The sequence below is a fragment of the Serratia sp. PAMC26656 genome, from assembly GCF_016469055.2.
GTDB lineage: Bacteria > Pseudomonadota > Gammaproteobacteria > Enterobacterales > Enterobacteriaceae > Serratia > Serratia plymuthica.
The window spans coordinates 2053562-2110012 of sequence record NZ_CP150486.1; the positions used below are offsets into that span (position 1 = coordinate 2053562).

General features: G+C 54.8%; 58 protein-coding genes, 1 tRNA gene and 1 pseudogene (2 of these 60 only partly in view). 33 read left to right on the forward strand and 27 right to left on the reverse strand.

Annotated elements, in window-relative coordinates; genetic code table 11:
• The 4 genes from proP to JEM67_RS10525 form a co-directional block, all read right to left on the reverse strand.
• Nucleotides 1-1354, reverse strand: the 5' portion of a protein-coding gene (gene proP / locus JEM67_RS10510) for a glycine betaine/L-proline transporter ProP (RefSeq protein ID WP_004942953.1). It extends 149 nt beyond the left edge of the window; only the first 1354 of its 1503 coding nucleotides appear in the window; it begins with the start codon at nt 1352-1354; the stop codon falls past the left edge of the window.
• A 416-nt stretch (nt 1355-1770) separates the two neighbouring features.
• Complete coding sequence (locus tag JEM67_RS10515; RefSeq protein ID WP_199637255.1) at nt 1771-3135, reverse strand: TolC family protein; 1365 nt, start codon at nt 3133-3135, stop codon at nt 1771-1773.
• Between the two features lie 3 nt (nt 3136-3138).
• Entirely contained in the window at nt 3139-5079 is a 1941-nt protein-coding gene (locus JEM67_RS10520) for a MacB family efflux pump subunit (protein ID WP_199637257.1), read from the reverse strand.
• Nucleotides 5076-6260 carry an efflux RND transporter periplasmic adaptor subunit gene (locus JEM67_RS10525; RefSeq protein ID WP_199637259.1) on the reverse strand — a complete coding sequence of 395 codons (1185 nt, stop codon included), beginning with the start codon at nt 6258-6260 and terminating at the stop codon, nt 5076-5078. The genes JEM67_RS10520 and JEM67_RS10525 overlap by 4 nt, the downstream gene beginning before the upstream one ends.
• Before the next feature lie 246 nt (nt 6261-6506).
• Here JEM67_RS10525 and cho point away from each other — a divergent pair, with 246 nt between their 5' ends.
• From cho to JEM67_RS10550, 5 genes are all read left to right on the forward strand, one after another.
• Complete coding sequence (gene cho, locus JEM67_RS10530; RefSeq protein WP_199637261.1) at nt 6507-7358, forward strand: excinuclease Cho; 852 nt, start codon at nt 6507-6509, stop codon at nt 7356-7358.
• An 84-nt stretch (nt 7359-7442) separates the two neighbouring features.
• Nucleotides 7443-7539, forward strand: a tRNA-OTHER gene (locus tag JEM67_RS10535).
• A gap of 175 nt (nt 7540-7714) precedes the next feature.
• A complete protein-coding gene (locus JEM67_RS10540; RefSeq protein WP_013812404.1) occupies nt 7715-8014 on the forward strand; it encodes a sigma-S stabilization anti-adapter protein IraP in 300 nt (99 codons plus the stop codon).
• 126 nt (nt 8015-8140) lie between these two features.
• Nucleotides 8141-8644, forward strand: coding sequence for a YlaC family protein (locus tag JEM67_RS10545; protein ID WP_199637263.1), 504 nt, complete (start codon nt 8141-8143; stop codon nt 8642-8644).
• Nucleotides 8645-8713: 69 nt separating this feature from the next.
• Nucleotides 8714-8845, forward strand: coding sequence for a hypothetical protein (locus JEM67_RS10550; protein ID WP_255520015.1), 132 nt, complete (start codon nt 8714-8716; stop codon nt 8843-8845).
• Nucleotides 8846-9073: 228 nt separating this feature from the next.
• On the opposite strand, the gene JEM67_RS10555 is transcribed toward JEM67_RS10550, so the two are convergent.
• The 4 genes from JEM67_RS10555 to mdoC all read right to left on the reverse strand — a co-directional run bounded on the left by JEM67_RS10555 (nt 9074) and on the right by mdoC (nt 13154).
• The gene (locus JEM67_RS10555) at nt 9074-9202 is read right to left on the reverse strand and encodes a hypothetical protein (protein ID WP_041416034.1); all 129 of its coding nucleotides are present in this window, start codon (nt 9200-9202) and stop codon (nt 9074-9076) included.
• 276 nt (nt 9203-9478) lie between these two features.
• Nucleotides 9479-11200 (reverse strand): potassium/proton antiporter, encoded by a 1722-nt coding sequence (locus JEM67_RS10560; RefSeq protein WP_199637265.1) that lies wholly within the window; start codon nt 11198-11200, stop codon nt 9479-9481.
• A 284-nt stretch (nt 11201-11484) separates the two neighbouring features.
• Nucleotides 11485-11709 (reverse strand): hypothetical protein, encoded by a 225-nt coding sequence (locus JEM67_RS10565; RefSeq protein WP_004942973.1) that lies wholly within the window; start codon nt 11707-11709, stop codon nt 11485-11487.
• 314 nt (nt 11710-12023) lie between these two features.
• Entirely contained in the window at nt 12024-13154 is a 1131-nt protein-coding gene (gene mdoC, locus JEM67_RS10570) for a glucans biosynthesis protein MdoC (protein ID WP_199637266.1), read from the reverse strand.
• Between the two features lie 260 nt (nt 13155-13414).
• Between mdoC and mdoG the strand changes: the two genes are divergently transcribed.
• From mdoG to JEM67_RS10585, 3 genes are all read left to right on the forward strand, one after another.
• A complete protein-coding gene (mdoG, locus tag JEM67_RS10575; protein WP_013812409.1) occupies nt 13415-14983 on the forward strand; it encodes a glucans biosynthesis protein MdoG in 1569 nt (522 codons plus the stop codon).
• Nucleotides 14976-17537: a glucans biosynthesis glucosyltransferase MdoH gene (mdoH, locus tag JEM67_RS10580; RefSeq protein ID WP_013815086.1), complete on the forward strand. Its 2562-nt coding sequence runs from the start codon at nt 14976-14978 to the stop codon at nt 17535-17537. Before mdoG ends, mdoH begins: the two co-directional genes overlap by 8 nt.
• Before the next feature lie 210 nt (nt 17538-17747).
• The gene (locus JEM67_RS10585) at nt 17748-17945 is read left to right on the forward strand and encodes a YceK/YidQ family lipoprotein (protein WP_042437287.1); all 198 of its coding nucleotides are present in this window, start codon (nt 17748-17750) and stop codon (nt 17943-17945) included.
• Here the strand turns inward: JEM67_RS10585 and JEM67_RS10590 are convergent.
• Nucleotides 17936-18496, reverse strand: a complete 561-nt coding sequence (locus tag JEM67_RS10590) for a GNAT family N-acetyltransferase (RefSeq protein WP_199637268.1) — start codon at nt 18494-18496, stop codon at nt 17936-17938. The two genes, JEM67_RS10585 and JEM67_RS10590, sit on opposite strands and share 10 nt — an antisense overlap.
• Before the next feature lie 70 nt (nt 18497-18566).
• A complete protein-coding gene (locus JEM67_RS10595) occupies nt 18567-18944 on the reverse strand; it encodes a MysB family protein (protein ID WP_199637269.1) in 378 nt (125 codons plus the stop codon).
• A 211-nt stretch (nt 18945-19155) separates the two neighbouring features.
• Here JEM67_RS10595 and leuA point away from each other — a divergent pair, with 211 nt between their 5' ends.
• Nucleotides 19156-20826, forward strand: a complete 1671-nt coding sequence (gene leuA, locus JEM67_RS10600) for a 2-isopropylmalate synthase (protein ID WP_199637270.1) — start codon at nt 19156-19158, stop codon at nt 20824-20826.
• Here the strand turns inward: leuA and JEM67_RS10605 are convergent.
• Entirely contained in the window at nt 20811-21572 is a 762-nt protein-coding gene (locus JEM67_RS10605) for an AraC family transcriptional regulator (protein ID WP_013812414.1), read from the reverse strand. The two genes, leuA and JEM67_RS10605, sit on opposite strands and share 16 nt — an antisense overlap.
• A gap of 141 nt (nt 21573-21713) precedes the next feature.
• Here JEM67_RS10605 and JEM67_RS10610 point away from each other — a divergent pair, with 141 nt between their 5' ends.
• From JEM67_RS10610 to JEM67_RS10625, 4 genes are read left to right on the forward strand one after another with little or no spacing between them, the layout of a single operon-like run.
• The gene (locus JEM67_RS10610) at nt 21714-22025 is read left to right on the forward strand and encodes an ArsR/SmtB family transcription factor (protein WP_199637271.1); all 312 of its coding nucleotides are present in this window, start codon (nt 21714-21716) and stop codon (nt 22023-22025) included.
• Nucleotides 22022-22456 (forward strand): YeeE/YedE family protein, encoded by a 435-nt coding sequence (locus JEM67_RS10615; RefSeq protein WP_199637272.1) that lies wholly within the window; start codon nt 22022-22024, stop codon nt 22454-22456. The genes JEM67_RS10610 and JEM67_RS10615 overlap by 4 nt, the downstream gene beginning before the upstream one ends.
• Nucleotides 22457-22460: 4 nt before the next feature.
• Nucleotides 22461-22880: a YeeE/YedE family protein gene (locus tag JEM67_RS10620; RefSeq protein ID WP_199637273.1), complete on the forward strand. Its 420-nt coding sequence runs from the start codon at nt 22461-22463 to the stop codon at nt 22878-22880.
• Nucleotides 22880-23278 (forward strand): VOC family protein, encoded by a 399-nt coding sequence (locus JEM67_RS10625; RefSeq protein WP_199637274.1) that lies wholly within the window; start codon nt 22880-22882, stop codon nt 23276-23278. The genes JEM67_RS10620 and JEM67_RS10625 overlap by 1 nt, the downstream gene beginning before the upstream one ends.
• Nucleotides 23279-23327: 49 nt before the next feature.
• Here JEM67_RS10625 and JEM67_RS10630 read toward each other — a convergent pair whose 3' ends face one another.
• The 4 genes from JEM67_RS10630 to JEM67_RS10645 form a co-directional block, all read right to left on the reverse strand.
• Nucleotides 23328-24881 (reverse strand): peptide MFS transporter, encoded by a 1554-nt coding sequence (locus JEM67_RS10630; RefSeq protein ID WP_199637276.1) that lies wholly within the window; start codon nt 24879-24881, stop codon nt 23328-23330.
• A gap of 473 nt (nt 24882-25354) precedes the next feature.
• Complete coding sequence (mdtG, locus tag JEM67_RS10635; RefSeq protein WP_013812419.1) at nt 25355-26593, reverse strand: multidrug efflux MFS transporter MdtG; 1239 nt, start codon at nt 26591-26593, stop codon at nt 25355-25357.
• A 246-nt stretch (nt 26594-26839) separates the two neighbouring features.
• Nucleotides 26840-27124, reverse strand: a complete 285-nt coding sequence (locus tag JEM67_RS10640; RefSeq protein WP_013812420.1) for a YciI family protein — start codon at nt 27122-27124, stop codon at nt 26840-26842.
• A gap of 112 nt (nt 27125-27236) precedes the next feature.
• A complete protein-coding gene (locus JEM67_RS10645) occupies nt 27237-28157 on the reverse strand; it encodes a Kdo(2)-lipid IV(A) acyltransferase (protein ID WP_013812421.1) in 921 nt (306 codons plus the stop codon).
• 278 nt (nt 28158-28435) lie between these two features.
• On the opposite strand from JEM67_RS10645, the gene JEM67_RS10650 reads away from it, so the two are divergent.
• On the forward strand, nt 28436-28597 hold the full coding sequence (locus tag JEM67_RS10650) for a hypothetical protein (protein WP_013812422.1): 162 nt from the start codon (nt 28436-28438) through the stop codon (nt 28595-28597).
• Nucleotides 28598-28615: 18 nt separating this feature from the next.
• Here JEM67_RS10650 and JEM67_RS10655 read toward each other — a convergent pair whose 3' ends face one another.
• On the reverse strand, nt 28616-29713 hold the full coding sequence (locus JEM67_RS10655) for an NADH:flavin oxidoreductase/NADH oxidase (protein WP_199637278.1): 1098 nt from the start codon (nt 29711-29713) through the stop codon (nt 28616-28618).
• A gap of 207 nt (nt 29714-29920) precedes the next feature.
• Between JEM67_RS10655 and JEM67_RS10660 the strand changes: the two genes are divergently transcribed.
• Nucleotides 29921-30988, forward strand: coding sequence for a rhodanese-related sulfurtransferase (locus JEM67_RS10660; protein WP_199637280.1), 1068 nt, complete (start codon nt 29921-29923; stop codon nt 30986-30988).
• Nucleotides 30989-31060: 72 nt separating this feature from the next.
• On the opposite strand, the gene JEM67_RS10665 is transcribed toward JEM67_RS10660, so the two are convergent.
• Both JEM67_RS10665 and JEM67_RS10670 read right to left on the reverse strand, forming a co-directional pair.
• Nucleotides 31061-31639, reverse strand: a complete 579-nt coding sequence (locus tag JEM67_RS10665; protein ID WP_004943016.1) for a YceI family protein — start codon at nt 31637-31639, stop codon at nt 31061-31063.
• Nucleotides 31640-31662: 23 nt separating this feature from the next.
• A complete protein-coding gene (locus tag JEM67_RS10670; protein ID WP_013812425.1) occupies nt 31663-32217 on the reverse strand; it encodes a cytochrome b in 555 nt (184 codons plus the stop codon).
• 437 nt (nt 32218-32654) lie between these two features.
• On the opposite strand from JEM67_RS10670, the gene JEM67_RS10675 reads away from it, so the two are divergent.
• The gene (locus JEM67_RS10675) at nt 32655-33707 is read left to right on the forward strand and encodes an AI-2E family transporter (protein WP_199637282.1); all 1053 of its coding nucleotides are present in this window, start codon (nt 32655-32657) and stop codon (nt 33705-33707) included.
• 111 nt (nt 33708-33818) lie between these two features.
• On the opposite strand, the gene JEM67_RS10680 is transcribed toward JEM67_RS10675, so the two are convergent.
• The 7 genes from JEM67_RS10680 to pyrC form a co-directional block, all read right to left on the reverse strand.
• Entirely contained in the window at nt 33819-33935 is a 117-nt protein-coding gene (locus tag JEM67_RS10680; protein WP_006324655.1) for a DUF2770 family protein, read from the reverse strand.
• A 112-nt stretch (nt 33936-34047) separates the two neighbouring features.
• Nucleotides 34048-34674: a LuxR C-terminal-related transcriptional regulator gene (locus JEM67_RS10685; RefSeq protein ID WP_199637285.1), complete on the reverse strand. Its 627-nt coding sequence runs from the start codon at nt 34672-34674 to the stop codon at nt 34048-34050.
• 223 nt (nt 34675-34897) lie between these two features.
• A complete protein-coding gene (gene solA, locus JEM67_RS10690; protein ID WP_199637287.1) occupies nt 34898-36013 on the reverse strand; it encodes an N-methyl-L-tryptophan oxidase in 1116 nt (371 codons plus the stop codon).
• A gap of 144 nt (nt 36014-36157) precedes the next feature.
• Nucleotides 36158-36412 (reverse strand): biofilm formation regulator BssS, encoded by a 255-nt coding sequence (gene bssS, locus JEM67_RS10695; protein ID WP_004943025.1) that lies wholly within the window; start codon nt 36410-36412, stop codon nt 36158-36160.
• A gap of 187 nt (nt 36413-36599) precedes the next feature.
• Nucleotides 36600-36872 (reverse strand): hypothetical protein, encoded by a 273-nt coding sequence (locus JEM67_RS10700; RefSeq protein ID WP_199637289.1) that lies wholly within the window; start codon nt 36870-36872, stop codon nt 36600-36602.
• Between the two features lie 139 nt (nt 36873-37011).
• Nucleotides 37012-37251 carry a DNA damage-inducible protein I gene (gene dinI / locus JEM67_RS10705; RefSeq protein WP_006324660.1) on the reverse strand — a complete coding sequence of 80 codons (240 nt, stop codon included), beginning with the start codon at nt 37249-37251 and terminating at the stop codon, nt 37012-37014.
• Between the two features lie 78 nt (nt 37252-37329).
• Nucleotides 37330-38376, reverse strand: a complete 1047-nt coding sequence (pyrC, locus tag JEM67_RS10710; RefSeq protein WP_199637291.1) for a dihydroorotase — start codon at nt 38374-38376, stop codon at nt 37330-37332.
• Between the two features lie 224 nt (nt 38377-38600).
• On the opposite strand from pyrC, the gene JEM67_RS10715 reads away from it, so the two are divergent.
• Nucleotides 38601-38888, forward strand: a complete 288-nt coding sequence (locus JEM67_RS10715) for a putative quinol monooxygenase (protein WP_013812431.1) — start codon at nt 38601-38603, stop codon at nt 38886-38888.
• A gap of 62 nt (nt 38889-38950) precedes the next feature.
• On the opposite strand, the gene rne is transcribed toward JEM67_RS10715, so the two are convergent.
• Nucleotides 38951-42331 carry a ribonuclease E gene (gene rne, locus JEM67_RS10720; RefSeq protein WP_199637293.1) on the reverse strand — a complete coding sequence of 1127 codons (3381 nt, stop codon included), beginning with the start codon at nt 42329-42331 and terminating at the stop codon, nt 38951-38953.
• A 552-nt stretch (nt 42332-42883) separates the two neighbouring features.
• Here rne and rluC point away from each other — a divergent pair.
• The gene (gene rluC, locus JEM67_RS10725; protein ID WP_004943036.1) at nt 42884-43846 is read left to right on the forward strand and encodes a 23S rRNA pseudouridine(955/2504/2580) synthase RluC; all 963 of its coding nucleotides are present in this window, start codon (nt 42884-42886) and stop codon (nt 43844-43846) included.
• Nucleotides 43847-43860: 14 nt separating this feature from the next.
• On the opposite strand, the gene JEM67_RS10730 is transcribed toward rluC, so the two are convergent.
• Nucleotides 43861-44442 carry a Maf family protein gene (locus JEM67_RS10730; RefSeq protein WP_143760030.1) on the reverse strand — a complete coding sequence of 194 codons (582 nt, stop codon included), beginning with the start codon at nt 44440-44442 and terminating at the stop codon, nt 43861-43863.
• 141 nt (nt 44443-44583) lie between these two features.
• On the opposite strand from JEM67_RS10730, the gene yceD reads away from it, so the two are divergent.
• The 15 genes and pseudogenes from yceD to ptsG form a co-directional block, all read left to right on the forward strand.
• Nucleotides 44584-45105, forward strand: a complete 522-nt coding sequence (gene yceD / locus JEM67_RS10735) for a 23S rRNA accumulation protein YceD (protein WP_004943040.1) — start codon at nt 44584-44586, stop codon at nt 45103-45105.
• Between the two features lie 16 nt (nt 45106-45121).
• Nucleotides 45122-45289: a 50S ribosomal protein L32 gene (gene rpmF / locus JEM67_RS10740; protein ID WP_004943042.1), complete on the forward strand. Its 168-nt coding sequence runs from the start codon at nt 45122-45124 to the stop codon at nt 45287-45289.
• A gap of 11 nt (nt 45290-45300) precedes the next feature.
• Entirely contained in the window at nt 45301-46335 is a 1035-nt protein-coding gene (gene plsX, locus JEM67_RS10745; protein WP_071880445.1) for a phosphate acyltransferase PlsX, read from the forward strand.
• A gap of 6 nt (nt 46336-46341) precedes the next feature.
• On the forward strand, nt 46342-47295 hold the full coding sequence (locus JEM67_RS10750; protein WP_013812435.1) for a beta-ketoacyl-ACP synthase III: 954 nt from the start codon (nt 46342-46344) through the stop codon (nt 47293-47295).
• A gap of 16 nt (nt 47296-47311) precedes the next feature.
• On the forward strand, nt 47312-48241 hold the full coding sequence (gene fabD, locus JEM67_RS10755) for an ACP S-malonyltransferase (protein ID WP_199637296.1): 930 nt from the start codon (nt 47312-47314) through the stop codon (nt 48239-48241).
• Nucleotides 48242-48252: 11 nt separating this feature from the next.
• On the forward strand, nt 48253-48987 hold the full coding sequence (gene fabG / locus JEM67_RS10760) for a 3-oxoacyl-ACP reductase FabG (RefSeq protein ID WP_199637298.1): 735 nt from the start codon (nt 48253-48255) through the stop codon (nt 48985-48987).
• A gap of 154 nt (nt 48988-49141) precedes the next feature.
• Nucleotides 49142-49378: an acyl carrier protein gene (gene acpP / locus JEM67_RS10765; RefSeq protein WP_004719003.1), complete on the forward strand. Its 237-nt coding sequence runs from the start codon at nt 49142-49144 to the stop codon at nt 49376-49378.
• 82 nt (nt 49379-49460) lie between these two features.
• A complete protein-coding gene (gene fabF / locus JEM67_RS10770; protein WP_013812437.1) occupies nt 49461-50702 on the forward strand; it encodes a beta-ketoacyl-ACP synthase II in 1242 nt (413 codons plus the stop codon).
• A gap of 183 nt (nt 50703-50885) precedes the next feature.
• Nucleotides 50886-51601: pseudogene (locus JEM67_RS10775) on the forward strand (SDR family oxidoreductase).
• A gap of 30 nt (nt 51602-51631) precedes the next feature.
• A complete protein-coding gene (gene pabC / locus JEM67_RS10780) occupies nt 51632-52429 on the forward strand; it encodes an aminodeoxychorismate lyase (RefSeq protein WP_199637300.1) in 798 nt (265 codons plus the stop codon).
• Between the two features lie 13 nt (nt 52430-52442).
• Nucleotides 52443-53468, forward strand: a complete 1026-nt coding sequence (gene mltG, locus JEM67_RS10785) for an endolytic transglycosylase MltG (RefSeq protein ID WP_199637302.1) — start codon at nt 52443-52445, stop codon at nt 53466-53468.
• Nucleotides 53458-54093 carry a dTMP kinase gene (gene tmk, locus JEM67_RS10790; RefSeq protein ID WP_199637305.1) on the forward strand — a complete coding sequence of 212 codons (636 nt, stop codon included), beginning with the start codon at nt 53458-53460 and terminating at the stop codon, nt 54091-54093. Before mltG ends, tmk begins: the two co-directional genes overlap by 11 nt.
• Nucleotides 54093-55100: a DNA polymerase III subunit delta' gene (gene holB / locus JEM67_RS10795; protein WP_199637307.1), complete on the forward strand. Its 1008-nt coding sequence runs from the start codon at nt 54093-54095 to the stop codon at nt 55098-55100. Before tmk ends, holB begins: the two co-directional genes overlap by 1 nt.
• 14 nt (nt 55101-55114) lie before the next feature.
• Nucleotides 55115-55891 (forward strand): metal-dependent hydrolase, encoded by a 777-nt coding sequence (locus tag JEM67_RS10800; RefSeq protein ID WP_004943056.1) that lies wholly within the window; start codon nt 55115-55117, stop codon nt 55889-55891.
• Between the two features lie 336 nt (nt 55892-56227).
• Nucleotides 56228-56451, forward strand: partial view of a PTS glucose transporter subunit IIBC gene (gene ptsG / locus JEM67_RS10805; RefSeq protein ID WP_199637309.1) — the 5' portion only. It continues 1210 nt past the right edge of the window; only the first 224 of its 1434 coding nucleotides appear in the window; its start codon is at nt 56228-56230; the stop codon falls past the right edge of the window.

Below are 56451 nucleotides of genomic sequence, written 5' to 3' on the forward strand. Positions count from 1 at the left end.
GGGTAGCACCCCGTAGCGGTTTGTTGGCGGTTTCCTTCATATACAGGCCGGTGATCAGGCCAATCACCGCCACCACCATCAGGTAGTACGCCGGCATATACAGGTTACCGGTCGACTCGACCAACCAGGCGGCCACCGTCGGCGTAGCGCCGGCGACCAGAACCGAGATGTTGAACGAAATCGCCAGTGCGCTGTAACGAATATGTGTCGGGAACATCGCCGGCAGGGTAGAGGCCATCACGCCGGTGAAGGAGTTCAGCAGCACCGCCAACACCAGCAGGCCGACAAAGATCAGACCAATCACGTTGCTGTTGATCAGGATAAAGCAGGGTATCGACAGCAACAGCAGCCCGATGCTGCCGCCAATGATAAACGGCTTGCGGCCAATGCGGTCGCTGGCCAGGCCGATCACCGGCTGAACAAACAGCATGCCGATCATGATGGCGATGATGATCAGTACGCCGTGATCTTCCGAGTAGTGCAGGTTATGCGACAGGTAGCTCGGCATGTAGGTCAGCAGCATATAGTAGGTTACGTTGGTGGAAATTACGATACCGACGCACACCAGCAGGCTTCGCCAATGCTTGGCCGCGATCTCTTTAAACGAGGTCTTCGGCGGGTTTCCGATGGCATCGCGATCTTCTTTCTCCATCTTCTCCACGTGCTGCTGGAACGCCGGGGTTTCTTCCAGCGCATGGCGCAGATACAGACCGATCAGGCCTAGCGGTGCAGCGATAAAGAACGGAATACGCCAACCCCAGTCGAGGAAGTTGCTTTCGCCGACGATGCTGGAAATCAGCACCACTACGCCTGCGCCGAGCACGAAGCCGGCAATGGAGCCGAAATCAAGCCAACTGCCCATAAAGCCGCGCTTTCTGTCGGGCGAGTATTCAGCGACGAAGATCGCCGCGCCCGAGTATTCGCCGCCCACCGAGAAGCCCTGCGCCAGTTTGGCCAGCAGCAGCAGCACCGGCGCCCAGATGCCGATCGAAGCATATGAAGGGATCAGGCCAATACAGAAGGTGCTTACCGCCATGATAATAATGGTGATGGAAAGGACCTTCTGGCGGCCGAATTTATCACCCATCGCGCCAAAGAACAGGCCGCCTAACGGGCGCACCAGGAAGGGAACGGAGAACGTTGCCAGTGCGGCAATCATCTGCACGCCGGGGGTGGCGCCAGGGAAAAACACTTGCCCAAGGGCGTAGGCTACGAAGCCATAGACACCGAAGTCAAACCATTCCATCGCGTTGCCTAATGCAGCCGCGGTAATCGCTTTCTTCAGCTTGCTGTCGTCGATGATGGTGATGTCATTAATATGCATCGGCTTATGTCGTTTTTTTCTTAACTTCATATAATCATCCCTTAATCAATTTTAGTCGTACGTGAATTCGCAATCCTCGTTCACTTTCTTCTGTCAAGTTATCAGTATGGCTAATCTGATCTCCATGTGGAGAGATCCCATGCCACTATTTTTGTGTGATGCGAATCACGCAATGTGCCCGCTTTTAGCAGGAATATGTCATTTAGGTGACTAATTATTTTGCATCTATAGCTTAACGTTATATCTTCCGACGATCAAATTTAGCAGTTTGTCTTATACATTTTCACCAAAATAGCGCCAAAACAGGTTAATTATTGTGCGTGTTGATGGTTTTTTTATCAGGGGAGGGATCGCTAAAGTATAGGGGGAACCGGAAAGGATACGGGTAAAATTAATGCGTTTTGCTGCTGTGAATCAAGGCCTGACGTAGACGCCAGGCCGGTGAATTATTGGGGTGAACCACCAAATTCCAGGTAGATTTGCGCCAGATTCTGGTACTGGTCAAAGCGGTTTTCGTCCAGTGCCAGTTCTGCCAGCCGACGGCGATTCTGCGCATCCAGCCAGAAGGTGATAGAGACGGCGCCCTGGCGATAGCGAATTTCATTCAACCGTTCAGATTTACGCGCCAGAGCCAAGGCCATCTGTAAATGTTGCTCCTGCGCCATCAACTGGGTACGCAACGATAAAGCATTGTCTACATCGGCCATGGCTTTATACAACGCCTGTTTGAATTCCAACACCCGCAGTTCGTAATCGCTACGGGCGATTTTGATGTCAACGCTCATCTGCCGCCACTCGAGGAAAGGCAGCGATAGCCCTGCGCCGACCGATGCCATCGGATTGCGAAGAAACTCCAGCAGCGCGGTGCTGCTGGCGCCCAATGAACCGGTCAGGCTGAAGGCCGGATAATATTGGGTACGTTTCACGTCAACGTTAGCCAACGCTTCGCGAAGTCGCAGCTCTTTGGCGTGGATATCCGGGCGATGGCGCAGCACGTTGACCGGGATACCGGCATTGATTTGCGGCAACCGGCCCATCGGCAACCTGGCGGGAACAATCACCGCATTGCCCGGCGGCGCACCCAGCAGCAGCGTTTGTTCGTTCAACGCCAGTTGGCGCTCGCGCCGTTGTGCCAACTGGGTATTTTCCTGATTAATCAGGTTCTGTTCGGCATCCACCACGTCAAGTGAAGAGACGCTGCCCGCGCGGTAACGGGCATTAACCAGTCGCAAAGTTTCCCGGGCATAGGCGATGCTCTGCTGGTTGACGTCGATCCGCTGATTGATAAAGCCTACCCGCCAGTAATTCTTGCTGGCGCTGGCGAGCAATGCCAGGCGAGCGCTTTGCAAATCTTGCTGCGTAGCCTGCCGGCTCCATTCTGCAGCGTCACGCTGACGCGCAAGCTTACCCCACAGGTCGACTTCATAGCTGACGCCAAGGTTGGCGCTACTGCTTTTGTTCCAGGGTGAGGAATCAGAAAGAGCGGTGTTGGCACCGCTATTGAGTGTTGCGCTCACGCCCGGTGCGGTGTTGATGCCGACCCGTTGCGCCTCTAACTGAGCCCGGTAAACGCGCAGTGCGGCGGCGGCCAAATCGTTATTGCCGGCCATGACCTGCTGTAACCAGCGGTCAAGTTGAGGATCGCGGAAGTCGCGCCAGTCAAAGGGAACCGGGCCTGCGGCATCGGTGCTCTCCTGCCAGTGAGCCGGGTAGTTAATCTGGGGTGTTTGATAATCGCTTTTTAATGCGTTGCCGCAGCCGGTGCTGAACAGGGCTGCGAGGCATAACGCTATCGGTGATAAAATTTTCATAAGTTACTCGCTGGCCAGTGAAATGACCGGATCCATCCGCGCCGCTTTACGGGCTGGGAGATAACCGAAGATCATGCCGATTAGGGTGGAACAGCAAAAGGCCACAGCGGCGGCCTGCCAGGAATAGATGGCGGTGAGCATTCCGCCCGCCAGCGCGGTAAACAGCGAACCGGCGGCGAACGACAACGCAATGCCCAACACGCCGCCGATCAGGCAGACCAGCACGGCTTCGATCATAAATTGCTGCATGATGTCACTGCGCCTGGCACCCACCGCCATGCGCACGCCAATCTCGTGCGTTCGCTCGGTGACTGAAACCAGCATGATGTTCATTACGCCGAGGCTGCCGATGATCAGGGAGATCGAAGCCACCATCAGGATCAACAGGCTCAGGGTCATAGAAGCATGTTCGATCGATTTACGAAACTTGTCGCGGTTGAACAGCATAAAGTCTTTAACGCCATGGCGTTGGGTCAGTAATTGGCTGATGGCGCCGACGGCGGCTTCGTTATCGACGTTATCCTTCAATCGCACGCCGATGCTGCTTAGCGTCGGCTTGCCCACCATGCGGTACATCACCGTGGTATAGGGCATCCACACGCTGATGCGGTTCGGTGCGGAATCCTGGTTGCTTTTGACTACACCGACCACTCGGGCCGGCACTGCGCCGAGAAACACGATTTGGCCGAGCGGCGCTATGCCGAAATCACCGAACAGCGAATTGCGCGCATTCTCGTCAATGATCACTTCCTGCAATGCGCTGCGATCGTCACGGAAAGTCGAGCCCTGTAATAAGGTGAGCCCGTTAACCCGGAAATAGTCGCGCCCGACGCCGGTGATTGAGGCTGTCGCCGATTTGCTGCGAAAACGAATGGAGTCCGAGGCGCTGACTTCAGGGCTGACGCTGTCGACAAAGCTCTGGCTGGCCAGCGCATCGGCGTCTGCAGGCACCAGCGTGCGAATGCTGTCGATGGCGTCATCAAAGAAATCGCGGCCGGGGTAAATGCTGACGACATTGGTGCCGAGATCTTTGATGTTGGCCAGCGTGCGCTGTTTGGCACCTTCGCCCAGTGCGACTACCGTTACTACCGCAGCGATGCCGAAAATGATGCCGGCCATGGTCAGGGCGGTGCGCAGGCGGTGGGCATTCATCGCCTTCAGTGCCATTTGCAGCGATTCGCGGGTGCGATCGAGCAGGCTGTGCCAGTAGCCTTGTCTTACGCGGACGGCTGTTGGTTGAGCCATTGGCGGGGCGGGGGACTTGCAACCGCTGTCGGCGATGACTTCACCGTCCTGCAGTTCAATGATGCGCTGTGCGTGTTGGGCCACCTTCATATCGTGGGTGACGATGACCACGGTATGGCCGCGCTGGTTAAGCTCGCTGAGGATTGCCAGCACCTCTTGCCCGGATTTGGAATCCAGTGCGCCGGTCGGTTCATCCGCCAGAATAATTTCGCCGCCGTTGATTAAGGAGCGAGCGATGCTGACGCGCTGTTGCTGGCCGCCGGAGAGTTGGCCGGGTTTATGGTTTTCACGGCCTTCCAGCCCCAGTCGCGCCAGCAACTGCGCTGCTCGCAGGCGGCGTTGATCGCGCTTGTCGTTGGCGTAAATCGCCGGGATCTCGACATTGCCCAGCGCGCTGATGTCCGGCATTAAATGATAGCGTTGGAAGATAAAACCGATGTGTTCGCGGCGCAGCCTGGCCAGTTCGTCCGGTGACAGATGTGCGGCGTTCTGGCCGCCGATGTAATAGTCGCCCTGATCCGGCGCATCCAGACACCCCATGATGTTCATCAGCGTTGATTTGCCGGAGCCGGAGGCGCCTATGATGGCGACCAGTTCCCCGGCGGCGATCGTCAGGTTGATGTTTTTGAGCACCGTCAGCGGTTGGGCGCTGTTGGTATAGGTGCGGCTTATGCCTTTCAGCTCAATGATATTTTTCACAGTAAGATGCCATCCCCGCCCGAATTGGCGCTTTCCTGCATCAGCACGACGGTTTCACCGGCCTTCAACCCGGAAAGGATCTGGATATCGACGTTGTTGGTAATACCGGTCTTTACCTCGCGCATTTCCAACCGATCATTAGTGGTCAGCACTTGCACTTGCTGTTTTTTATCTTCGGTTTTACGCACTGCCTGAATGGGGACCAGCAGCGTGTTTTTCGCTTCACCGAGCAGCAGTGAAACCTGCGCGGTCATGGCGATGCGCAGCCGGTTATCCGGGTTGGGCACGTCCAGCAGCGCGTTGTAATACACCGAGGCATTAGACGTCCCGGAACCGGAGGCAGAACTGCTGCCGGAGAGCGAGTCGTCTTTCATCACCGATTCCGGCGCCAGTTCGACGGTGCGCAAAGTGGCGTCATAACGCTTTTCCGGATCGGAGAAAATCGTGAAATAGGCTTTTTGCCCCTGGGAAACGCGGGTAATGTCGGCCTCGGAGATCTGCGCTTTGATGGTCATCAGGTCCAGCCGAGCCAGTTTGACTATGGTCGGTGCGCTCTGGTTGGCGTTAACCGTCTGGCCTTGCTGGGTAATTACCGCAATCACGATGCCGTCCATCGGTGCCAGAATACGGGTGTAACTCAGATCGACCTTTTTCTTATCCACTTCAATCTGCGCCTGCACGATACGCGCATTCAGGGCAATCAGTTCTGCGCGGGTGGTGGTGAGCGTAGCTTCGGCGGCCTCAAAATCCTCGAGTGAACTGGCCTCATCGTTCAGCATGCGCTTTTGGCGTTTAAAGCGGGATTCGGCCTGCTTCAGCAGCGCCTGTTTGGCCTGCAAATCTGCCTTTGCGACGTTCAGCGCCGCTTCAGCGTTGCGCAGGTCATTACGCTGCGGCAGATCATCGATGTCGGCAATCGGTTGGCCCTGAGTGACCCGGTCGCCCAGTTTGACCTTCAGGGATTTGACCTGGCCTGAAACCTGCGCGCCGACATTCACTCGTTCAACCGCGTCCATTTTACCGGTTGCCAGTACGGCATTTTCTATATCGCCTACACGAACCGGCGCGGTGACATGGTTTGCCTGTGGGGGGCGCTGCAGATAGCTTGTCAGAGCGATGAGCAAGACGGCGAGCAGAGTGCCGACCGCGATAAATGCCAAGCGGCGGGAGGTGAATTTCATGGTGGTTTGCCTTAGTTTTCCTTAACAGCGGTAAGCCGTGATTCCAAGAGGCGTCATGGTGACACCCTCGGCTTTAACTGGCGGTAAACACGCGACGTATTTTTGCCGTGGTGTCGATAATAAATATTATTCTCATAAACTTCATCAAAGAAAAGTCATCATGGAGAGCATGCAATTTGAGCAAACAAGCGTTATGCTGTATAAAAAACCAGTTATATTGATTAACAAAGATCGCGATTCGTTACCATGATGCCAAACCGACTCGAGCCGGAGCTCGACATTTATCAGTACCCGGAGCATCTGCGCACCAGCCTTGAGGTGTTGCCCAAGTCACCGGGCGTGTACTTGTTTCATGGCTTGAGCGACAGCATGCCGCTGTATATCGGCAAAAGCGTTAATATTCGCAGCCGGGTGATGGCGCATTTTCGCACGCAGGATGAAGCCCGCCTGCTGCGGCAAACCCAGCGTATCAGCTTTCATGAAACGGCCGGTGAACTGGGAGCTTTGCTGCTGGAGGCGCAGTTGATCAAACAGCAACAGCCGCTGTTCAACAAACGCCTGCGTCGTTCGAAGCAGCTCTGTTCATTGCATCTGGATGGTGGGCAGGTGAGCATTGCACATGCCAAAGACATTGATTTTGCCGCTACGCCTAATCTGCATGGGCTGTTTGCCAACCGAACTGCCGCGCTGGAAAAGTTGCGGACCATCGCCGATGAACAGCGCCTGTGTTACGGCAAGTTGGGTATTGATAAACTGCCCGCCGGGCGGGGGTGTTTCCGTTATAGCTTGCGAAAATGCACCGGTGTCTGCTGTGGTGTCGAATCGAATCTGCAACATGACCAACGGCTGGCGGCGGCGCTGCAACAGACGCGCATCAACACGTGGCCCTATGCCGGACGAGTGGCTATGGAAGAGCAGGGGGCATTTTTGCGCCAGTACCACGTCATTCATAACTGGTTCTATTTGGGGAGCGTCGGCGTGCTGCAGCAGGCCGATTCGCTACAGCGAACCGCGAGTCATTTTGACAGTGATGGCTACAAGATCCTGTGCAAGCCCTTGATGAGTGGGCGTTACCCGATCATTGAACTGGGTGACTGAAGGGGTCAGAATTATCTGCAAAATCGCTCGCGCGCTTGATCCCATAGCATTGATATGGATAATGACGCCCCGAAGCGAAGGGATGCGCTATTAACTCAGTTGGCAGAGTGATTGGTTTTTTAATGGCTTGTTTTGGCTACAAAATTGATAGACGCGGGTTCGAGTCCTGCATAGCGCGCCAGCTTCCCTCTTTAAGAATCGTTATCGTAAAGCGCACCCGGGTTGATTTGCACTATCGGCTCCTTGTTGGGTTTTTCGGGTGTGCTTTACCGTAACGGGCTCTCCTTTCTCTGTTGCTATTGATCTTTGCTAGACTGTAATCAGGCAGGTTTGCTGCCCGGCAACAGGAGGTCGATATGTCCGAGTCCGATCAACTGCAGGAATTATTGCAACGCGTAGCCGCTCTGGAGGCCAGAGAGAAGTCGCTGACCGCTGCCTCCAATGCCTATCAGGCGATAATCACCACCCTGCTCGGCAGCTTGGATCAGCAGGAGCGCGACAAGATTATTGCGACGATCGACCAGGCGCATGAGATTGCCTACGCCCGCGCAATTCAGCGCTGTAATGAACCGCAGAAGCAAAAAATCAAACAAGCTGACGATATCGCTCAGCGCATGTTCATGTTTGCACAAGGTAAAAATTCTCTGCAACGCTAGCAGCACAGGTATAACAGTTACCGATTTTAAATTGCAGAACTGATCTACCTGGGCAAACTGTACTTGTGATAGTTTGAGGAATGATTATTGATAGCGTAATGCTCCCCCAAGCATAAGGTTGTAAGTATGGACGCCATTAAAAGCATCTTGGTAAAAGAAATCGAGCGGATCAACCGGCAGGAAGGGCGCGACGGCAAGCTGCGGTTTAACAGCGAATTTGCCCGTGAGCACCGCTATCTGTGTCTTGCCATGTTCGCCGGCTATTTCGCCGTGCTCGCCGTGATGTACCAGGTTCCTTACATGGGCTTCTTCTCATTTTTGGCTTTCACGGCCTTCGTTTTGTTCATGTTTGCCATGCTGATGATTGAAATCAAACCTGTGTATCGTTTTGAGGATATCGGCGTGCTGGACCTGCGCGTATGCTATAACGGCGAGTGGTATTTCACGCGTGCGCTGTCGCCGCAGTCGGTGAAGGCGCTGCTGGATGAGCCGTCGATCGGCACGACGTTGAAAAAGCGCATGCAGGAAATTATCGCCAATAAAGGCGAGATCGATTTCTATGACGTCTACGATCTGGCGTATTCAAAGAAGCCACAGGGCGAGCAGCCGCAGATGGCGGTGCTTAACTGAAGGGTTTCCGCCTGTACAGTTGTCGATTATACTCACTCTTCGAAGCCAGTTAAGCGTGAGGAGTTTGCGATGAGTGATGATATTTTCGATTTTGATATCGATGCCGAATTAGCGAAAGCGGAAGAAAAAGCAGCGCAGAAAGCAAAAGAAGTGCCTGAGATCTTTGAGGACGAAGCGGACTGCGAAGGGTGCAAAATCTGATCGCCATTGCCAACTAAAAAAACCGCTGCGGCGGTTTTTTTGTATCTGGAATAGGGTGAGACAGAAAAAAAAGCCCGTTTCAGGCGGGCCAACACTTAAGTCGTATGAGGGTATCATTTTTATTTCCATGTCCGGTCAGCATACGCGCTACGGCCGGGAAGAGATGTACAAGCATTGTAACAAAATGGTTGTTGTTGTGTTGCCGTGTTACCCATGCCAGCCGAACGATTAATCCAGCACAAAACCCCAAATCAACAACCCTGCCACGATAACCAGGCAGAGCGCAGAGACGGTAACCAGTATTTTCCCCAGAATATCTTTTTCTTGTTGCTGCTGTGCCACGTTAACGTTATCCAATTAAGATGCTATGGACCAAATCGGCGATGCCCAGATCCAGCGCGATGACCACCAGAGCCAGCAGCACCATGACAGATAAAAATCGAGTTTTGCTGTTCAAATCAATACCCATCACCGCTGCGCAGTGTTCCCAGAGTAAAGGTTAAAACGACGAGGCTGAAAGCCGCGATTTTGATAATTACAGTGTTTAAGAACCTTTCCAGGCTTATAAGTTCCGTCAGTATTATAGTGCCCGCTGCGGGCGTCACAGCGCAGCGAGCGGGTACTGCGGGAGGATCAGTCAGTCACGATTTTTACGCCAATCTTGCTGATCAAGTTGCCGTCCATTTCGGCAATGGTCCAGGTCAGACCATCCCATTCTACCTGATCGCCTACCACGGGGGCGCCGCCAATCAGTTGAAGGACGAACTGGCCGAGCGTTTGTTGTTCGTCCACACCTTCCTGCAGGTTAAGACCGTATACCTGTGAAATATCGCTCAGGCGTGCGTCTGATTGCAGGATAAAGTCACCGAAGAAGCGCTCGTCCAGTGTGACCACCGGCGCCTGGCTGAACAGTTTACCCAGCACCGGCAGATCGTGCTCATGGCCGATTACGCACAGAATGTCATCTTCACGCAGCCTTGTACTGCCGCTTGGGTGCAGCAGTTCCTTGCCCCGGAACAGCGCGGCGATACGAGTGCCGGGCGGCATTTTCAGCTCACGCAGCGCAGCGCCCACGCACCAGTTTTCCGAAGAGAGTTGGTAAACAAACTGCTCCCATTGGTTTTCCGGGTGTACGTCCAGCCCGACCCGCGAGATGGGCGCCAGCGCCGGCGGCACTATGACCTTGGCTTTTTTTGCGGCGAATGACAGCGTGGTGCCTTGCAGCAGCAGCGAGACCAATACGACAAAGAAAGCCACATTGAAAAACAGCTGTGCATTCGGCAATCCCGCCATCATCGGGAAGACGGCCAGAATGACCGGTACCGCGCCGCGCAGGCCGACCCACGAGATAAAACTGCGTTCGCGCAGGGTAAAACTGCGAAACGGCAACAGCCCGATAAATACCGAAAGCGGCCGGGCGAACAAGATCATCCACAACGACAGCAGCAGGGCAGGGATGGCGATGGGCAGCAACTCGTGCGGATTGAGCAGCAACCCCAGCACCAGGAACATGCCGATCTGGCTCAGCCAGGCCAGACCGTCGAAGGTTTGGACAATGCCGTGCCGGTTGCGGATTGGCCGATTGCCCAGCATCAAGCCGCACAGGTATACCGCCAGGATACCGCTGCCGTCTAGCGCGGTGGTCAGGGAAAAAATCAAAATGCCGCCGCTCACGGCCAGCAGCGGGTACAGGCCTTCGGCCAATTTGATGTGATTGATCAACCCCAACAGCAGCCAGCCGCCGCCAAGGCCAAAGATGATCCCCATGCCGAACTGCTGCATCAAATGAAGGGGGAACATCCAGCTCAGCGTGGTTTCGCCGGCGGCGATCATCGCAATCAGAGTGATGGTGAGGAACACCGCCATCGGATCGTTGCTGCCGGATTCAATTTCCAGCGTAGCGCTGACGCGTTCGTTGAGCCCTTTACCGCCCAGCAGTGAAAATACCGCTGCGGCGTCGGTAGAGCCGATAATGGCGCCAATCAGCATGCCCTGAAGCAGATCAAGGTCAAACAGCCAGGCGGCAGCCAGGCCGGTAAGCCCGGCGGTAATCACCACGCCGATGGTAGCGAGGGAAAGCGCCGGCCACAGCGCAACGCGGAAAGAACTGACGCGGGTGCGCATCCCGCCATCCAGCAGGATCACCGCCAGAGCCAGGTTACTGACCAGATAGGCAACAGGATAATTGCTGAAAACGATGCCGCCTGGGCCATCGACCCCCGCCAGCATGCCAATCGCCAGGAAAATCACCAAAATGGGAATGCCCAGCCGCGAAGAGAATGAACTGAGAAGAATGCTTGCTCCCACCAACACGGCACCGATGATGAACAAGCTGTTGATCGTGCTGGCATCCAAAATAACGTTCTCCTGAGGCTGGGGGAAAGGCGTTGCGCGCGGGCGCAGATACCGGGTGATGATAACGTGTTTAGTGGGTAAAACGCTAAAGCTGATTTGGCATTTATTGCCATTTGGTGAGGATGAACAGAGAAAGCGGGGGGAAGACGATAAGTTCTTATTTTTATCTATAGTTATCAGAACACTGAATATTTACTTGGATAATAATCGCCAGGTTGTCAATACAGGAAGGAAAAACCATTAAGCCCCCGTCGGGAGGCTTAATGGTTTGTAGGCCAGTGTCGTTAATGATCGAGTGATTGCAAGGCCCGTCGGATCAACTCAGCGGCCAGCTTTCGCTCAGACTCTGAAATGCCGTCAAGATTGAGGCTGGAAAGCTCGGTTACCAGAATGCTACGATCTTTGCCGCTGATCGACGAGTCCAGTGCGGACAGCAACCGGCCAAGGATTTTCAGTAGGGTGGCGTTTTCTGGAATGGCTTCCTGAGCCGAAGTGTCTTTGTCAGTCATTAAAAATCCTCTCTGTCGTGACGGAAGGGAGATGCTGCAAACATTGTCGTACCAACGACAACGTCGTCCCTCAGGGTTCATTGAGCCCAATCACTACCGTAAGGCAGGGATGTGGATTTCCACTTATGCATTGCAGTTATAACAACTAGCGGCAATATGCTCCAGCATAACTTTGCCCTAACTTTAGCCATTGAGCTGAGCAATGTGTGCTCAGTATTAAATATGGGCGAAAAATCGAACTATATCCGTTGCAGGGGACAGCGGTATGACAGGAGGCGCCCCGGCAAGCCAAAAGCTGCCGGGAGGGAGAGGGGTTACTGGGGTTTTCCGGAGAACAGGAAGCGCAGCAGAGGGATGCGCTTGTGCAGTTCATATAAGGCAAAGGCGCAGGAGAAAACGAACACCAGACCAATCAGGAAACCCAGAAGGTTATTGTTGATATACGGTGTCACAAAAGCGCCATATATCAAGGTCAGCGGATGATGCACCAGATATATAAACAGCGATGCGTTGACCAGATACGTGATTTTTGGCGAATGATAGTTCAGCAACCGGTGTCCGAATGAAAACACCACGTTCGCCATCAGGATGCCGAGCAGGGATTTGATCACAATTTCCAACTCAAACATATAGCTGCTGTGGGCCAGCAACTTCTGATTCAGCATGTAGGCAATCAACAACAGCAGCGAGCCGAGCACTGCCAATGGGGAGGGTTTGAGAAAAATCTCTTTCAGCCACACATACTTAAACGCGTAAGCACCGAGGATGAAGAACGGCAGGTAGAACATCGTCTCCATCACCACAAAATTGAACAGGCCATTGGAAAGCAATTGCGGCGCAAAAATTAAAATAATACGGTGCGCGGCCGAATAGCATAAAGCATATAAAAGAAAGAACAGTGAGATGTTTCCTAATCCAGTCATTTTATTTATCGGGTTAGGCGCGATGTTACTTTTTAACGTCTTAATTTTTTTGAACAGATAAAAACAGGCAGTGGTCAGCAAGGACAGAGTTAATAAAAACCACAGGTGGGAAACCAGTTCCCAGATTGTTACATTTATTTTCTGATAGATCGAAAAATCTTCCCAGCCGTTTAATTTATCCGTGAAGTATTTCAGCATGAAAAACTGCGGTACGGTTATTAAGGGGATCGAGCTCAGCAGGGGGATTGCCACCCGCTCCAGTCTGACCTTCAACCACTGGTGGCGCTCGTAACGTTCGTAAAGCATGTAGGAGAAGTAGCCGGATATCACGAAGAACACTTGCATGCGGAAGGCATGGATGAAGTCGTTCAGCACCGTCAGTGAGAACGAGGGGGCCGCGCTGTTCACCGCCCAGGCATGGCTGGAATAAATCAGTGAGAGGTGGAAAGGAACACCGAGCAACATCAAATAAGCTCGGATCGAATCGAGGAAAAACTCGCGTTGATTGTTGCCTTTAGTCATTAGGTTACCGCTAGTCATTTTGTCGAGTGGTCATTAACACGCTTAATAAGTCGGCAATGGTTAAATCGCAATCTCAAACCCTACTATACCGATTCACATTTTTCCATAGCGTCTTGCTGCGCGGCTTGCTACGCTGGTGTTTCATCAGCTGCTTAAACAATGAGCCATAAACATGAACCATCCATTTATCATGTTGTCGGAAAGCTGAATAATCCATTAATATGGATTTAAATGATTTGAGCACACGAATAGGGGGGGATGTGCTAGTTAATATATTATCCAGTAAACCACGCGCCGCGAGCGTTCGTTGGTTAGGTGCTACCGTATTGTTCACGCTGTTTACTTCGCAGGCATGGGCTTTTTCTATCGACGATGTGGCCAAGCAGGCACAGGATCTGGCAGGAAAAGGCTTTGAGGCCCCGAAGAGCAACCTTCCTTCTCAATTCCGTGAAATGAAATTCGCGGACTATCAGCAGATTCAGTTCAATCACGATAAAGCCTATTGGAGCAAGCTGAAAACCCCATTCAAACTTGAGTTTTATCATCAGGGGATGTACTTCGACACGCCGGTGAAAATCAATGAAGTCACTGCAACCAGCGTGAAACAGATCAAGTACAGCCCGGATTACTTCAACTTTGGTTCGGTGAAGCACGATCCGGATTCGGTAAAAAACCTCGGCTTTGCCGGTTTCAAGGTGATTTATCCGATCAACAGTGCGGATAAGAACGACGAAATTATGAGCCTGCTGGGCGCGAGCTACTTCCGCGTGGTGGGTAAAGGGCAGGTTTACGGGCTTTCCGCTCGTGGCCTGGCGATTGATACCGCCTTGCCGTCCGGTGAAGAGTTCCCGCGCTTCCGCGAATTCTGGGTTGAGCGTCCGAAGCAGGGCGACAAGCATCTGGTCGTTTACGCGCTGCTGGATTCACCGCGCGCCACCGGGGCTTATCGCTTTGTGGTCTATCCGGGCCGCGATACCACGGTGGACGTCGAGTCTAAAGTGTTCCTGCGCGACAAGGTCGGCAAACTGGGCATGGCACCGCTGACCAGCATGTACCTGTTCGGGCCAAGCCAGCCGTCGCCAACGCTGAACTACCGTCCGGCGCTGCATGACTCCAACGGATTGTCGATCCATGCCGGCAACGGCGAGTGGATCTGGCGTCCGCTGAATAATCCGAAGCACCTGTCCGTCAGCACCTACCAGATCGAGAACCCGAAAGGTTTCGGTTTGCTGCAACGCGGCCGTAACTTCAAGGATTACGAAGATCTGGACGATCGTTACGATCTGCGCCCAAGCGCCTGGATCGAGCCGCGCGGCGACTGGGGCAAGGGCAAAGTGGAGCTGGTGGAAATCCCTACTGCGGATGAAACCAACGACAACATCGTTGCCTTCTGGACTCCGGACGTATTGCCGGATGCCAAAACCCCGCTGGCGCTGAGCTACCGCCTGCACTTCACCCGCGATGAAGACAAGCTTCATTCACAGGACATCGCCTACGTAAGCCAGACGATGCGTTCTACCGGTGACGTGAAGCAGTCCAACCTGATCCGCGAGCCTGACGGCAGCGTGGCATTCCTGGTTGATTTCGTTGGCCCGGTACTGAAAGGTCTGGACGGCGCTACGCCGGTCGCCTCTCAGGTGAGCATCGGCGACAACGGTGAAGTGGTAGAAAACAATGTCCGCTATAATCCAGTGACCAAAGGCTGGCGCCTGACGCTGCGTCTTAAAGTGAAAGACGACAAGAAGCCGGTAGAAATGCGCGCTGCGCTGGTCAATGGTGATAAGACCCTGTCGGAAACCTGGAGCTATCAGCTACCTGCCAATGAATAAGCTTACTCAACCTGCCCAGGATTATCTTGCGGCAATGCCTCTGACCGCTGAGCGGTCAGAGGCGCTTAAACCACAGCCGGCGGCAGATGACGGCCAGGCACTGGAGGCGCTGCATCGCAAGATGGGCGCCGCCGATGCCAACGTCAATCAGCTGTCGGCGGATGACGTGGCGCTGGCTTCGGTCAAAACGCGTATCGAAAGCGCTTGGCCGGATGCGGTCAGCGACGACGATTTCGACACCGACGCCGAAGGCCGTACCGTACTGAAGGCGATGCCTCCGATCAAACGTACCAGCATGTTCCCGGAAGCCTGGCGCACCAACCCGGTGGCGCGCTTTTGGGATTCGTTGCTGGGGCGCTCGCCGCACAATCGTCACGCTTCCAAAGAGGAAGCCGAGGCGGAAAATCGCTGGCGCGTGGTCGGATCGATGCGCCGCTATGTGCTGCTGGTGCTGATGCTGGTGCAAACCGGCATCGCCACTTGGTACATGAAAACCATTTTGCCGTATCAGGGCTGGGCGCTGATCGATCCGCTGGCCATGCTGGATCAGGATCTGATGCAATCGGTGCTGCAGCTGCTGCCTTATGTCCTGCAAACCGGCATTCTGATCCTGTTCGCCATTCTTTTCTGCTGGGTATCTGCTGGGTTCTGGACCGCGTTGATGGGGTTCCTGCAACTGCTGATTGGCAAAGATAAGTACAGCATCTCTTCCACCATCAAAGGCGATGAGCCGATTAACCCGGCGCACCGCACCGCGTTGATCATGCCGATCTGTAACGAAGACGTCGAGCGCGTGTTCGCCGGCCTGCGTGCGACCTATGAGTCCGTCGCCGCTACCGGCCAACTGGAGCATTTCGATATCTACGTGCTGAGCGACAGCTACGACCCGGATATCTGCATGGCGGAACAGAAGGCCTGGATGGAACTGTGCCGCGATGTTGACGGTCATGGCCGCATCTTCTACCGCCGCCGCCGCCGCCGCGTGAAACGCAAAAGCGGCAACATCGATGACTTCTGCCGTCGTTGGGGTGGCGATTACAGCTACATGGTGATTCTGGACGCCGATAGCGTGATGAGCGGTGAGTGTCTCACCGGTCTGGTACGTTTGATGGAAGCCAATCCGAACGCCGGTATCATCCAGTCCGCGCCGAAGGCCTCGGGCATGGATACGCTGTATGCTCGCGTGCAGCAGTTTGCCACCCGGGTCTACGGGCCGCTGTTCACCGCCGGTCTGCATTTCTGGCAATTGGGCGAGTCGCACTACTGGGGCCATAACGCGATTATCCGCGTGAAGCCGTTTATCGAACACTGTGCGCTGGCGCCGCTGCCGGGCGAAGGCTCTTTTGCCGGTTCCATCATGTCGCATGACTTCGTGGAAGCCGCTCTGATGCGTCGTGCCGGTTGGGGCGTGTGGATTGCCTATGACCTGCCGGGCAGTTATGAAGAATTGCCGCCGAACCTGCTGGATGAGCTGAAACGCGACCGTCGCTGGTGTCACGGTAACCTGATGAACTTCCGCCTGTTCCTGGTCAAAGGCATGCACCCGGTACACCGTGCGGTGTTCCTGACCGGCGTAATGTCTTATCTGTCGGCGCCGTTGTGGTTTATGTTCCTGGCGCTGTCGACGGCGTTGCAGGTGGTGCATACCCTGATGGAGCCGCAGTACTTCCTGCAGCCGCGTCAGTTGTTCCCGGTATGGCCGCAGTGGCGTCCGGAGCTGGCGATAGCGCTGTTCTCCACCACCCTGATACTGCTGTTCTTGCCTAAACTGCTCAGCATAGTGCTTATCTGGGCCAAGGGTGCCAAAGAATACGGTGGTGCTTTGCGCCTGCTGCTGTCGATGCTGATGGAAATGCTGTTCTCTGTGCTGCTGGCGCCGGTGCGCATGCTGTTCCATACCGTGTTCGTGGTCAGCGCTTTCCTCGGCTGGGAAGTGGTATGGAACTCTCCGCAGCGTGACGATGATGACACGCCATGGAGCGAAGCCTTTAAGCGTCACGGTTCACAGATGCTGTTGGGCCTGGTCTGGGCCGGTGGTATGGCCTGGCTGGATCTGCGTTTCCTGTGGTGGCTGTCGCCGATCGTCTTCTCGCTGATCCTGTCACCTATCGTGTCGGCGCTGTCGAGCCGCGCGACCTTGGGCATAAAAAGCAAACGCGCCAAACTGTTCCTGATCCCAGAAGAATACTCACCTCCGCGCGAACTGCTGGCGACGGAAGAGTATCTGCAGCTTAACCGTGAGCGTGCGCTGGCCAATGGCTTTATGCACGCCGTGGTTAACCCGTCATTCAACGCATTGGCAACGGCGCTGGCGACGGCGCGTCACCACCTGCGCGGGGCGATTGAGCGTAACCGTGAAGAGCGGGTGGCGGAAGCGCTGCAACTGGGGCCGGAAAAACTGGTGAAGGGTAAACGTCTGGAGCTGCTGAGCGATCCCGTGGCACTGTCGCGTCTGCATCAGCGCGTCTGGCTGCTGCCGGAAGGTAAAGCGTGGCGTGAACTCTATCAGCAACTGCCGCATAACGAACTGGCTCATCCTGTCGGACGGCGTTAGTCGTTGACCGGTTAGCCCAAGCGGGGAATACGCGTTGCGTGTTCCCCGTTTTTTTTGGTCTTTTGCTTACGTAATGCTGACAAACCGGCGGTGGGAAATTGTGCTAACATCCGCGCAGGGTGTTGTTTATTTTCAAAACAACCAGGTTCAAGAGTCAATTTGGTGAACTTTTCTTCTTTAATCCGCCTGGCGTTGCTGGCGGCAGGCGTAATGGCGTTGACCGGCTGCGGCAGTATCATCAGCCGCACGGTACCCGGCGCCGGGCATGGCCATCAATATTACCCGGGCGTGCAATGGGATCTGCGCGATACGCCCTGGCGCTACATCACGGTGATCGACGTACCGTTGTCGATGGTGGTGGATACCTTTATGTTGCCGTTTGATGCGCAGCATGGGCCTTACGAGTAAATCGGATCCCGTGTGGCGAATACCAGCAACTGATATCCGTGTCGGCCGCAGCGGAAGGGCGCCAGCGCCGTCATCTTCAACCCTTGCTCGTGGGCGGTCAGTGAATGCGGATTGTCGTCGTCAATAAACAGCACGCCGACATCGAACTCATCGCGGGTGCATGCCTTGACGGCAGCGAACAACTGTTTAAGCACCCCTTTGCCGCGCCAGGCGGTATCAAGGCACACCGGGCCATACAAAAACACCTTCTGCTCACGGAGTGCCCGGCCGTTGAATGACTGACTGCTGAGCGTATCGAGCATCGCATCCACCACCGGTGGGCGCGGCTGCATATCGGTAGGCATCAAGCAGACAAAGCCCGCCAACGCGCGATCTTCAACCGCCACCAGAATGCCCAGACGCCGGTTAATGCTTTCTAACTGAGCCTTATCCATACGCGAGACGATAAACCCTTGCCGTTTTTGGCTCTCGCTAAGGTTTGCCGGGGTGTTTTGCGACTGCAGTTGCAGGATAGCGGAGTAATCGGCGCGACATGCCTGGCGGATGATCATGAATCCTCCTGGAAGAACGTTATGGGGTTCGGGCAGGCGCGGATATCGGCCGGTATCCGCGCGGCGTTATTCAGCGTTCGTCCCACTCGTCGGCGGCAGTCTGACCCTCTTCGGTATCCAACGGCGGATCGAGCTGGAAATCACCTTCCTCCCACTCGTGCAGCGTATTTTCCTCTATCCATTCCGCTCTGATTTCCACTTCGTCGTAGTCGCCGTCAAAAATAGCCTGGGCGGCAGCGCCGCTGCGTAGCGTGAAACACTCGACCGATTCCCCTTCTTCCTCAAAGAACTCGGCCTGCCACTTGATATCACCGTCCAACATCACGTATTTTTGCAGATTGAACTGTTGCGGTACCGGCGGTTCATCGTCATTGCCGCCTTCGACGGATTCAATAAACTCCTCGCGCGCGGCTTCGATAGCTTCTTCCAGGGTTGCATACAGGCTCATGTCCGTCTCCAGTCACAGTGAGGTTGATGAAAGGGCTTTGGCAGCGCCAAAGCGTCATGACATACGTCAGAAGTAATTGTTGTCTCACTGGCGCAGGATGCAAATTTTTTTGTTGTCCGTTTTGCGACGACGATTGTCCGCTAAGCGGGAGCAGCGAATAACTGGGCGGGAAATAATAAGACATTGTCTACGACTACCCCAGGAGATCGCCATGTTAACCAACCCTTCAAGCAAATATCGCCCGTTCCCGCCGGTGGCGTTACCGGATCGCCAATGGCCCGGTCGCACCCTTGAGCAGGCGCCGCGTTGGTGCTCCAGCGATCTGCGTGACGGTAACCAGGCGTTGGCGGAACCGATGGATAACGGCCGTAAACGCCAGTTTTACCAGTTGTTGCTGCAGTGCGGGTTTAAAGAAATCGAGGTGGCGTTCCCCTCGGCGTCGCAAACGGATTTTGATTTTGTGCGTTCGCTGATTGAGGAACGGTTAATCCCGGACGATGTCAGCATTCAGGTGTTGACTCAGTCGCGTGACGATCTGATCGATCGCACCTTTGAATCGCTGCGCGGCGCACCCCGCGCTATCGTGCATTTGTATAACGCCACCGCTCCCATGTTCCGCGAAATTGTTTTCAGGCAGGACAAAGCGGCGACGGTAGCCTTGGCGGTGAATGGCGCGTTGCGCATCCGTCAGCAGTGCGAATTGCAGCCGGAAACGGCCTGGACCTTCGAGTACTCGCCGGAAACCTTCTGCTTTACCGAGTTGGAATTCGCGCTGGAGATTTGCGAGGCGGTGGCCGATGTCTGGCAGCCAGGTCCTGGGCGGCCAATGATCATCAACCTGCCGGCGACAGTGGAGGTCAGTACGCCGAACGTGTATGCCGATCAGATCGAATGGTTTTGCCGCCGCTTCAGCCAGCGTAAACAGGTGACGATCAGCGTGCATCCACATAACGATCGCGGTACCGGGGTAGCCTGCGCCGAACTGGCGATGCTGGCCGGGGCCGATCGGGTGGAAGGGTGCCTGTTCGGCAACGGCGAGCGCACCGGCAATGTGGATCTGGTGACGCTGGCGCTCAATCTGTACACCCAGGGTGTTGCGCCGGGACTGGATTTCAGCCAACTGAAGCAGGTGGTTGAGGTGGTTGAACAGTGCAACCAGTTGCCGGTGCATCCGCGTCATCCTTATGCCGGTGAACTGGTTTTCACCGCCTTTTCCGGCTCGCATCAGGATGCCATCAAGAAGGGGTTCGCTGCCCAACAGCAGCGGCAAGACGGCTTGTGGCAGGTGCCTTACTTACCGCTCGATCCGGGTGATGTCGGCTGCAGCTATGAGGCGGTGATCCGGGTTAACAGCCAGTCAGGCAAAAGTGGCGCAGCCTGGTTGCTGGAACAGAATCACGGCCTGTCGTTGCCGCGCGGGCTGCAGATTGATTTCAGCAAAGTGGTGCAACAGGAGACCGACGGCAGCGGTAAAGAGATGACCACCGCCGAATTGTGGCGGCTGTTCCGCACGACTTACGGGCTGGTTGAACAGCCGAGCCTGCAATTGCTGAGTTATCAGACAGAGAGCCATGGCGTGGAAGCTTACAGTTTCAGTGCCAGGGTATTGTTCGAGGAGCAGCAGCAAAGGCTGATGGGCGTGGGGAACGGTTTGCTGTCCAGCGCGGTGGATGCGCTGCGCCAGCGCTTTGGTTTGACGCTGGCGATTGAGGATTATCACGAGCACACCTTGGGCCATCAGAGCCACAGCCGTGCTGTGGCCTATATACGTTGCACTCTGGCACACGGTGAGGCGGCTTATGGCGTTGGGATCGACGTTGATTCCGCCAGCGCTTCGCTGCAGGCGCTGTTTAATGTCGCCGGGCGCTACCTGGCGAAATAAACGCTCGGTGCGACGCCAAGCAGGCGACGAAACATGGCGCTGAAGGCGCTGGGGCTGTCATAACCCAGGTCCAGCGCCACTTCCAGCACCGAGTGACCGGCCGCCAGAGCGTTTAGCGCCGCCAGCAGCCGGGCGCGGCGGACCCAGTCGCCAAAACGCAGTCCGGTTTCACGCTGAAAGCGGCGCGACAACGTGCGGCCGCTGACGCTGATATAGCCGGCAGCCTGCTCCAACTCCCAGGGCTGCGCCAGCGATTGCTGAATATGCCTGCACAGCGTCTGCAGGGCTTCGCCGCGTGGTTCCGGCAAATGCAGCGGCAAAATAGGCAAGACGCGCAGCTCGTCCAGGATCAGTTCCATTATCCGCTCTTCGCGCCCACCTGGCGGATAATCCACCGTGATGTCCATCGCGCAGATAATCAGCTCACGCAGCAGCGGTGAGATTTGCACCACTTCGCACTGCGCCGGCAGATCGGCACGCGCCAAGGGATCGACAAACAGCGCTCTGGCCGCCACTTTGCCGGTGATGCGCAGGCTATGCTCCATACGTGCCGGCAACCAGACGCCGCGGCCTGGCGGCACCACCCAACTGCCCAGGCGGGTGTTTACCTGCACCACGCCGCTAAGGCTGTGGATCAGCTGCGCACAGTTATGGTGGTGAAGGGGCTCGAAATCGCCGTGTTGGTAATCTTTGGCAATCGGCACAATCGACCGGTTGGTGGGCATTAAGTCGTGGCAAAGCAGCATCTGTAGCGGTATCTCCGCGCGGTGGAAAGGCGTAATGGCAGCATGCCACGCCGGAACATTTCGCACCAGTCTCTGGTGCGGCGCCGGATTATAGTCTATAAGAATACAATATATAATTTTATAAATTGTTTTGAGGGTTCTATGAATATCGACAGTATGCGGCAGGCGGCAACGCAGGCTGGGGCGCTGTTGCGGGCGCTGGGCAACGAAGATCGCTTGCTGTTGCTGTGCCAGCTCAGCCAGCGCGAGATGTCGGTGGGTGAACTGGCGCAGACGCTGGGCATCCGTCAGCCGACGCTTTCCCAGCAATTGAGCGTATTGCGGCAGGAAGGGCTGGTGTCAACGCGGCGCGAGGGCAAGCAGATTTACTATGCCGTCAGCGATGAAAAAGCGCTGACGATCCTCAGTACCTTGTATCAACTTTATTGCCCGGCTCCGGGAGCGACACTATGACCATTGACTGGCTGCATTTCACGCCGCTTTCCGCACTGGCCGGAGGGGGGATTATCGGCATTGCGGTGGCGCTGCTGTTGGTGTTTAACGGCCGCATCGCCGGTATTAGCGGTATCACCGGCGGCTTGTTGACGCCGGGCGGTACAGAAAAAGCGTGGCGCGGCGTATTTCTTGTCGGGTTGCTGATTTCCCCCTGGTTGTATCGTATTGCCGGCCCTTTACCGGAAATGCCAGTCAGCGGCGGCAGCCTGTGGTTGATGGCGGCGGGGTTGTTGGTCGGCCTGGGCACCCGGCTGGGGGGCGGATGCACCAGCGGCCACGGCGTATGCGGCATGGCGAGGCTGGCGCCGCGTTCGCTGGCCGCCACGGCGGTGTTCATGTTGCTGGGATTTATCACCGTCTGGGTTGTCCGTCACTTGGCAGGGGGCTAAAACCATGTTCAGAATTCTATTTGCGCTGCTGAGTGGGGTCATTTTCGGCTTGGGTCTGATTATCGCCGGCATGGCCAACCCGGCCAAGGTGCTGGCCTTTCTCGATATTACCGGCCATTGGGACCCGTCGCTGGCTTTGGTCATGGTGGGGGCGATTGCGGTAGCGGCTCCGGCGTTTTTGTGGGCCCGGCGTCGACAGAGAACGCTGTTGGGCGAGACGTTGCTCGTTCCCACCAACCGGCGTCTGGATCGCCGTTTACTGGCGGGCAGCGCGCTGTTCGGCATTGGCTGGGGCATGGCGGGTATCTGCCCCGGGCCGGCGTGGGTGCTCGCGGGGGCAGGTTCGTTACCCGGTTGGCTGTTCGTGGCGGCGATGCTGGCGGGCATGGCGCTGTATGAATTCATCATGATACGGAGAAAATAATGCCGATAGCCAACGCGGTGCTGCGTATTGCGCGCCCGACCGATCGTCTGCAGGACATTGCGGCCATGTACTGCGAGGGACTGGGGTTCGAACGGTTGGGGGAATTTGCCGATCATCAGGGGTTTGACGGCGTAATGGTCGGGCATCCGCAGCACGGCTACCACCTGGAGTTTACCCACCATCACGGCGTAAGGGTGGGGCTGGCGCCAACGCAGGATCACCTGCTGGTGTTTTATCTGCCGCAAGAAGGAGAATGGCGCGCAGGGTGCCGACGCATGTTGGCCGCCGGTTTTCGGCACGTGGCCTCTTACAATCCTTATTGGGATAACGGCGGGCAGACCTTCGAAGATCTGGACGGTTACCGCGTGGTGCTGCAACGGCAGGCGTGGGGAAAATAAAAAAGCCAGCGCACCGGGCGCTGGCTTGAAGGTGAAAGAGAACGCGTTATCAGGTGTTGGTGGCCGGTTTCTGCTCGCTTTTACCCTGGGTGTTTTCCATCATGCGACGGATAGGGACGATAAGCAGCGTCAGTACTGCAGCGCAGATCAGCAACGCAATTGAGCAGCGGGCGAACAGGTTCGGCAGCATTTCTAACTGATCGGCCTTCACATGGCCGCCAATCAAACCGGCCGCCAGGTTGCCCAATGCGCCGGCGCAGAACCACAGGCCCATCATCTGACCGCGCATTCTTTCCGGGGCCAGCAGGGTCATGGTCGCCAACCCTATTGGACTTAGGCACAGCTCACCCAGCGTCAGCATCAGAATACTGCCCACCAGCCACAGCGGGGACACGCCCGCACCGCCGTTGCCCAGTACGTTCTGCGCGGCCAGCATCATCAGGCCAAAGCCCGCAGCGGCAAACAGAATACCGATAACAAACTTGGTGATGCTGCTCAGGCGCACTTTGTTACGCGCCAGAGCCGGCCAGGCCCAGCTGAATACCGGCGCCAGCAGGATAATGAACAGGGCGTTGATTGACTGGAACCAGACCGCCGGGATCTCGAAGCCGCCAATCATACGGTTGGTATAGTCGTTGGCAAACAGGTTGAATGAAGTAGGTTTCTGCTCGAACGCCGACCAGAAGAACGCGGCGGAGACCAACAGGATAAAGCACACCAGCAGGCGGGCGCGCTCTTTGCGGCTCAGGCCGGCAAAGGCAAACAGGTAAATAAAGTACAGGGTCACCGAAACGGCAATCACGTAAACCAGCATGCTGGCCACCGCCACCGGATTAATCACGATCACGCCCTGTGCGATCAGGGTGACGATCACCGCCACGCCAACGGCCAATGCGATTAACCAGGCACCGACGCCGTTTTTCTTGGTGACCGGGCTGTTCCAGGTGGAATCGAGACCGACTTCGCTGTCATAGCGTTTCATTGCCGGAACGGCAAATACCCGGAAGATCACCAGCGCCACCAACATCCCGATACCACCGATGCCGAAGCCCCAGTGCCAGCCATGAGAGCGGATCAGCCAGCCAGAGATCAGCGGGGCGATGAATGAGCCCATGTTGATGCCCATATAGAACAGCGAGAAACCACCGTCCCGGCGGTTGTCGCCCTTTTTGTACAAGGTGCCGACCATTACCGAGATACAGGTTTTGAACAGGCCGGAACCCAGCACGATAAACATCAGGCCGATGAAGAACAGGTTGTTGCCCATGACGGCAGACAATGCGATCGACAGGTGACCGAGCGCGATCAGAATGGAGCCGTACCACACCGCTTTTTGCTGGCCCAGCCAGTTGTCAGCCAGCCAGCCGCCCGGCAAGGCCGCCAGATACATGCTACCGGCGAAAATACCGACGATCGCCGAGGCGTTTTCACGTGCCAGACCCATGCCGCCGTCATAGACCGTGGCGGCCATAAACAGGATCAGTAATGGGCGAATGCCGTAAAACGAGAACCGCTCCCACATTTCGGTAAAGAACAGGGATCCCAGCGGATAAGGATGGCCGAAGAAGGTCCGGCTTTCTTGGTTATTAACAGAGGATTGCATAACGTCTTCCCAATAAAATGCGCCGCACTTATGCGGCTTATACTGTGGTATGTATGTGTATTTAAGGAAGGTGATCCACCCAATGCGGATTACCCGACAAAACCGCAGCCGTAGCGCCCGTTAACCGTGGAAAGCGCGCCGACCTTTTTTCACTTGGCCAGTGATTTACATCTGGCGTGATATTATTTAACCATTTGATAGCTGGATGGTGGTTTTGTCTAGTCCCTATATCCCATTTTTTAGATGAAAAGTCGACAAACATCTCTTTTCTTGGTTTTTATGTTGGCTTGGGAGGGAATGTCATTGACAGCGGGTTTATTGTGCTAAAAGTTAATTACTTTTTTAAAAACAGGTAATTACATTAATATTTTTCTGGTTGATGCGGAAAGGGAAACGGCGAAAGGTATCAATACGAAAAGTAGGGTAAACGGACCCTAGCCCCCTTTAAGTGAATCAGTGAGTGATAAATGCGGTTATTGCTCTTCCTGCAGAGTGTCTTCTCTCATTCGTGTCGTCCGGCGTTGCAAACACCACCAGGAATACGCGGCGTTAAACAGCACGACCAATGCGGTGACGCAAAATACCGCCCGGAAACCGTAGCTGGCGGAGACCGCAGCGCCCAACAGCGGACCGCTGACGTTACCCACGTCGCGGAACGACTGGTTATAACTGAAAATCCGCCCGGCGACCTGATTACTGCAGTTATAGATCAGCAGCGTTTGCACGGCCGGCAACAGTGCACCGTCGGCGGCGCCAAGCAGGAAGCGCAATACGCCGAGCTGCCACGGCGTTTGTACAAAGGCCATGGGGATCAGCAACAACACCGAGACAATCAGCATAAATACCAGAATGCGCTCAGGGCCAATTCTGTCACCCAGTTTGCCCAGCCGTGGTGCGCTCATCAACGCGGCGACGCCGGGCACCGAGGCGATCAGGCCGCTGATAAAAGCCAGATTATGGATGTTGCCGGCCAAGTCGCGCACATACAGCGTTAAAATCGGCGCGATTGATCCGGTGGCAATTTGGATAATCATGGTGGTGACGAACAGGCTGAGTATCAGTTTGGGGTTTTTCAGTGAAGCAAAGACCTGGCGTGCGTGCAGCATGTCTTTTTTCTGCACCGGGGTGAACTGTTCTTTGACGCACAGCAGCGTCAGCACAAAGCAGAGTAACAGCACGGCGGCGGTGATGTAGAACACCGGTCGCAGGCCATATTGGTCGGCCAACAGGCCGCCTATCAGCGGCCCAATCAACGCGCCGCTAACGCCGCCGGTGGACAGGGTGCCCAACGCCCAGCCGCTGCGGTTGCGCGGCACCTGGGTGGCAATCAACGCATTGGCGTTGGGAATAAAACCACCGAGCAAGCCAAGCACCGCGCGCAGGGCCAAAAACTGCCAGATATTCTGCGCCATCCCCATCAGAAGCATCACAATCGACATACCCAATGCCGAGCGCAGCAGCATCAATTTGCGCCCACGACGATCGGCCAACCCGCCCCAGAAGGGGGAGGCAATGGCGGAGAACAGGAAGGTGATGCTGAACACCAGGCCGGACCACATGTTCAGCGCTTCGTGGCCGGTCACGCCGAGCGTTTCTACGTATAACGGCAGGAAGGGCATGATCAGGCTGAAGGCGGCCCCGGTGAGGAAGCATCCCAGCCAAGCGACGAACAGGTTGCGTTTCCAGTTTACTGGTTCTGGTACCGGAGCCATAAATTACCGTTGCAGAAGGTGATGCGCTTTGCTCGCAGGCGAAAACAGGGGGCAAAGCAAGAAAGTTAGCTTGGTAAGTATGCGCCTAATTACAGGTAGCATCAATTGATGTGGCGGGGGTTATTCGGAAAATGAAATAAAGTTTTAAAAATAACGCGTTGCCGGTATTCCGCGCTGGCTGCGCGGAATATGCCGGTGGTTATCAAGCGCCATCGCTGTTGAGGGCAACCTGAAATTCAGAGAGACTTACAGCCCGGCGAGCACGTCAAAACCGTTGCCGGTGGTGGAGGGGGTGAAGTCGGTAATGTCGTAGTTGGCTACGGCGTTGAACGGATCCTGCGCCACGATGGTATCCAACTGCGCACGGTCAATGCCTTTCACCAGAATCACACCGCCGGTACGCGGATTTTTACGTCCGGAGGCGATGAAGGTACCGTCCTGGAAATATTTTTTCAGCCAGGCGACATGTCCCTCGAGATGGCTGTCAACTTCTTCTATCGGGCGATGGTAAGTCAGGCTAACGATATACATAACGGCTCCAGGGTGAAAATAGTGAGTACGATCAGGATGATTACCCTCTCACCATTATCCCCGTTTCTCAATACCCAGAGCACAAAATGACCCGCCATAAGGCGGGTTGCGGTCAATATAACGAGGGCTCGCCTTCGGGCCGGGTCTTGAAGCGGCGGTGCAGCCACATGTATTGGTCCGGTGCCATCAGGATCTCTTTTTCCACCACTTTATTCATATACGCGGCGGCCACGAACTCATTGTCCAGCGGGAAGTTTTCCACTGCCGGCTGCATAATCAACTCATAACCTTTGCCATCCGGCAGACGACGCGGGGTAAAGGGAATGATCGCCGGTTTGCCCATCCGCACCAGTATGTAGCTGCCGGTGGTGGTCGCTGCCTTCTCCACGGCAAACAGCGGGGCGAACACACTGCTGCGCGGACCGTAGTCGTGATCCGGTGCATACCAGATGATGTCACCCTGTTTCAGCGCGCGGATCATGCCCTTCACGTCTTTACGGTCCAGCATGGACTTGTTGGAACGCATGCGGCCCCAGGTTTGCAGCCAGTCCATCAGCTTGTTGTCGTGTGGGCGGTAGACGCCGATACCCGGGTTATGAATGCCAAAGATACGTGCGCCCAGTTCCAGCGTAAGGAAATGCAAACCGATCAGCAAAACACCCTGATGGTTGTCGCGCGCTTTTTGAATGTGCTCCAGCCCGCTGACGTGGAACCAGCGCTCGATACGCCAGTTTGGCCAAAACCAGGCCATACCGGTTTCAAACAGCCCCATGCCGACGGACTCAAAATTTTGCACCAGCAGCGCTTCGCGTTCGGCCTGCGGCATATTAGGGAAGCACAGCGTCAGGTTACGCCGGGCAATCGCCACGCGATGCTTGAGAAAACGCATGGAAAAACGGCCCAGTGAGGTTCCGAGGCGGTAAATAATCGGGTAAGGCAGTAATACCAGCAAATAAAGCAGGCCAATACCGAACCAGGTAAGCCAGTAACGCGGGTGCAATAAAGTGCGATTAAAAGAAGGAACTTGAGTCATGTGTTCTCAGCTTAGAAGCAGTCATTTAACAATAATAACAGAGTAATAGCAGGGTTTATCCTTCAGACGGAGATTTTATTCATCCCGCTTTTTCTGCCGTTTATAAGGACCATTGTGACATTTTTCTCGCGCAACGTGAAAAGGCACCGCATTAATACATCATTTTAAGTGATGACTGGACATAACATGATTATTAATTCGGCTAAATCGCTCTAAAGGATAAGGTCTGCGGACAAGAGATGCGTATCATGACCGCGCAATTATTCAGAGGGGGAGTTATGTGGGCATCATGGTTAAGTTCTGGGTTGCTGATCCTTGGGGCATTATTGGGCAGTCTGGGCGCGCACCTGCAGTTTAACCCTCTGCTGGCGGTTGCAGGAGGGGTGCTGTTGGCGGGGATAGTGATTTCCGGTTTTACCGAATGTCGGCTTGGGCGTTGAGCGCCCAAGCCGTGCCTGTCAGTCGTTTTTAAACAGCCCTTTCAATACGTGGGGCTCGCAACGCCAGTACTGTGGCGGTGCGCTGACTTTTTCACCTAACCTGGCGGCGGCGTGCCACGGCCAGCGCGGGTTGTACAAAATGCCGCGCGCCAGCGCCACCATGTCCGCCTGGCCGGTGGCGACAATCGCTTCAGCCTGTTCCGGCTCGGTGATGAGTCCCACAGCGATAGTTGGCAGGCCGCTTTCGCGTTTGATGATTTCGGCAAACGGCACCTGATAACTCGGGCCGACCGGGATCTTCTGCTGAGGCGAAAGGCCGCCGCTGGAAACGTGGATATAATCGCAACCTAACTCTTTCAACGCTTTCGCCAGCGCCACCGATTGCTGTTCATCCCAACCCCCTTCCACCCAATCACTGGCGGAAACCCGCACGCCGAGCGCTTTTCTCGCCGGGAACACCGCGCGCACTTCACTGAAAATCTCCAGCAGCAAGCGCATGCGATTTTGCAACGAGCCGCCGTATTGATCGTTGCGCTGGTTGGCCAGGGGGGAAAGGAACTGGTGCAGCAGATAGCCGTGCGCGCCATGAAGTTCAATCAGCTCGAAGCCCAGGCGATCGGCGCGTTTTGCCGCCGCAATGAACTGCGCTTTCAACCGTTCGATATCGTTCAGACTCATCGCTGCAGGGGGGGCATCATGCGGTGAGAAGGGCAGGGTGGAGGCGGATTGGGTTTGCCAGCCACCGCGTGCGGCGCTGAGTTGCCCGCCGCCCTCCCAGGGAATGCCGTAGGAGGCCTTGCGGCCAGCGTGGGAGAGTTGAATGCCTAATGGCATGGAGGCGTGTTTTCTCACTGCCTGCACCACCTGCGCCAGCGCCTGTTCGGTAGCATCGTCCCACAGGCCGAGATCGCTGGGCGTGATGCGCCCTTCAGGCGCGACTGAGGTGGCCTCTACGATCAATAACCCTGCGCCCGACAATGACAGCTGGCCGAGATGCATGGTGTGCCATGCGGTGGCTTTGCCCTCGTCGGCAGAATATTGGCACATAGGGGCGATAATAATACGGTTGGGTAAATCCAGCTCCCCCAGTGAAATCGGGGTAAATAACTGACTCATAACGTCCTCCGGATCCGTGGTAAAGAGAAAGCAAACTACCATTAGGCTTATCGGGGTTTGTGACGGGCGTCAAGTTTCCAGCGTTAAACATTGCCGCCGGGCTAATGCTGTTTTGAGCGACATTTTCGGGTATTATGTGCGCCGCGCGTGGGCCTGCGGCCTGCGAGTTCAAAATAAGCCACCTCCCGAAAGACAGGAAAGTACACCATGCCAGTGTTACATAACCGAATTTCTAATGAGGAACTGAAGGCGCGCATGCTGGCGGAAACAGAGCCACGCACCACAGTTTCTTTTTATAAATACTTCACCATCGACGATCCCAAAGCGTTTCGCGACAGCCTGTACGTTGAGTTTGACAAGCTGAAGGTATTTGGCCGCATTTATGTGGCCAAAGAGGGCATCAACGCGCAGATCAGCGTGCCGCAGAACAAGTTCGACGCGTTTAAAGCCGCTCTGTTTGCCTCGCACCCGGCGCTGGATCAGGTGCGCCTGAATATCGCCTTGGAAGATGACGGTAAATCCTTCTGGGTGCTGCGCCTTAAGGTGCGCGATCGCATCGTCGCCGATGGGATTGACGATGAGAGCTTCAACCCGGCGAATGTGGGCGAGTATTTGCAGGCCGATCGCGTCAACCAGATGATCGACGATCCGGATACGCTGTTTGTGGATATGCGTAACCATTACGAATATGAAGTCGGCCACTTTGAAAACGCCATCGAAGTGCCTTCAGACACTTTCCGCGACCAACTGCCGATGGCGGTTGAGATGCTGCAGGACAATAAAGACAAAAATATTGTCATGTACTGCACCGGCGGTATTCGCTGTGAAAAAGCCAGTGCCTACATGCTGCATAACGGCTTCAAAAACGTCTACCACGTGGAAGGCGGGATTATCGAGTACGCACGCAAAGCGAAAGAGCAGGGATTGCCGCTGAAGTTTGTCGGCAAGAACTTTGTGTTCGACGAGCGCATGGGGGAGCGGATTTCTGACGATGTGATCGCCAATTGCCACCAGTGCGGCGCCGCCTGCGATACTCACACCAACTGCAAGAATGACGGCTGTCATTTGCTGTTTATTCAGTGCCCGACCTGCGCCGCCAAATTTGAAGGTTGTTGCAGCGAGATCTGCCGCGAAGAGCTGAGGTTGCCGCGTGAAGAACAGCGCGCTCGCCGAGCCGGTCGTGAAAATGGCATCAAGATTTTCAATAAGTCGAAAGGGTTGTTGCAGACCACGATGCACATTCCGGCACCTGAGGATGAAGGCCCAGCAAGCTGAGCCAATGATAAGCGCGGCAGATTTGCCGCGCTTTATACCTGTCGCCTTTCAAGCAACTCATAGAACGTAGTATTACTTCGCGCGTACGCCTTCGACAGAAATAATCAGCTCAACATCCTGCGATGCCGGGCCAAGATCGGTAGTGATGCCGAAGTCTTTCAGCTTGATTTTACCGTTGGCCGCAAAGCCGGCGCGGTAGCCACCCCATGGGTCATTACCCTGGCCGATCAGTTTGGCGTCCAACGTGACCGGTTTGGTAACGCCGTTCAGCGTCAGATTACCGACCACTGCATAGCCGTCACCGCTCTTTTTCACTTCGGTGGATTCAAACTTGGCCTGTTTGTTCTTTTCCACGTTCAAAAACTCCGCACTGCGCAGATGTTTGTCGCGTTCGGCGTGATTGGTGTCGACGCTGGCGGTATTGATAGTGACGTTAACCTTGTCCTTGGACGGATCTTTTTCGTCGAAGGTGAAGCCGCCATCAAAGTCTTTGAAGGTGCCGTACAACCAGCTGTAACCCAGGTGCTGGATGCGGAATTCGATAAAGGCGTGTTGCCCTTGTTTGTCAATTTTGTAGTCGGCAGCCAGCGCGGAACCGGCGCTCAGCAGCAGTGCGCCTGCGGTCAGGCCCAATACGGTTTTCTTCAACATAGCAATCTCCATAAATCCAAAGGTTAATCGGCGCTGCTACCCAGCATCCGTTTCAAAGTCACATCACGATCAATAAAGTGATGTTTAAGCGCAGCCAGGCCGTGCAGTAGCGAGAGCACGACGACGGTCCAGGCCAGATAAAGGTGGATAGTGCCGGCAGTATCGGCCTGTTCAGCCATGCCGGTGACCGTGGCGGGGATGTCGAACCAGCCGAAAACGCTGATCGCCTGGCCGTCGGCGGTGGAAATCAGATAGCCACTGATCAGGATGCTGAACAGCACAACATACAGCGCGATATGAGCCAGTATCGCACTGATGCGGGTAAAGCGACCGTAGCTGGCCAGCGGTTTTGGCGGCGGTGAAACGAAACGCCAGACCACCCGAACCACCATGACGATGAACAACAGTGTACCGATGCTTTTATGAATTTCCGGTGCCTGGTGATACCAGACATCGTAATAGCCCAGCGTGACCATCCATAAGCCCAGGGCAAACATGCCGTAAACCGTCAGCGCAACCAGCCAATGGATTAGCACTGAAATATGACCAAAACGGCTGGCGGTATTTTTCCAAAGCATCTTGTTTCCTTACATTCATCATTTTCTGGGTGCAATAATTAAACTTTAAGAAACATAAAATCAATAATAAATTTAACTATGTTACTTCTTTAGAATATCAATCAGTGAATTTGCGGAAGATTGCGGGAAGTTAATCAGTGAAATCGTCGTAGTGAATATCATCATTTGAGTGTGTTTTTTCTTTAATCATTGAAATTAAATGATTTTATTTATTTCTGTCAGCTTTTGTCATTTTGCGTAAATACGGTCTTTTTTTTAACAAATAATCCGCTAGCAAAGAGTGTCGATTATTTCCAGTCTGATTTTAGCAAGGGGGGGGATTTTCTTGCTGGCAGGTGTTTATCGGCAGTTTACCTGCGCGGCAGCGGCAGAGTTTGCTAACATAAGAGGCATTTGGTGGCCTTGTGGGCCTGGATTGTCAATACAAAGGAAATGTCATGGGCCGAACCCTTTTGACCGATCGCAGCCTGCATCTGGCCATTATGCTGGCGATGCTGGTGATTATCCTTGTCGGTATTAAAGCGGCGGCAGACATCGTGGTGCCGTTCATGCTGGCGGTATTTCTGGCGATGGTACTGAACCCGCTGGTGGCGCAACTCGAACGCTGGCGGATACCGCGCGTGTTGGGGGTTAGCTTATTGGTGGTGGCTGTGGTGGTGGTGCTGATGCTGTTTATCGGCATGCTGGGTGCCTCGTTGAATGAGCTTGCCCGTTCATTGCCGCAATACCGCGGCATGATGATGGAAAAACTGCGCGAGTTACAACATTACGCTGATCGTTTCAACATTACCGTGTCCACCGTGGCGATGCTGCAGTATGTCGATCCCAGCGCAGCGATGAACCTGGTGACTCGTCTGCTGAGCCACCTTTCCGGCGCTATGACTAATATTTTCCTGCTGCTGATGACCGTGGTGTTTATGTTGTTTGAAGTACAGTTGCTGCCTTACAAGCTGCAACAGGCGTTGGACAAGCCCAGCGAGGGGATTGCCAATATTCAGCGCGCGCTTGAGGGGGTAACTCGTTATCTGGTGATTAAAACGGCGATCAGTCTGGCGACCGGCATTATTGTCTGGGTGTTCCTTGCTGCGGTCGGCGTACGCTTTGCATTTATCTGGGGATTACTGGCATTTTTGCTGAATTATATTCCCAATATAGGTTCGGTGATTGCCGCTATTCCGCCATTGATTCAGGCCCTGTTGTTTAACGGCTTTGGTGATGCGTTAGTGGTGGCGGGGGGCTTTATCACGATCAATCTGGTGATTGGCAATATGCTGGAGCCGAGGATCATGGGGCGAGGGCTGGGGTTGTCGACGCTGGTGGTCTTTCTTTCGCTGATTTTCTGGGGATGGCTGATGGGGCCGGTAGGCATGTTGCTCTCGGTACCACTGACGATTATTGCCCGTATCGCGCTGGAAAACACTGACGGGGGGCATAAAATGGCCATTATCCTCGGCGATGGTCGGCCGGGCAAGAAAGTTACCCCGGAGTAAAGAACAAAATCAGAAGGGAGGCTGGTGCATAGCGCATCCGTGGCAGCAACCTGCCGGGGGCTTAGAAACGCCTGAAACACACATGGGGGAAGGTTAGCGTAGCGCCTTGAGTCAGGTCATAAAGAAGAAATAGACATCAAGCGCCAGCACCAGTAGCCACAGACAGAGGTACAGCACCAGATGTTCGCGTACATTGTTGACGATCGCCGACAGTATTTTGTTTAGCATTCTAAGCAGCCAAAAGGTTAGGACCGCTGATTATAGTATTTTTGTAGCTAACGTTAATACTGCGAAAGGGCAAAGTGTGGGAGCAGAGGTGAATTCCACCTCTTTGAACAGGTTATACGGCCAGCAGAGACTGCGATATCGGGGCGGCCGGCGCGCTTGGCGGATAGAAATAACGCAGTACATTATAGAGAGAGTAAAACTCCAACCGGTTGCGGGCGTTGATTTTTTCCGTGATATGGCGTTTGTGAACATACACCGTGTGTGAGCTGATTTGCAGCTTTTTCGCGATGCGGTAATTCGGCATTTCCGCCATCCAGTGTTTCATCACCGTCAGTTCTTGCGGGCTGAACAGGGAGTGTTCAACGCCAACATCCATCAGTGCAACAGGTTTTTCCCTCAGCATACGCAGGGTAACGGGCAAAATACTTTTGTTGAACAGGAAGGCGTTATCAGCGATGCGCATCGGCGTTTCGCTGTAGGGATAAGGCGTGTCCAGATAAATAAACAGCAGCGCAGAGGGGCTGGCCTCAATAAAAGCCTGCAACTGAGTATCGTCGTCGTTATAGCGGCAATGCTTGGTCAGGTTTACCAAGATGTGGCTCGGCTGGTAACTGCTCAGCAGCGGCATCGCCTGCTCAATGCTGTGACAACAGGTGGTCTGAGCGAAAACATGGTCAGAAAAATAGTTGTCGATTCCGACCCGGGTGAAGCAGCATTCGTCCACGACAAGCAGTTTCATGGTGACGTCCTTGTTGATCGAAAAATTACTTGGGCATATCAGCTGTAAAATAAGACTTACACCATAGAGTATCAATTCGGAAATCCGGATACTTGTGTCAGAAATTTCCGTGGCAAGATTTTTTATATTATTTTTTAATGAGTTATAGACGTGGTGAATTGTAACCGAGGGGTGAACCGCAGCCCGCGCGGGTTAGCGGGTGCGGTTCGCCAATGGGAAAAGCTTAATTAAAACGTTTTAGCGTAAAGGGTGAGACATCCACCGGCGGGTTTTTATCTTCGGCAAACAGGGCGGCGATCTCACCCAACACGCTGGCAAACTTGAAACCATGGCCGCTCAGACCGCTGATGACCATCAGTCGATCGCATCCCGGGACGGTATCGATAATAAAATCTTCATCCGGACTCATATCGTAACTGCATGCTTCCCCATGTAAACATACCCCTACACCCGGTAAAAATTGGCGCAGGAATTGGAAGACTTCAGTGCCATCACTGGTAAAACTGCCGAAAGGTTTGCGTTGCTCTGGCGCATCCATCTCCTGGCCGCCGTCATGCTTACCCACTTTCAGCCCGTCGTTATCGGCGGGAAAACCGTAATAATGGTTGCCGTCCTGAGCCTCAACGGTAAAAGCCGGGAAACGGTTATTGACGCTGTAACGGCCATCCGCCTGATGCCATGAAAATACTTTCCGCAGCGGTGCGATCGGTAACTGCGGCAGCAGAGCTTTTACCCAGGTGCCGGCGGTAACCACCGCTTTTCGGCCCTGGAAGCGGCCTTCAGAGGTGACCACTTCGACACCGCCATCAATAGGCTCCACTGCGCTGACAGGGCAGTTGAACAGCTGGCTACAGCCGGCTTCATTAGCCAGTTTGATCAGGCTGGCGACGGCCTGTTCCGAGCGCAGGAACCCGGCATCGGGCTCAAACACGCCAATGTAGCCCTCAGGCGCGTTGAATTCGGGCCAACGCTGGTTAATCTGTTCTGCACTAAGGTTTTGCGTGTTGAGGCGGAACTTTTGCGCGCTGCGTTGGGCATTGTTGATGAATTCAGAATGCTGCGGCCCGAGGTTCAGTACTCCGCAGGCCTGAAACAGTTCTTCGCCGGTTTGCTGAATCAGTGCGTTCCACAAGGCCTGGGCACGCAGAATCAGTGGCACATACTTTTCACCTTCGCCATAGGCATGGCGGATGATTCGTGTATCGCCGTGGTGGCTGCCGTTACGGTGTGGGGGCATCGAGCTGTCGATCATTAATACTTTCAAGCCGGATCTCGTAGCATAGTAACCCGCCGCTGCGCCTACCGAACCGCTGCCCACAACAATTAAGTCATATTCCACGTGCCGTAACCTCTCTGATATACGTTTCTTATCGGGCTATGATAAAAGGTTGGGCGCAGCAATGCACCCGTTGCGCTGCTGTGCCGGCAAAGAAAAAGGCGCCAGAGATAATCGCTGGCGCCTTAGGCTTTTTGGAGCAGAAAATTAGTGCTTTTTACGATCAAGGTCCTGGTAATCCGTTGCTTCAATCTTGGCAATGCCGGCTTCTAAAATATTGATTAATTGGCGTGCGACATCTGTAGTTAACCAAAGCGTTCTGTCTACTTGGGCTTCTTCTGGCGTCTGGTCTAGTGAAGACAGGTAATGAAGGCGTATCATCATGGCGTCATAAACGTCGACAGTACTAATATCCCAACCAACAAGCGGGTGTGTCTGAATTACTTCATCATTTCTGTCCATAAAGACCCCTTATTGAGTAGTAACTAACGTGAGTGACTAACGAGGATCAATGCGGCTCATCATCATGTGAGCAATTACAGTATACGCATATGGTTTCTGCGGTGGGGTTTTTCCATCCTTTTTTGCAAAATAAATATAATTATTCTACTGGCTGGCCAAGGAGGCCTGCGTGACGGGCATGCGGCAATCATTCAGCATCAGGAGGCGTGCTGTGTAACCGTTTCTCAAGCTCTGCGGCCAGATGCGCGAAATGTTGCTGCGTTTCGGCATCGCGATTCTGATTTTGCGCTTCCAGTTTCAGGCTGTGGATCAGCAATTGATTGGCTTTGTCATCCAGACCAAAAGCCAGATAGGAGAACGCGACTTCCAATACGCTCAAGCGCCGTTTTTGATCGCCAATCAGCACCAGCAGCTCGCCGAAAGTCATCGTTTCTTCAGATTTTATCTTGTCCGGGACCATGTCAAACACCTTCTGTTAAAAACATTCAGTACAGACCAGATAAGGCTTTTCTTCCAGCATAAAATTGAAGGAGGGTGAGTGGGGCTTCAAAAGCAAAAAAGCCGGGGAGCGACCCCCCGGCAAAAACAGCATTGCAGTGTTATTCTGCGCTGAACCACTCGTCTGCGCTTTCCCAGGTTTCCTGGAGGATTTCAGCGATAAGGTCTTTATCCGTTTTTAGGCCGCCAAGCACAGAAAGTCCGTTGGAACCGGCATAACGGACCTGAACTACGGCATCTGGAAATTGACGATTTACCCGCTTGCCCAGCTCGCCGGTCAGGGCTTCAATTGCCCCTGGCGGTAGCGGTCTGGTTTTATCTATAGTGACTTCAACACGCATGATTGCCCCCGAAGCGATTTACTGTTTATTTATACAGTTAAGTCCGTGCGGGAGCAAGGGGTTGCGTTAAAAAAGATTTTACGCCTTCACTGACCAGCTCAAGGTCTCTCCAGCCAGGAATGGCACAACCGTTTCATTCCCCATGGCTATCTCTTCCGGTTGCGTCGTCGGTACACGTTGCAGTTCGATAAAGTCGGCATTGACCGGCAGGCCATAAAAACGCGGGCCGTTCAGCGAGCAGAAGGCCTCCAGATGTTCCAGCGCGCCCAGTTGTTCGAATACGCTGGCATAGGCCGGAATTGCATTCGGGGCGTTAAATACGCCGGCACAGCCACAGCTAGACTCTTTGCGGTGCTTGGCATGCGGTGCCGAGTCGGTGCCGAGGAAGAAGCGTTCTGAACCGCTGGCGACGGCTTTACGCAGTGCATCCTGATGAATGTTGCGTTTCAGGATCGGCAGGCAGAACAGGTGCGGGCGGATACCACCAACCAGCATATGGTTGCGGTTAAACATCAGGTGTTGCGGGGTGATTGTGGCGCCAAGGAAACGATTGCCTTCCTGCACATACTGAGCCGCTTCTTTGGTCGTGATGTGCTCGAAGACGATTTTCAACTCTGGGAACTGCCGGCGGATGGGCTCCATAACCTGTTCAATAAAACGCGCCTCGCGATCGAAAATATCTACGGCTGCGTCGGTCACCTCACCGTGGATCAGCAGCGGCATACCGATTTTCTGCATTTGTTCAAACAGCGGGTAGATGCCTTTCACATCGCTGACACCCTGGCTGGAGTTGGTGGTGGCGTTGGCAGGATATAACTTGGCGGCGGTGAACACGCCTTGCTCAAAGCCGTTGACCAATTCGGCAGCGGCCAGCGAGTTGGTCAGATAGCAGGTCATCAATGGGGTGAAATCGTGATCCTGAGGTACTGCGGCCAGAATGCGGTCACGATAAGCCCGTGCAGCGTCTACGGTAGTGATTGGCGGAGCCAGATTCGGCATCACAATCGCCCGGCCAAATACCTGACTGGTATAGGGCAGAACCGTTTTCAGCATGTCGTCATCACGCAGATGGATGTGCCAGTCGTCAGGGCGGCGGATTTTCAGGGCTTGAGGTTGTGCGGTCATGTTGCAAGGCTCCGGCGGTCAGAAACACGTCTATATAAAAGCGAATAATGGGGGTTATTCACGCCGGGGTATAAGGATAAGCGGAAAGCGTCTTTGATGCATCTGTTTGTTCACGCCAAGTTGAAATCAATTGGCTTTCGGGCGCATAGTGACAGGGATTTTAACGATCCCCGCGTCATAACTGCTGGGTTATCAACGTTTATCATGTGGAATGGGAGAAAGAAATGGAAGTACGAGTTATTGCTACCCTGCAGGCGAAACCTGAATTTGTGTCCGCCGTCAGCGACACTGTGCATGAGATTATAGAACCAAGCCGTCAGGAGCTGGGCAATCTGCAGTATGATCTGCACCGCGATCTTGAACAGCCTGGCACCTTCGTGTTCTTCGAGCGTTGGGCAAGCGCAGAAGCGTTGGAAAAACACAACGCCACCGAGCACTTTAAACAATTTGTCAGCCAGCTCGACGGCAAGCTGGACTTGCTGGATATCAAACAATTGAAAAAAATTGCCTGAACCGATTTTTTGGCAAGAAAAAACCCGCCATTTGGCGGGTTTTTTTATCGGAGCAGATTAACTTATTCGTTAACCGGCTGCGGTTTGGTAGCCGGAGCTGTGGCTTGATTCACCGCAGCATGACCCCCCGCCGAGCCTTTACCTTCGAAATTGAAGGAAGGGCGTTGCCAATCACTGCCTTTCTGCTCTTCCGGCTCGTAAGCCGGCGCAGGGGCCTTGGTCATTGGCGCTGTGGCGATATGTTTATAGAGCACATCCTGCACGACTTGCATCTGTACTGGTTGCTGAACAACCGGCGCTTTTTCTACAACAACGACCGGAGCGGCAACTTCCTGGACAGGTGCGGCTTCAACGATGACCGGCGCTGGCGCTGCGACAGGCTCGACAACAGCAGCAGTCACTTCCACAACAGGCGGTGCTTCAACCGCCGGGGCAGCTTCAGTCGCAGTAGTTTCTTCAACCACGGTTGCTTCTTCAACTACTGGCGTCTCAGCCTGCTGCACCGCAGCAGTTTCCTCCAATTGAGCCGTAATGATCGGCGCAACAGTTTCAACTTCCGGCTGGGCTTCTTCTGCAATGACAACTTCAGCGGTTTCTACCGGTGCGATGGTTTGTGCGGCAGTCTCAGCGCTAACCGGAGCGGCTACGCTGACAGCTTTTTGTGCCATCACGTTGTCGGCAGCAATTTCGGTAGCTTCAGCCTGAACTTCAGCTTCTTCAATCACTTGTGCTGTTTGTGTTACAGGGTAACTTACCCATACCTTGCCAGACGCCATTTCCGGCGAGGCGAAAGCCCCAGCCAACGGCATTGGCGATTGGGCAGGGTAACGCTCATCACGGTAACGGCGACGGCGCTGACCGCTCACGCGCAGATGGCGTGGTGAGCGGCGTGAACGGCGTGGCATGCCATTTTCACCGTTGCGGTTGTCGCCCTGAACGTCATCTTCAGCTGGTGCGTCAAGGGTTTCTGGCAGCAATTTAACGCTGTCTTCTTCCAGAGCCGGTTTCACGTCTTGGGTTTTCACTACTGGCGCTTTAGGGGCCAGCAGCTCTTCCGCTGCGCGATGCAGTTCTTCTTCCGCAGACAATACGCGAACTTTCTGCGACAGAGGACGACGCTGACGACGCTGCATGTTCTGCTGCTGGCGTTCTTCCAGATCTTCATCGCTGATAACGTTGGTGCTGGTCTCTACACTTTCCAGTGCAGCTACTTCCTGCTGAGCCTGGCGCTTCTCTTCCTGACGACGACGCTGGCGTTCGGCACGCTGGTCACGGCGTTGTTGCTGCTCTTCACGCTGTGCCTTGGTGGCTTCTTCAGACTGTGGCTCCTCGACAACCGGTGCTGCAACCTGCGGCGCATTGCGGCGGTTGTTACGGCGTTGTTCATCGCGCACTTCACGCGTTTCACGGCCTTCGCTGCGATTGTCGCGCGGCTCACGATTTTCACGTGTTTCACGTGGTTCACGGTTATCGCGCTCGCGATTGTCACGGCCTTCGCCGCGTTCCTTGCGTTCGCCACGTTCAGGACGATCGCTACGCTCACCACGATCGCTACGCTCACCACGTTCCCCTCGTTCTTTACGGCCAGAGCCCTGACGGCGTTGACCACGGCGATCCTGGCGGCGGTTTTCACCGTTGCCTTCAGCCTTTGGTGCTTCAACGGCAGGTTTGGCTTCAACAACAGGTTGTTCTTCACTGGCGAACAGCGCTTTCAAACCACCGAACAGGCGGCCCAACAGACCTGGTTTTGCAGCGCTTGGGGCGCTTGGTTTGGCCACTACAGCGGCAGTAGCGGCCTGTGCCACCACAGCTTCTTCGGCAGGCGGCGGCGCGTCAGCAGCCAGAGAGAACGAGGCCAGAGCCGGTTGTTCCGGACGTTTGCGCTCCATCGGCGCATCTTCCAGTGGCTGAGCCATCTCTTCTTCGTGCAATTTCGGCAACAGGTAGCTCAGGGTTGGTGTTTCTTCGCCTTTGCGCACACGCAGCACGGAGTAGTGCGGGGTTTGCATCTGATCGTTCGGCACGATGATCGCTTTCACGCCACCCTGACGTTTTTCGATTGCGCTCACCGACTCACGTTTTTCGTTCAGCAAGTAAGAGGCAACCTGAACTGGCACGATAGCGTGAACTTCTTTGGTATTTTCCTTCAGCGCTTCTTCTTCGATCAGGCGCAGAATGGAAAGTGCCAGCGATTCGTTATCACGGATAGTGCCGGTGCCGTTACAGCGAGGGCAGACGTGATGACTGGATTCACCCAGTGACGGGCTGAGGCGCTGACGCGACATCTCAAGCAGGCCAAAGCGGGAAATGCGGCCGATCTGGATACGCGCACGGTCTTGGCGCACTGCGTCACGCAGGCGGTTTTCTACTTCGCGCTGGTGGCGCACTGGAGTCATATCGATGAAGTCGATAACGATCAGGCCGCCAAGGTCACGCAAGCGCAACTGGCGAGCGATTTCGTCCGCCGCTTCCAGGTTGGTGTTGAACGCAGTTTCTTCGATATCGCCACCGCGGGTTGCTCGCGCGGAGTTGATGTCGATGGCGGTCAACGCTTCGGTAGTGTCGATGACGATCGAGCCGCCGGAAGGCAAGCGAACTTCACGCTGGAAGGCGGATTCGATCTGAGATTCGATTTGGTAATGGCTGAACAGAGGGATTTCACCGCTGTACAGTTTGATTTTGCTGCTGAAATCCGGGCGGCCCAGAGCAGCGATGTGCTCTTTTGCCAAATCGAGAACTTTAGGGTTATCGATCAGGATTTCGCCGATGTCCGGGCGCAGATAGTCACGGAAGGCGCGCACGATCACGTTGCTTTCCTGATGGATCAGGAACGGAGCAGGGCGGCCTTCGGCGGCTTTTTTGATGGCTTCCCAATGCTTCAGACGGAAAGACAGGTCCCACTGCAGTGCATCGGCAGATTTGCCAACGCCTGCGGTACGCACAATCAGGCCCATGCCATCAGGCAATTGCAGGGAGGAAAGCGCTTCTTTCAGTTCGGTGCGGTCGTCACCCTCTATGCGGCGGGAAATGCCACCGGCACGCGGGTTGTTCGGCATAAGCACCAGATAACTGCCGGCCAGACTGATGAAGGTGGTCAAGGCTGCGCCTTTGTTACCACGTTCTTCTTTGTCAACCTGAACGATAACTTCCTGGCCTTCGCGCAGCACATCTTTGATGTTCGGGCGACCATGGGAAGAGTAGTTACTTGGGAAGTATTCGCGGGCGATTTCTTTAAGAGGGAGGAAACCATGTCGTTCTGCACCGTAATCAACGAACGCTGCTTCAAGACTTGGCTCAATACGAGTGATTTTGCCTTTGTAAATATTCGCTTTTTTCTGTTCATGACCTGGGCTTTCAATGTCCAAATCATACAGCCGCTGTCCATCTACAAGGGCAACACGCAACTCTTCCTGCTGAGTTGCGTTAATCAACATTCTTTTCATCTTAACTTACTCGTTATTTTTACATTATCGACAAAGCTGCGGGCAAAATAACCTCATGGCCGGGTTAAAACCGAAAACCCCGTGTCTTCTCGCAAAGTCGTCAACCTCACGGTTGTCGCCTGCATAGGGGCGCATTATCTCGGTAAGCCTGTATTTCTTTGTGAAAAACAGCACTTTTACTAGGGGAATAGCCTCTGATTTACGTCGACAGATCTGATTCCGTTTGCCGGCCAAGCTGCAACCCGCAGCCCGCTAATTGTTTGATTTCGCATTACGTCTTACGCCATTGCTGCGTTTTTGCGCCATCAGACAAATTTTATAATCCCACCGTTTTCCCTGTTTAACGAGAATCAACGTGGAAAGTAAACGCATTATTCCACTGCTGATACCGTTATAGCAAGGTGACTTTTCCTTAACTGTGGAAGAAATCGCAAACGTTCAAACCGGCTTGCTGCCTTATTGTTCGCTGGGGTTTCGTCTGCAGTCAGAGAGACAGTTAAGCACAGAAAAAGAAGTGGCGCTATTTACTCGCTCTATTTAGAATCCCGCTCCATGAAAACGAACATTCCTGCAGTACAATTAATCACGATTTCTGACGACGAAGCCGGTCAGAGAATCGACAACTTTTTGCTTGCCCGCCTGAAAGGCGTGCCGAAGAGCATGATTTATCGCATCGTGCGTAAAGGCGAGGTGCGGGTTAATAAAGGACGCATCAAGGCAGAATATAAACTGGCCGCCGGCGACGTGGTGCGCATTCCACCAGTGCGCGTTGCCGAGCGTGAAGAAGCGCCAGTGTCCGCCAAACTGGATAAAGTGGCTGCGCTGGCGGATTGCATCTTGTATGAAGACGATCACCTGCTGCTGCTGAACAAGCCATCAGGCACGGCAGTACATGGCGGCAGCGGCCTGAGCTTTGGCGTGATCGAAGGCCTGCGTGCGCTTCGCCCGGAAGCCCGCTTCCTGGAACTGGTTCACCGCCTTGATCGCGATACCTCGGGCGTGCTGCTGGTGGCGAAAAAACGCTCTGCGCTACGTTCGCTGCACGAGCAATTGCGCTTGAAGGGGATGCAGAAAGATTACCTGGCGCTGGTGCGCGGCCAGTGGCAGTCACATTGCAAAGCGGTACAGGCGCCACTGCTGAAAAACATTTTGCAGAGCGGCGAGCGTATTGTTCGCGTCAACAGCGAAGGCAAACCTTCGGAAACCCGCTTCAAGGTGGAAGAGCGCTTTGAACACGCAACGCTGGTCAAAGCCAGCCCGATTACCGGGCGCACCCATCAGATCCGTGTGCACACTTTGCACGCCGGGCATCCGATAGCCTTTGACGATCGTTATGGCGATCGCGAGTTCGATCGCCAACTGGCGGGTACCGGGCTCAAGCGCCTGTTCTTGCACGCGGCTGCTTTGCGTTTCGAACATCCAGGTACCGGCGAAACGATGCGCATCGAAGCGCCGATGGATGAAGAGCTGCGTCACTGCCTGCAGGTGTTGCGCAAGCAGTCTCAGGGCAAATAACGCAGCCCTTTTACCTATGCCAGCGGGTTGATGCCTTCAGCCCGCAGCATTTCCAGCAGTGCGATCAGCGGCATGCCGATCAACGCATTGGGATCCCGCCCCTCCAGCTTATCGAACAGCGCAATCCCCAATCCTTCACTTTTAAAGCTGCCTGCGCAGTTGAGTGGCTGCTCAAGTCGCACGTAAGCACTAATTTCAGCCTCGCTCAGCGTGCGGAAATGTACGTGAAAGGGTTCGCACAGTACCTGCAGATGCTTGCTGCGGCTGTTATACAGCGCCAGCCCGGTATAAAAGGTGACCTTTTGGCCGCTGGCTTGGCGCAATTGTGCACAGGCGTTCTCTTCCGTGTGCGGTTTTCCGGTGATTTTTCCTTCGATCACGCAGACCTGATCAGAGCCGATAATCAGATGTTCGGGGTAGGCGGCAGCCAGTGCCTGGGCTTTCGCTGTGGCCAATCGCAGCACCAGCGCCTCGGCGCTTTCCCCCGCCATCGGGGTTTCATCCACCTGCGGCGCCGCGCAAATGAAAGGCAGGTGCAGTTTTTCCAGTAGCATCTTGCGGTAAGATGAGGTGGAGGCAAGGAGAAGTCTTTGCATAATTTTTTTCGCAAACCGTAGCGTAAATAGAGTGGGCATTTTAAACTGTCCGCCGCTGAGGAAGCGAATAATGGTGAAAGGTGCCGTTTTACGGCCTTTTTCTTTGACTCTACGTCGTTACAAAGTTAATATGCGCGCCCTATGCAAAAGGTAAAATTACCCTTGACCATTGATGCGGTACGTACCGCTCAGAAACGCCTGGACTATGTTGGTTCTTATGCGCCTGAGCAGGTTACACGTGTTGCCGACTCCGTGGTCAGTGTGGACAGTGATGTTGAGGTTTCGTTATCGTTCGATATTGATAACCAACGCCTCGCGGTGATAACAGGGCATTCGGACGTTCAGGTAACCCTGATGTGCCAACGCTGTGGTGTCCCGTTTGAACGTCATATCCACACAACATATTGTTTTAGCCCGGTCGTCAATGATGAGCAGGCTGAGGCATTACCGGGAGCGTACGAACCGATCGAAGTCGATGAGTTTGGCGAAGTCGATCTGTTGGCAATGATTGAAGACGAAATTATTCTTTCACTGCCTGTCGTCCCGTTACATGAATCTGAACACTGTGAAGTGTCCGAAGCGGACATGGTATTTGGCAAACTGCCTCCAGAGGCGGAGAAACCGAATCCATTTGCCGTATTAGCCAGTTTAAAGCGTAAGTAATTAAGGAGTAAGGTCCATGGCCGTACAACAAAATAAACCAACCCGTTCCAAGCGTGGCATGCGTCGTTCACACGATGCTCTGACCACCACCACATTGTCTGTTGATGCGACTTCTGGTGAAACTCATCGTCGTCACCACATCACTGCCGACGGTTTCTACCGCGGTCGCAAGGTTATCGGCTAAGTAGCGGTACCTTGACTCGTCTAACCCTGGCGTTAGATGCAATGGGCGGGGACTTCGGTCCCTGCGTCACAGTGCCTGCTTCATTGCAGGCACTGGCCTCTAATTTACAGCTTCATCTCCTGCTGGTCGGCGATCCCGACGCCATCTCTCCTTTACTTGCCAAAGCCGATCCGGTTCTTCTGGAGCGTTTGCAAGTCGTGCCCGCTGAATCAGTGATTGCCGGCGACGCCAAACCCTCACAAGCGATACGCGCCAGCCGTGGTACATCTATGCGCATCGCGCTGGAGTTGACCAAAAACGGTGATGCGCAGGGCTGCGTCAGTGCAGGTAATACCGGTGCGTTGATGGGGCTGGCGAAAATGCTGATTAAGCCGCTGGACGGGATTGAACGTCCGGCGCTGATGACCGTGATCCCAAACCAGCAGCTCGGCAAAACCGTAGTGCTGGATCTGGGCGCCAACGTTGAATGCGACAGCACTATGCTGGTGCAGTTTGCGGTAATGGGCGCAGTGATGGCCGAAGAGGTGGTGGGTATTGCGCAGCCTCGCGTGGCGTTGCTGAATATTGGTGAAGAAGAGACCAAAGGCCTGGATAATATCCGCGAAGCGGCCGCCGTGCTAAAAAATACTCCGGCAATCAATTATATTGGTTACCTGGAAGGCAATGACCTGCTCACCGGTAAAACCGATGTAATGGTCTGCGACGGCTTTGTGGGTAACGTCACCCTGAAAACCATGGAAGGGGTGGTAAGAGTATTTTTATCGCTGCTGAAATCATCTGGAGACGGTGGCAAGCAGGCGTGGTGGTTAAAGTTGTTAGGCCGTTGGTTGCAAAAGCGGGTGGTAAAGCGGTTCGGCCACCTGAACCCCGACCAGTATAATGGCGCATGTCTGTTAGGATTGCGCAGCACCGTAATCAAGAGCCACGGCGCTGCGAACCCACACGCGTTTGCAGTAGCAATCGAACAGGCTGTGCAGGCGGTGCAGCGGCAAGTCCCTGAAAGGATTGCTGCGCGCCTTGAAGCTGTATTACCTAAGAGTGACTGATCGTACATGTATACAAAGATTCTCGGTACGGGGAGTTATTTACCCGTACAAGTGCGCACCAATGCTGACCTTGAAAAAATGGTGGATACTTCTGACGAGTGGATCGTCACGCGTACCGGTATCCGTGAGCGCCGTATCGCTGCCGCTGATGAAACTGTGGCGACGATGGGCTTCCATGCTGCTGAAAAAGCGCTGGAAATGGCAGGTGTGGCTAAAGAAGACATCGGGTTGATCGTCGTTGCAACCACCACCTCAAGCCATGCATTCCCTAGCTCCGCTTGCCAGGTGCAGCAGATGTTGGGCATTAAAGACTGTGCGGCCTTCGATCTGGCCGCAGCCTGCGCCGGTTTTACCTATGCGCTGAGCGTGGCCGATCAGTACGTCAAGAATGGCGCGGTGAAACATGCGCTGGTGATCGGCGCGGACGTGCTGTCACGTACGCTGGATCCTGAAGATCGCGGTACCATCATTCTGTTCGGTGATGGCGCGGGTGCGGTGCTGTTGGGCGCGTCCGAAGAGCCGGGCATCCTGTCTACCCATCTGCATGCGGATGGTACCTACGGTGGCCTGCTGACGCTGCCGTTCAAGGATCGTCAGGATTCGGGGCAGCCGGCCTACGTTACCATGGCAGGCAATGAAGTATTCAAAGTTGCGGTTACCGAACTGGCTCACATTGTGGAAGAAACGCTTCAAGCCAATAATCTGGACCGCGACCAACTGGATTGGCTGGTTCCACACCAGGCCAACCTGCGCATTATCAGCGCGACGGCGAAAAAACTGGGTATGGGGATGGATAAAGTGGTAGTGACGCTCGATCGTCACGGCAACACTTCTGCCGCCTCGGTCCCTGCAGCGTTCGATGAAGCCGTGCGTGACGGGCGGATCCAGCGTGGCCAACTGGTGCTGCTGGAAGCCTTTGGCGGCGGCTTTACCTGGGGCTCGGCGCTGGTCCGTTTCTGATTAACAGGAAGAAAAAATGACGCAATTTGCTTTTGTTTTCCCAGGTCAGGGGTCTCAGGCCCTAGGCATGTTGGCCGATTTGGCTGCGCAATTTCCGATCGTTGAAAAGACTTTCAGCGAAGCTTCGTCCGTTTTGGGCTATGACCTGTGGCAGTTGGTGCAGCAAGGCCCGGCGGAAGAGCTGAACAAAACCTGGCAGACGCAGCCGGCATTGCTGGCCGCTTCCGTGGCGATTTTCCGCGTCTGGCAGCAACAGGGCGGTAAAGCGCCTGCGATGATGGCCGGCCACAGCCTGGGTGAATACTCGGCGCTGGTGTGTGCGGGCGTGCTGGATTTCCAGGCGGCGATCCGTTTGGTTGAGCTGCGCGGCAAACTGATGCAGGAAGCGGTGCCGGAAGGCACTGGCGCGATGTTCGCCATTATCGGCCTGGGTAACGAGGCTATCGCCAAAGCCTGTGAAGAATCCGCTCAGGGGCAGGTTGTTTCCCCGGTGAACTTCAACTCGCCGGGGCAGGTTGTCATCGCCGGCAACAAAGAAGCGGTTGAACGTGCAGGCGCTGCCTGTAAAGCCGCGGGCGCCAAGCGCGCGTTGCCGTTACCGGTGAGCGTGCCTTCGCATTGTGCGTTGATGAAGCCGGCGGCAGACAAACTGGCCGTTGCGTTGCAGGAGATTACCTTCAGCGCGCCGCAGGTAGCGGTAGTGAATAACGTCGACGTGCGAACTGAAACCGATCCAGAAGCCATCCGCAGTGCGCTGGTACGCCAGTTGTACAGCCCGGTGCGCTGGACCGAGAGCGTAGAATTTATGGCAGCACAGGGCGTTACGTCGCTGCTAGAGGTTGGTCCGGGTAAAGTTCTGACCGGTCTGACTAAACGTATTGTTGACACCCTGACGGCGGCGGCGGTTAATGACGCAGCAAGCCTGTCAGCGGCGCTTGAACAATAAAGAGGAAAATAATGAGCTTCGAAGGTAAAGTTGTTCTGGTCACCGGCGCTAGCCGGGGTATTGGCCGGGCTATTGCAGAATCGTTTGTGGCACGTGGCGCCAAAGTGATCGGCACCGCCACCAGTGAAAGCGGCGCTGAGGCTATCAGCAGCTATCTGGGTGCAAACGGCAAAGGGTTTACGCTGAACGTTGTTGATGCTCAATCTATCGACAGCGTTCTGGCATCTATTCGTGCTGAATTTGGCGAAATCGACATTTTAGTGAATAATGCCGGCATTACGCGTGATAACCTGCTGATGCGCATGAAGGATGATGAGTGGCAGGATATCCTGGACACCAATCTGACTTCTGTATTCCGTCTGTCAAAAGCGGTAATGCGAGCTATGATGAAAAAGCGGTTTGGCCGGATCATCACCATCGGTTCCGTAGTTGGTACCATGGGCAACGCAGGGCAGGCTAATTACGCGGCGGCTAAAGCCGGTTTGATTGGTTTTAGTAAGTCTTTGGCACGTGAAGTTGCTTCGCGTGGCATTACGGTCAACGTCGTGGCACCTGGTTTTATTGAGACGGACATGACACGGGCGTTGACAGATGATCAACGTGCAGGCATTTTGTCATCAGTTCCAGCCAATCGGCTGGGGGATGTTAAAGAAATCGCCAGCGCTGTTGCTTTTTTAGCCTCTGATGAGGCTGGCTACATCACCGGTGAAACGTTACATGTCAATGGCGGCATGTACATGATTTAAAAAATGCGAAAACTATTTGCGTTATTTGGGGTAAAAACCGCAAAATAGCGTAAAATCGTGGTTTGACCAGCCGGGATTTAGTTGCATCTTTTTCAACATTTTATACACTACGAAAACCATCGCGAAAGCGAGTTTTGATAGGAAATTTAAGAGTATGAGCACTATCGAAGAACGCGTTAAGAAAATCATTGTTGAGCAACTGGGTGTTAAACAGGAAGAAGTTTTAAATAACGCTTCTTTCGTTGAAGATCTGGGCGCTGATTCTCTTGACACCGTTGAACTGGTAATGGCACTGGAAGAAGAATTCGATACCGAGATTCCAGACGAAGAAGCAGAGAAGATCACTACTGTTCAGGCAGCTATTGATTTCATCAACGCTAGCCAGCAGTAAGAGAACATATCTAGGCGGTCACTCGACCGCCTAAGTTTTTTCTATCCCTAGTGTCATATTTTTCCCTCCTTGGAGGACAAACGTGTCTAAGCGTCGAGTAGTTGTGACCGGACTGGGCATGTTGTCTCCTGTCGGCAATACTGTAGAGTCCACGTGGAACGCTCTTCTTGCCGGTCAGAGTGGCATCAGCCTGATCGACCATTTCGATACCACTGCCTATGCGACCAAGTTTGCTGGTCTGGTAAAGAATTTTAATTCTGAGGATTTCATCTCTCGCAAAGATGCGCGCAAGATGGATGCCTTCATCCAGTACGGAATCGCTGCCGGCATGCAAGCCATGCAGGATGCGGGACTGGATATCACCGAGGCTAACGCCAGCCGCATTGGCGCCGCTATTGGCTCTGGTATCGGCGGCCTGGGTTTGATTGAAGAAAACCACAGTTCACTGGTTAACGGTGGCCCACGGAAAATCAGTCCGTTCTTTGTGCCGTCAACCATCGTGAACATGATTGCAGGCCACCTGACTATTATGTTCGGTATGCGTGGCCCGAGTATTTCCATCGCTACCGCATGTACGTCCGGTGTGCACAACATTGGCCATGCCGCGCGTATCATTGCTTACAATGATGCCGACGTTATGCTGGCCGGTGGGGCAGAGAAAGCCAGTACTCCTTTGGGCGTTGGCGGTTTCGGCGCAGCGCGTGCGCTGTCGACCCGCAACGAAAACCCGCAAGCGGCCAGCCGCCCATGGGATAAAGACCGTGACGGTTTCGTCCTGGGTGACGGTGCCGGCATGATGGTGCTGGAAGAGTACGAACACGCCAAGAAACGCGGCGCCAAGATTTACGCTGAGATTGTCGGCTTTGGGATGAGCAGCGATGCCTATCACATGACGTCGCCACCGGAAAACGGTGCGGGCGCGGCGCTGGCAATGGAAAATGCTTTGCTTGACGCAGGTGTGACTACGTCACAAATCGGGTATATCAATGCGCACGGCACTTCCACGCCGGCCGGTGATACCGCCGAAACTCAGGCAGTGAAGTCGGTATTTGGCAGCGATGCGAAGCGCGTGATGGTCAGCTCGACCAAATCGATGACCGGCCACCTGTTAGGTGCGGCAGGCGCGATTGAATCGATCTTCACCGTGCTGGCATTGCGTGATCAAGCGGTTCCACCAACCATCAACCTGGATAACCCGGATGAAGGTTGCGATCTGGACTTCGTTCCGCACGAAGCGCGCCAGGTAAGCGATTTGCAGTATACGCTGTGTAACTCCTTCGGTTTCGGCGGTACTAACGGTTCGCTGATCTTCCGCAAGGTGTGATGTGTCTGCTGACAGCCCATAAAAAAACCCGCTTTCGAGCGGGTTTTTTTATGGGCTGTTTACAAGTGAAAAAATGAGTTCCGCACTTTTTTGGCTGAAAAACTAATGGAATAGGCTTTACTGGTGGCAGGTTGCCGGCAAAAGTCGGAGTAAATCCATGGTTAGACAAGCAGGAGAAAGTGTATGTTGAGCGGAAAACGGGCGTTGGTTACGGGGGGCGGGCGTGATTTTGGGCAAGCCGTGTCGGTCTGGCTGGCGCGTGAGGGCGTTGACGTGGACATCTGCGCCCGACAACTCAGCAGCGCAAGGGAAACTCAAAACATCATACGAGCCGAAGGTGGACGGGCGCAGGCCTACCAGTGTGATATGGCCGTTCCGGCTTCACTTACGGCATTTGTCGATCAGTTGTTGCAGGACGACAGGCCGTCGACATTCTGGTTTTGAGCGCCGCCCAATGGCTGGAGGGGGCGTTGGAGAGCAAAGACGATGCTGATGTCATCAGCACCATCAACTCCGGGCTAACGGGGAATATTTTACTGACCCGCGCACTGTTGCCCAGTCTGCGGCTTTCGGCCGGGGCTGATATTATGGTGATGGTATCGGTGTGCGGCATACCTCAGTTCACCGAGTCGAGTGCCCACCCGGCATTTTTTGCGGCCAAGCAGGGGATTGGGGGCTTTTGCCACAACATCGCGCACCACCTGGCAGCGGAAAACATTCGGGTGACGGGTTTATATCCGCCGGATTTTGAAATGGGTGGTCTGGATGACGAGCCACCAGAACAATCGGAGCAACCCGTGCTGAACGCACGTTCGATCTGGGAAACGATGCGTTTTGTGTTGCAGCAGCCACGCAGTTGCCACATTAACGCCATCCACTTCCAGGGGCCTTGCCGCTAAGCGCCGGCATAACGAGGAGAGTGTGGAAATATGTACTGGATTAACGGACAACAGCACGATGCGTTAGCGCCAAGCGATCGCGGTTTGCAGTTCGGTGATGGCTGTTTCACCACTGCCCGGGTTATCGACGGCAAAATCGAGTTGCTTCCCTGGCATATTGAGCGCCTGCAACAGGCGGCGCATCGGCTGATGATGCCGCTCACTGATTGGGGCGCTCTTGAAAGTGAAATGGCGTGCGCGGCAGAATCTATCCCGTTCGGCGTGGTCAAAGCGATACTGACGCGCGGCAGCGGCGGACGAGGTTACAGCCCAAAGGGGTGTGAAAACCCTACGCGCATTGTCTCGCGCAGCGCTTATCCCGCGCACTACCTGTCGTGGCGCGAACAGGGCATCAGCCTGGCGCTCAGCCCAGTGGCTTTGGCGCGTAATCCGTTGCTTGCAGGGCTTAAGCATCTGAACCGTCTGGAGCAAGTGTTGATCCGCGCGCATCTTGACCAGACGGCCGCCGACGAGGCGCTGGTGCTTGACACTACGGGTATGCTGGTGGAATGCTGTGCGGCTAATTTATTCTGGCGTAAAGGAAAAGCGGTATTTACGCCCGATCTGAGCCAGGCCGGCGTGGCTGGGTTGATGCGTCGCAGGGTGATTGAGCTGCTGGCGGGCAGTGAATATTCGCTGCATTACGTCAGCGAGCCGCTGGCCACTCTTGCCGACGCCGAAGAAGTGCTGGTGAGCAACGCGTTGATGCCGTTGCTGCCGGTAAATACAGCGCAATCATGGCGTTATCACTCTCGCCAACTCTATGATTTTTTGCGTCCACACTGTTAACGATGGCTGATTGATGAAGAAAAGAAAGCTGAAGGTCGTTTCGATTATTGTTGTTCTGGTATTGGCCCTGCTGTGCTGGGGTTACCAGAAAGTTGAACGCTTTGCTGATACGCCATTGGCGATCCAGCAGGAAGCCATTTTTAAACTGCCGGCGGGTACCGGACGGGTAGCGCTGGAAGGGTTGCTGGTACGCGACAAGCTGATCCGCAACGGTGCCTGGTTTCCATGGCTGCTGCGCCTGGAGCCGCAACTGGCAGAGTTCAAGGCCGGCACTTACCGCTTTACGCCGGGAATGACGGTGCGTCAGATGCTTAAACTGTTGGCCAGCGGTAAAGAGGCACAGTTCAGCGCGCGTTTTATCGAAGGTTCGCGCCTGCGTGACTGGCTGCTGGTGCTGCAGCAGTCGAAATACCTCAAACATACGCTGGCGGGCAAAAGCGAAGCGGAAATCGCCGTGGCGCTGGGCCTGCCGGAGGACTCTCATCCGGAAGGGCGCCTGTACCCGGATACCTATCTGTATACTGCAGGCATGAGCGATATCGCGTTGCTTAAGCGTGCTCATCTGCGCATGATCAAGGCGCTGGAAGCCACCTGGCAAAGCCGCGATACCAGTTTGCCCTACAAGACGCCGGAAGATTTGCTGACTATGGCCTCAATAGTCGAAAAGGAAACCGCCGTGCCGGAAGAGCGCACCAAGGTGGCTTCGGTATTTATCAACCGCCTGCGTATTGGCATGCGCCTGCAAACTGACCCAACGGTGATCTACGGCATGGGCGACGCCTATAATGGCAATATTACCCGTAAAGATCTGGAAACGCCGACGCCGTACAACACGTATGTGATCAGCGGCCTGCCGCCGACACCGATTGCCATGCCGGGCCAGGCTTCTTTGGAAGCCGCCGCCAATCCGGCGAAGACGCCTTATTTGTACTTTGTCGCCGACGGCAAGGGGGGCCACCAGTTTACCACTAACCTGGCAAGCCATAATCAGGCGGTGCGCGCCTATCGCCAGGTGCTTAAGGAAAAGAATGAAAAGTAAATTCGTGGTTATCGAAGGGCTTGAGGGCGCGGGGAAAACCACCGCGCGCGATACCGTGGTCAACGTACTGCGCGAGCACGGCATTAACGACATTGTCTTTACTCGCGAGCCCGGCGGCACTCCGCTGGCGGAAAAGCTGCGGGATCTGTTTAAACGCGGCATAGACGGCGAGCTGCCGACTATCAAAGCCGAAGTGCTGATGCTGTATGCAGCCCGCGTGCAACTGGTAGAAACCGTCATCAAACCGGCGTTGGCGCGCGGTGCCTGGGTGGTCGGCGATCGCCACGATTTGTCATCACAGGCCTATCAGGGCGGCGGTCGTGGTGTAGATCAACAACTGATGGCTTCACTGCGTGACACCGTTTTGGGGGATTTCCGCCCGAACCTGACGGTTTATCTGGATCTGCCGCCGCTGGTTGGCCTGCAACGCGCCCGTGCGCGCGGCGAGCTGGATCGTATTGAGCAGGAAGCGCTGCCGTTCTTTGAACGCACCCGCTCGCGCTATCTGGAGTTGGCGGCGCAGGACGATTCTATCGTCACCGTCGACGCTTCCCAATCGCTGGAACAGGTGACGGCGGCTATTCGTCGTTGCCTCAGCCAATGGCTACAGCAGGAAGGCGTGTAATGAACTGGTACCCGTGGCTGAACACGCCTTACCGTCAGTTGGTCGGGCAATATGCCGCAGGCCGTGGTCACCATGCGCTGCTGCTGCATGCTGCCGCCGGCAATGGCGACGAGGCGCTGGCCTATGGCCTGAGCCGCTGGTTGATTTGTCAACGGCATAACGGCGAGAAAAGCTGCGGCGAGTGCCATAGCTGCCGGCTTATGCTGGCGGGCAACCATCCGGACTATCACGTATTGACGCCGGAGAAGGGCAAAAGCAGCCTGGGTATTGAGCCTATCCGCCAGGTGATCGAAACCCTCTATTCCCACGCCCAGCAGGGTGGCGCCAAGGTTATCTGGTTGCCGCAGGCGGAGCTGCTGACTGAAGCGGCGGCCAATGCCCTGTTGAAAACGCTGGAAGAGCCGCCGGAAAAAACCTATTTCCTGTTGAGCTGTCACGAGCCTTCACGGCTGCTGGCGACGTTGCGCAGTCGCTGTTTCTATTGGCATCTTGCCAGCCCGGATGAACAGCTCAGTTTGCAGTGGTTAAATCGGCAAGTGCCGGGCAACCCGGTGGATCTCCTCACTGCGCTGCGGCTGCATGACGGTGCGCCGCTGGCGGCCGAACAACTGCTGCAACCCGAGCGTTGGCAGCAGCGCGGCGCTCTGTGCGCTGCACTGAATGCCGCCTTGCCGCAGCATGACATGCTGTCGCTGTTGCCGGTGCTGAATCACGAAGACGTGGCGGAGCGGCTGCACTGGCTATGTGCATTGCTGGTGGATGCCATGAAGTGGCAGCAGGGCGCGGCGAGCTTTGTGCTTAATCAGGATCAGCAACCGCTGGTACAGCAATTGGCCAGCCAGCTGAGCGGCACCTCGCTGCAGCAAGTGGTACAGCAATGGCTTAACTGCCGCCATCAGTTGCTTAACGTAACCGGCGTCAATCGCGAGCTGCTGCTGACCGAACGATTACTCAGTTGGGAGCAGATGCTCGGCGCTACCGGCTATTATCATCCTCATTCGTTGTAAAAGAGTTAACTATTATGTTGTTAGTAGATTCACATTGTCATCTTGATGGCCTGGATTACCAAACGCTGCATCAAAACGTGGATGACGCCCTGGCAAAAGCCAAGGCGCGCGATGTCGGTTATGTACTGGCAGTCGCCACCACTTTGCCGGGTTATCAGGCCATGACGCAGTTGATCGGCCCGCGCGATGACGTGGCGTTTTCCTGCGGCGTCCACCCGCTCAATCTTGAGGGCGGTTACGATTACGCAGAGCTGCGTCGTTTGGCGGCGGCAGATCAGGTGGTGGCGCTGGGAGAAACCGGGCTGGATTACTTCTATCAGAAAGACAATCTCGAGCTGCAGCAAGCGTCATTCCGTGAGCATATCCGCATTGGTCGTGCGCTGAACAAACCGGTGATCGTGCATACTCGCGACGCGCGTGAAGATACGCTGGCGATCCTGCGTGAGGAGAATTCGCAAGACTGCGGAGGCGTGCTGCACTGTTTTACCGAAGATATCGCCACCGCAGAAGCGCTGCTGGATCTGGGGTTCTATATTTCCTTCTCCGGCATCCTGACCTTCCGCAATGCGGAGCAACTGCGCGAGGTGGCGCGCTACGTGCCGCTTGATCGCATTCTGGTGGAAACCGATTCGCCGTACCTTGCCCCGGTGCCGCATCGCGGCAAAGAAAACCAACCTGCCTACGTGCGTGATGTGGCTGAATACATGGCGGTATTGAAGGGCGTGAGCCTGGAAACGCTGGCCGAAACCACCACCGCCAACTTTTCACGCTTATTTCACATCGAACTATAATCCTTGGCCTAGGCTTAGCTGTAGTCATTGATGTTGGGATTTTTTTTAAGCTCGTAATTAATCGCTGAAACGGGTAATGTTCCCACCCGTTTTATGGCGGTGGCTGGGCGTTTTTTTGTTTTTTTTGATAAAAAATGGCCGATTTAAGAAAAATACCCGGCTTTGTTCATCGAAACGTGACTGCCATCAAACATTGCGCAGGCTATTTATTTTACTCTGCGTAAAAATTCAAGGGGTGCTCAGACACCCTGAATTGCAGGGGTTTTTCTCCCCCCCTTGCAGCGCGAAGAATCGCGAGAAGTAGCAAAGCACTATTACTCAGGAGCACACTCAACTATGTTCAAGAACGCATTTGCAAACCTGCAAAAAGTAGGTAAGTCGCTAATGCTGCCGGTTTCCGTATTGCCTATCGCAGGTATTCTGCTGGGCGTCGGTTCCGCCAATTTTAGCTGGCTACCTACGGTAGTTTCTCACGTGATGGCGGAAGCCGGCGGTTCAGTTTTCGCCAACATGCCGCTGATTTTCGCTATCGGTGTTGCCCTGGGCTTCACCAATAACGA

Bases quoted from the DNA above. Each gene is read 5' to 3' on its own strand.
- rluC (WP_004943036.1), top strand. From the start codon at position 42,884: ATGAAAACGAACATTCCTGCAGTACAATTAATCACGATTTCTGACGAC.
- JEM67_RS10590 (WP_199637268.1), bottom strand. From the start codon at position 18,496: ATGATCATCCGCCAGGCATGTCGCGCCGATTACTCCGCTATCCTGCAA.
- JEM67_RS10750 (WP_013812435.1), top strand. From the start codon at position 46,342: ATGTATACAAAGATTCTCGGTACGGGGAGTTATTTACCCGTACAAGTG.
- JEM67_RS10550 (WP_255520015.1), top strand. From the start codon at position 8,714: ATGAGTGATGATATTTTCGATTTTGATATCGATGCCGAATTAGCGAAA.
- pyrC (WP_199637291.1), bottom strand. From the start codon at position 38,376: ATGACCGCACAACCTCAAGCCCTGAAAATCCGCCGCCCTGACGACTGG.
- JEM67_RS10630 (WP_199637276.1), bottom strand. From the start codon at position 24,881: ATGCAATCCTCTGTTAATAACCAAGAAAGCCGGACCTTCTTCGGCCAT.
- fabG (WP_199637298.1), top strand. From the start codon at position 48,253: ATGAGCTTCGAAGGTAAAGTTGTTCTGGTCACCGGCGCTAGCCGGGGT.
- JEM67_RS10605 (WP_013812414.1), bottom strand. From the start codon at position 21,572: ATGCTGCTTTGCCACGACTTAATGCCCACCAACCGGTCGATTGTGCCG.
- JEM67_RS10665 (WP_004943016.1), bottom strand. From the start codon at position 31,639: ATGTTGAAGAAAACCGTATTGGGCCTGACCGCAGGCGCACTGCTGCTG.
- JEM67_RS10670 (WP_013812425.1), bottom strand. From the start codon at position 32,217: ATGCTTTGGAAAAATACCGCCAGCCGTTTTGGTCATATTTCAGTGCTA.
- JEM67_RS10515 (WP_199637255.1), bottom strand. From the start codon at position 3,135: ATGAAAATTTTATCACCGATAGCGTTATGCCTCGCAGCCCTGTTCAGC.
- JEM67_RS10625 (WP_199637274.1), top strand. From the start codon at position 22,880: ATGCCGATAGCCAACGCGGTGCTGCGTATTGCGCGCCCGACCGATCGT.
- JEM67_RS10650 (WP_013812422.1), top strand. From the start codon at position 28,436: ATGTGGGCATCATGGTTAAGTTCTGGGTTGCTGATCCTTGGGGCATTA.
- mdoC (WP_199637266.1), bottom strand. From the start codon at position 13,154: ATGACTAAAGGCAACAATCAACGCGAGTTTTTCCTCGATTCGATCCGA.
- JEM67_RS10595 (WP_199637269.1), bottom strand. From the start codon at position 18,944: ATGAGCCTGTATGCAACCCTGGAAGAAGCTATCGAAGCCGCGCGCGAG.
- holB (WP_199637307.1), top strand. From the start codon at position 54,093: ATGAACTGGTACCCGTGGCTGAACACGCCTTACCGTCAGTTGGTCGGG.
- yceD (WP_004943040.1), top strand. From the start codon at position 44,584: ATGCAAAAGGTAAAATTACCCTTGACCATTGATGCGGTACGTACCGCT.
- JEM67_RS10675 (WP_199637282.1), top strand. From the start codon at position 32,655: ATGGGCCGAACCCTTTTGACCGATCGCAGCCTGCATCTGGCCATTATG.
- JEM67_RS10565 (WP_004942973.1), bottom strand. From the start codon at position 11,709: ATGACTGACAAAGACACTTCGGCTCAGGAAGCCATTCCAGAAAACGCC.
- JEM67_RS10730 (WP_143760030.1), bottom strand. From the start codon at position 44,442: ATGCAAAGACTTCTCCTTGCCTCCACCTCATCTTACCGCAAGATGCTA.
- JEM67_RS10525 (WP_199637259.1), bottom strand. From the start codon at position 6,260: ATGAAATTCACCTCCCGCCGCTTGGCATTTATCGCGGTCGGCACTCTG.
- tmk (WP_199637305.1), top strand. From the start codon at position 53,458: ATGAAAAGTAAATTCGTGGTTATCGAAGGGCTTGAGGGCGCGGGGAAA.
- rpmF (WP_004943042.1), top strand. From the start codon at position 45,122: ATGGCCGTACAACAAAATAAACCAACCCGTTCCAAGCGTGGCATGCGT.
- JEM67_RS10620 (WP_199637273.1), top strand. From the start codon at position 22,461: ATGTTCAGAATTCTATTTGCGCTGCTGAGTGGGGTCATTTTCGGCTTG.
- JEM67_RS10655 (WP_199637278.1), bottom strand. From the start codon at position 29,713: ATGAGTCAGTTATTTACCCCGATTTCACTGGGGGAGCTGGATTTACCC.
- JEM67_RS10660 (WP_199637280.1), top strand. From the start codon at position 29,921: ATGCCAGTGTTACATAACCGAATTTCTAATGAGGAACTGAAGGCGCGC.
- JEM67_RS10615 (WP_199637272.1), top strand. From the start codon at position 22,022: ATGACCATTGACTGGCTGCATTTCACGCCGCTTTCCGCACTGGCCGGA.
- JEM67_RS10545 (WP_199637263.1), top strand. From the start codon at position 8,141: ATGGACGCCATTAAAAGCATCTTGGTAAAAGAAATCGAGCGGATCAAC.
- pabC (WP_199637300.1), top strand. From the start codon at position 51,632: ATGTACTGGATTAACGGACAACAGCACGATGCGTTAGCGCCAAGCGAT.
- JEM67_RS10715 (WP_013812431.1), top strand. From the start codon at position 38,601: ATGGAAGTACGAGTTATTGCTACCCTGCAGGCGAAACCTGAATTTGTG.
- leuA (WP_199637270.1), top strand. From the start codon at position 19,156: ATGTTAACCAACCCTTCAAGCAAATATCGCCCGTTCCCGCCGGTGGCG.
- JEM67_RS10640 (WP_013812420.1), bottom strand. From the start codon at position 27,124: ATGTATATCGTTAGCCTGACTTACCATCGCCCGATAGAAGAAGTTGAC.
- JEM67_RS10800 (WP_004943056.1), top strand. From the start codon at position 55,115: ATGTTGTTAGTAGATTCACATTGTCATCTTGATGGCCTGGATTACCAA.
- JEM67_RS10585 (WP_042437287.1), top strand. From the start codon at position 17,748: ATGGCGTTGACCGGCTGCGGCAGTATCATCAGCCGCACGGTACCCGGC.
- JEM67_RS10610 (WP_199637271.1), top strand. From the start codon at position 21,714: ATGAATATCGACAGTATGCGGCAGGCGGCAACGCAGGCTGGGGCGCTG.
- cho (WP_199637261.1), top strand. From the start codon at position 6,507: ATGATGCCAAACCGACTCGAGCCGGAGCTCGACATTTATCAGTACCCG.
- JEM67_RS10540 (WP_013812404.1), top strand. From the start codon at position 7,715: ATGTCCGAGTCCGATCAACTGCAGGAATTATTGCAACGCGTAGCCGCT.
- fabD (WP_199637296.1), top strand. From the start codon at position 47,312: ATGACGCAATTTGCTTTTGTTTTCCCAGGTCAGGGGTCTCAGGCCCTA.
- JEM67_RS10645 (WP_013812421.1), bottom strand. From the start codon at position 28,157: ATGACTCAAGTTCCTTCTTTTAATCGCACTTTATTGCACCCGCGTTAC.
- dinI (WP_006324660.1), bottom strand. From the start codon at position 37,251: ATGCGTGTTGAAGTCACTATAGATAAAACCAGACCGCTACCGCCAGGG.
- mdoH (WP_013815086.1), top strand. From the start codon at position 14,976: ATGAATAAGCTTACTCAACCTGCCCAGGATTATCTTGCGGCAATGCCT.
- acpP (WP_004719003.1), top strand. From the start codon at position 49,142: ATGAGCACTATCGAAGAACGCGTTAAGAAAATCATTGTTGAGCAACTG.
- bssS (WP_004943025.1), bottom strand. From the start codon at position 36,412: ATGGACAGAAATGATGAAGTAATTCAGACACACCCGCTTGTTGGTTGG.
- rne (WP_199637293.1), bottom strand. From the start codon at position 42,331: ATGAAAAGAATGTTGATTAACGCAACTCAGCAGGAAGAGTTGCGTGTT.
- JEM67_RS10700 (WP_199637289.1), bottom strand. From the start codon at position 36,872: ATGGTCCCGGACAAGATAAAATCTGAAGAAACGATGACTTTCGGCGAG.
- JEM67_RS10680 (WP_006324655.1), bottom strand. From the start codon at position 33,935: ATGCTAAACAAAATACTGTCGGCGATCGTCAACAATGTACGCGAACAT.
- mltG (WP_199637302.1), top strand. From the start codon at position 52,443: ATGAAGAAAAGAAAGCTGAAGGTCGTTTCGATTATTGTTGTTCTGGTA.
- JEM67_RS10685 (WP_199637285.1), bottom strand. From the start codon at position 34,674: ATGAAACTGCTTGTCGTGGACGAATGCTGCTTCACCCGGGTCGGAATC.
- mdtG (WP_013812419.1), bottom strand. From the start codon at position 26,593: ATGGCTCCGGTACCAGAACCAGTAAACTGGAAACGCAACCTGTTCGTC.